This is a genomic window from Anabaena sphaerica FACHB-251 (assembly GCF_014696825.1).
Taxonomy (GTDB): Bacteria; Cyanobacteriota; Cyanobacteriia; order Cyanobacteriales; family Nostocaceae; genus RDYJ01.
Genome location: NZ_JACJQU010000001.1, coordinates 173014 through 230684, shown reverse-complemented (window position 1 = coordinate 230684; position 57671 = coordinate 173014). Strand labels below are relative to the sequence as shown.

Genomic DNA, 57671 nt, shown 5'->3' with positions numbered 1-57671 from the left:
AACCTGATAATATTATCCTCCGCCAAGGAACTCAGGAAGTAGTGCTGATTGATTTTGGCATAGCTAGAGAATTTAACAGCGGTGTTAGACAAACTCACACAGGGTTAGTGAGTGAGGGTTATGCACCTATTGAACAGTATTTAACCCAAGCACCGCGCACCACAGCTACCGATGTTTATGGTTTAGCTGCAACTTTGTATGCACTGTTAACAGGACAAGTTCCCATACCGGCGTTGTTAAGGGATAGAGAACCAATGCCATCTCCCCGTGAACTGCAACCCCATCTCAGTGCAGCTATTAATCAAGCAGTCATGCGTGGTATGGCTGTGGAGTCTCGGTTTCGTCCACCTACAGTAGCAGAATGGCTGCAATTATTACCGGGAAGTGGTTTCGATATGACACCGCAATTACCCACTCAACCAGCACCGACGATAGATTTATCAGTCTTAGAGTCAGAAAATCGGCAAAAACAACCTGTTTCGATTCCTGCTACCATACCATCATCAGTAGGAAAAGTTACAGCACTATCAAAGAAAATCGGCTCATCGAAGGCATTTATTAGCATAGGTGTAGCTTTTGTTGCTGTAACAGCAGGGTTTAGCGTCACGAGAATATTGCCGAAATCTCAGTCACAGTTAGCCCCCAAGCCACTTGTTGAAGAACCTACTACACCACAACCTGTAGTTGAAACTACACCATCACCTCAAAGTCAAGAAAATTCAACCTACTCTTCCCCTAAATCTGCATCATTTTCTACTTCAGAAAGACGTAAGCGCAAACGTCGTTTTTCCCCAGAACCAACTCCTACTAGCGATCGCGTTTCTGAACAAGATTCACCTCCAGATAACTCTTCAGAACTCCCACAACGCAAAAATAAGCGAACCACATCTACGCCTGTGCTTACTCCCACACCATCATTAGTTGAGAAGCTACAGGAAGCTAAATCAACTCCTCAACCTACCCCATCCCCAGAAAATATCTCACCTCCTGTTGTTGAGAAGAACGGCTTACCCCAACCTGAAAAATCAGAAGCACCTGTAGTTATACCAGCAGCACCACCACAACCTAAAAATTCTGTGGTTATACCCGCAACACCACCGAAGCAATCTCAGAGTACAGATTCTTCGGCTGTGGTTGTACCAACACAAGAAACAAAGTCAAATGCACCTGCTGAAAGTCAATCTCAAAAAGAAGAGAAGTCTTTGGAAAAATCAGAAAATGAAAGTAATTAGCTCAATCTGTTTCTTGATTTAAAACAACAATTTCTCCCTTGTTATTAATTGCCAGGTTACTATCAGGAAAATCATGATTATTTAAATAACGCAGTAATCCCACAGTGCGAAAATATTGATCGATTTGTGGGATGCCTTGCCGATTTAAATGCACGGGGATAATTTTACTAGATACTAACTTACCTTCTGAGTTGATTTTGACTTCTAAAATCATTGAGTAAGCTGTTTGGGCATTAGTTGCTAAAGTTCGGTATCCTAAAAAATTACCTAATGAATAAGCAATGATTTTACCTTTGTAAACCTCCATCGCTCTCGGAACATGAGGTCCATGTCCTAAAATCAAATCTGCCCCTGTATCAATCATTATCCGGGCAAATTTTAAGGAGTTACCCCGGTTTTCACCATAGAAATATTCTGTTTTATCTTTGACGTGTAAAGCACTGGTTCCTTCTGCTCCTACTTGCATCGACACGATCACGATTTTGGCGTTGTTTTTAGCTTCTTTTACTAGGGCTTGAGCAGCTTCTAAGTTATGAACAGAATTATATAAGTCATAAGTTGTAAAGCCAATCATAGCAATAGGAATTTGATTAGCTTCTAAATAGAGAATTTGATTTTTATGACCTAATGTTTTAATACCCGCAGCTTCTAAATTTTTGACAGTATCTTTAAATCCAACTATACCAAAATCCATTGTGTGGTTGTTGGCTATGTTCAAGACATCAAAACCTGCTTCGGCAAATAATTGGGCATAAGCTGGAGGAGAACGAAAAGCAAAAGTTTGTCCGCGACTGATATCTTTTGCACTGTAGGGATGGTTAGTTAAGCTACTTTCAAAATTACCAAATAAAATATCTGCTTCTTGTAAGTAAGATCTAACTGACTGGGGTAGTAATTGATTAGGATTCCCTGGCAATCTATGGTCAGGAAAATTAGTACCAGGAATAATATCCCCAACAGCTTTAATAGTGATTGTTTGTTCTTCATCTCCCAAGCTGGGTATAGAATCGGGCGAAAATGGGGGAATCTCTGTCGCAGTTGCATTTGATTCCTGTATTCTGCCAAATCTAATAGTTACTCCTAAACTCATACCCAGACAAAAGCACACACTCAGAAAACTCAATGCAACTATTTCTATTTGGTTGCGATTTGTCATATTTTTATCCTCACACACTGCCATTAGTTTAACTTAAACTACATCAGTAGTGCTGGGTATTTAGTCGGACAACGGAGTATTTTATATTACAGAGAGTTCAAAACTTGGCTGGTTTTGAACTTAAAAATAATTTAAAAAATCTTCTTAATCTCCTAGTAGATAGAGGAGTAAATAAAACATTATGTTCCATTAGTTAGAAGTTAGAAAATTTTCAGTTTTTTATAGTTAAGTTGAATCAGTAACTCAACCTAAACAACGTAAGAATTGGATACTCTAATTATCAAAAAAGTCGGGTATCTATGCTCCTCATAGTTTTATGTTTGCTTATGTTGACTTAACTTAGTAAACGGTTTTTTTGAGATAAATTATCAAGCAATTGCAGCACAAAGACAGGAGAAATAATTATGACAATGACAGGATTAGATACCTTTGATGCTACTGTACAGAAAACAATTCCTTGGATTAATGAGTTAGCAAAAGAATTAGGTTGGGAAAATAAACACCAAGTTTTTCAAGGGTTGCGAGCTACATTACACGCACTGCGCGATAGCTACGCTGACCAAAGGTAACGCTTGACTGTAGAAGAAGCTGCCCAATTAGGGGCGCAATTACCCATTCTTTTAGGTGGATTTTACTACGAAAATTGGCGACCAGGTGCAACACCGACCAAAGATAGAACAAAGGAGGAATTTTTACAGCATATCCGTGATTACTTCCGCAACGTTAATGCTGATATTGATCCTGAAACTTTGGTGCGTTCTGTCTTCAAAATTATGGCTCAACGAGTTTCCCAAGGAGAAATTGAAGACGTTGTTCACATGATGCCACCTGCATTGCGAGAACTTTGGCCGGAAACAGTGCGTACTTAATTCATTAAACGCAGAGGGGAGATTTTAAGCGTTAATTAACCCCTATTGAGTGTTACCAAAACACATTTTGAGTGTGGCGAATAAATAAGCTAAATAGTTTAAGTTTGTACTAACCTCAGATCCCCGACTTCTTAGAGAAGTCGGGGAGCTTGTTATTTAATGATTGAGATTACTATATAATATTTTAGCACCGCCACGATCAACACAGATGAAACAGGAGAAAATATTACTCGAACCAGGAACATTATGGACCAAAGTCAAACAAACGACTGAACACGCTTTAGAATGCGGGGCGCTAAAATCTATCCCGACGGAATTTGAATTTGTCGAACAGGATGGGGTTAAATTCTTGGTGCGGATCTTATCTAACTTAAACCGTAAGAAAGCAGCTAAGGAAAAACAAGAAAAACAAACTGCCGCAACTGGTAAAGAGTTTAATCCTTTTTTGCCTTATGAAGAAGATTTATTTGTTGCCGATATTTCTGATACTCATCTGTGCATTTTAAATAAATTCAATGTTGTAGATTATCATCTACTAATTATTACCCGCGCTTTTGAAGAACAAGAAAGCTTACTTACTTTAGAAGATTTGGCCGCAATGTGGGCAATTTTAGCTGATTTTGATGGTTTAGTATTTTACAATGGCGGTAAACTTGCCGGTGCGAGTCAGCGACATAAACATTTACAAATTGTCCCTCTTTCTGGTCAAGAGATTCCTATTACACCATTAATAAAAGATGTAAATTTTTCAGATGCGATCGCATCTATACCCGAACTTCCTTTTTTACACGCTTTCACAACTCTTCAAATGGAAGAAAGCACCATAGTAACTTTAGAAAAATATCATGCTTTACTGGAGGCAGTTGGTATTGGGGCTGTTGATAATCATAAACAATCTAGGGCTTATAATCTTTTAGCTACGCGAGATTGGATGTTGATTGTACCCCGTTCTCATGAAGAATTTGAGTCAATTTCTATCAATTCTTTGGGGTTTGCTGGTGCTTTGCTGGTGCGGAATACTGAACAATTGCAACTACTTAAAAATATAGGACCCATGAATATTTTAAAGAATGTTACTTTCCCAAATAATATTAAGTTCGGATAATTACACCACGGGAGCAAGTAAATGGAGAACACATCTTCAGCTGAACTCATATAGCTGTAGCCAGGATAATTAGGACATGATTAGTCCTTGAAACCAAAGAATAACAAGGGTTTTACTCTTGCATGAGAGCAAGATTGCCTCTTGCCTTCTGCTATATTTGGGATTAGAAAAAGTAAACGCACCTTGCCCAAACAGCCAAAGTGCGCTCATAAATTAGTCCCACTCAATGAGGACTTTGTTTGTGTAGACGCGATTTATAATCGCTTCGCCAACAAATCTAGTTAAACATCCTGTTCGCTCAATTCACGAGTCATATAATCAAAAGGCTCATCCACAAAAGCAGTATTAGTAATCCCCGCAGCCGCTGCTTGTTCCCTAGCAATATCCTTCATAATCTGGATACCGCGCACAGTAGGGCTAATAGGTACTCCCAAAGAATTGTAAGTTTCCCGTAAGCCTTGCAATACACGCTCATCCAACACATTCATATTGGCTGCAACCAGCGCATAAGTAGCATAGCGTAGATAATAGTCCATATCACGCAAACAAGCTGCATAACGACGAGTTGTATAAGCATTGCCACCAGGACGAATCAATTCTGGTAGTTCTTCAAACAACTTAGAACCAGCTTGCTTAACAATAGCTGCCGCATTAGAATTAATTGCAGCTGCCGCTTGCACTCTTGCCGTACCAGTTTCAAAGTAAGACTTGAGGCTATCAATCGCATTCCGGTCAAAATATTTTCCGGCTACGTCATAATTCTTAATTAAAGTTGTAACTGCATCGCGCATTCCGGTTTCTCCCAATCGTTACTATCTATGATTTGATATTAATTTGGTTGCACTCATGCACCAGTAGAATTTTGTGCCATTCACATAAAATAGATACGGCACAAAACCATCCATACCACTACTTAAGGATTCTATGCCAAAGTTGACCCCGTTAAGATGAAGTTTCTTGTTTTGTGCAGATTAAGAAAGAAAGGTTAATATAACCTGTAATCCAGACGATCTGTAACAAAAACCACAAACTTGCCTCAAGTCAACTATTTACGATATTCCTGGTGGTGTGTCACAACTTGGGTTAGCGCCGCAGAGTGAGGATATTGTGGCAAAGTCTGGTTTTATTTTAGGAAAATGGGTACATAAGGAGTAACAATGACAACCCCAAAAGAAGTCTTGAAAATGATTCAAGACAAAAACATTCAGATGATTGATCTGAAATTCATTGATACACCAGGGACTTGGCAACATTTGACCATGTACCAGGACCAAATCGATGAAAGTTCATTCACTGATGGTGTTCCTTTCGACGGTTCCAGCATTCGGGGTTGGAAAGGCATCGAAGAATCAGACATGACAATGGTGTTAGATCCAAACACAGCTTGGATCGACCCCTTCATGAAAGAGCCAACTCTAAGTATTATTTGTAGCATTAAAGAACCACGCACAGGCGAATGGTATAACCGTTGCCCCCGTGTAATTGCTCAAAAAGCAATAGACTACCTTGCTTCTACAGGACTTGGTGACACAGCTTTCTTTGGTCCAGAAGCTGAATTCTTCATCTTTGATGATGTTCGCTACGACCAAACCGCCAACTCAGGTTACTACTACGTAGATTCTGTAGAAGGTCGTTGGAATACTGGTAGAGAGGAAGGCCCCAACCTGGGCTACAAAACCCGCTTCAAAGAAGGTTACTTCCCAGTTCCACCAACGGATAGCTTTCAAGATATGCGGACAGAAATGCTGCTAACTATGAAAGACTGTGGCGTACCTATTGAAAAGCAACACCACGAAGTTGCTACTGGTGGTCAATGCGAACTCGGTTTCCGCTTTGGTAAACTCATCGAAGCAGCAGACTGGCTAATGACCTACAAATACGTCATCAAAAACGTTGCTAGAAAGTACGGCAAAACCGTTACTTTCATGCCAAAACCAATTTTTGGTGATAACGGTTCCGGTATGCACTGTCACCAATCTATTTGGAAAGGCGGTCAGCCTTTATTTGCTGGTGACAAGTACGCTGGTATGAGTGAAATGGGACTATACTACATTGGTGGTATTCTCAAACACGCTCCAGCATTGTTAGCAATCACCAACCCCACTACAAACTCTTACAAGCGTTTAGTACCTGGTTATGAAGCACCAGTAAACTTGGCTTACTCCCAAGGGAACCGTTCTGCTTCTGTGCGGATTCCTCTGTCTGGTAATAACCCCAAAGCCAAGCGGTTAGAGTTCCGTTGTCCAGATGCGACTTCTAACCCCTACTTAGCGTTTGCTGCTATGCTTTGCGCTGGTATTGATGGTATCAAGAACAAAATCCATCCTGGTGAACCTTTAGATAAGAATATCTATGAACTTTCTCCAGAGGAACTAGCTAAGATTCCTTCTACTCCAGGTTCTTTGGAATTGGCTTTAGAAGCACTGGAAAATGACCATGCTTTCTTAACCGAAACTGGCGTATTCTCAGAAGATTTCATTCAAAACTGGATTGACTACAAACTGGCTAACGAAGTTAAGCAGATGCAGTTGCGTCCCCATCCTTACGAATTTTTCCTCTATTACGATTGCTAATTGCAAGCAGTATAGGGGTTTTCGTCTGGATATCAAACGCAAAAGGAGTACAACCTTGTTGTACCCCTTAATACTTAATATTCCAATTAAGTCAATTTTTAGCCACCCTTTGGGGTGGCTTTTTTTAGTTTTCAATTTGGCTAAAAAATAGAATTAGAACAAGTTGGGATATTTACTATTATTCAGATATTCCTTCAGAATCTATCCATCTGGACTCTTAGCTCATGGAAGCATGACTGCTGCTATAAAGCGTTTGTGTAGTAGGATCTATCTTCCCTTGAATGGGGTTCCAGTAGTGGCATAGTTCTTGGGGAAGACCTAATTCCTGTGTAGCACGCATCAGCATTGATTGTTGACGGTTCTTAACTTGCTGATGTTGACGTACCATTAACGCACGAGATTTTTCTTGAATAGACATACTTACCATCCTCTCTAGTTTTTTAGTAATAGTTGATTAACTTTTTTGCTTCACATATTCATAATAGCCATAATTCTGTATCATACACTACGGAATTACAATTTTGTTACAAAAATTTATAAATGAGCGATCGCCAACCCTGGAAATTGCTACCCAAGCCAGAAGAGACCCCTCCGGCTACAGATGTCAAATCCCTTCTTGCCTGCGCTTCATCTTCCCTTGGGAAATAAGTCCAAAGGAGTAGCTTTTTCAGAAAAACCTTTATTTATGACTTTTAGTTACATAAAATAATTAAAGTCAATAAAACTTCACCTATTATTTATGCTGGATAACTTAACAAAGCTGACTTATCAAACCTTTCAACAGAGCAAAAATTACTTTGGCCTGGCTCACAAAATCCTCAGTTCACAGTTAAGAAACCTAGTCCACCCCACAGTAGTTCAAATGAGCAACGCCTCTCCAGAGGTGATTGTCAAACTACAAAACAGGTTAAATCAGCTGCTAGAGGCAGATTGGCAGGATGCCCAAAAACAAATATATCCCCAAAGTTTATTATTTGATAACTCCTGGGAAGACTTTTTTCGTTACTATCCAATGCTTTGTCTAGATTTACCCCAGATGTGGGAACGAATCACACAAAATAGATATCAAGATTTTTCCCCAGAAACATATCAAGAGGGTTATCCCAACTATTATTTGCAGAACTTCCATCACCAAACTGATGGTTATTTGAGCGACCTGTCAGCAAACTTGTATGACTTACAGGTAGAAATTCTCTTTGGTGGTGCAGCCAATCCTATGAGACGGCGGATTCTGGCTCCCCTTAAACATGGACTGCAAAAATTCCAGGGACTTCCCCCAAGACAACTCCGCATTTTGGATGTAGCTTGTGGCACAGGAGCTACATTGAAGTTGATAAGAGCAGCTATGCCTCAAGCGTCTTTATTTGGTACAGATTTATCGCCAGCTTATTTGCGTAAGGCTAATCAACTATTGTGTCAAAATCCGGGCGAATTGCCGCAGCTTTTGCAAGCTAATGCCGAAGAATTACCTTATCTAGATAATTATTTTCATGCTGTAACTTCTGTTTTTCTTTTTCATGAGTTACCAGCTTCAGTACGTCAGACAGTTATTGAGCAATGCTTCCGAGTCACCAAACCAGGAGGAGTTTTAATTATCTGTGATTCGATTCAAATGAATGATTCACCTGACTTAGCTGATATGATGGATGGCTTCCCCAAGATGTTCCATGAACCATACTACAGACATTACATTGCTGATGACTTGGTAGAGCGATTAGAGAAAGTGGGCTTTCAAGACATAGAGATACAAGTCCACTTTCTGAGCAAATATTTTATTGCTTATAAGAAAGAAGGCTGAAAACCCTTGAGTCTATGAATGTAGAATCCCCGCGTCTTTAGACCGGGGAGTGTCAAAAACCAGCTTAATATAATGCAGAAATCTTATTGCCTTCAGTGGCATAACCGTTAACAGTCCATCAGACCAATTTGGATTTGAGATTGTGGATTAACAGTAGAGGCAGGAACAAACATCGTATCCACTACTTTTAACAGATGCCTGAACCTGCCCCTACACTAATAGGCTGTTCCATGAATCTCAAACAATACTAAATATTCCAACGAGCTTGGTATCACACCAAATTTAACGGTTTCATCACAGAAATAACAGTCCTATTCTGCTATATAAACCCTAGACGAGTCTAGACCTTTACTTCTTACTTCAACGGGAGCATGGGAGCGGTTATCCCTCCATAAGCATATTCGCAAAGCGAACGCTGCGCGAACACGCTTTAGCCAAACGCAAGCAATTAATTGATGGATTTTAATCCATTATGAGCAACAAGAAAAACATTTTGTTGCTAACATGACAAGCTCTATACATAAGGCATACTCGTAGTTTTGTATATGCTTGACCATGATTGGATAAGGTTGTCAATATTTGTGTCAACTCAGGACTACTCACCTGGTTTTTCAGCTTGCCTCTTCAACCTGTAGAAACTCAATGCAATACAAAAGCATTTGAAGAAAGCTAGATTAGTACGTATATGAGTCAATAAGTTACCAATATACGCCAGGTTAACCACAATTACCGGATGTTTTGAGGAAATGCTCAACCGTTGCTGATTTGTGAAGTTGTGTAGTGCTTTAACTGTTTGTGTCTTTGTCAGAGAAGATAAAGTCTGAAACGATGACTGAGTTATGTAGTGGTTTAACTGTTTATATCTCTGTCAAAGAAAATAAAATCTGGAACTGTGGATGAGCGATGTAGTGCTTTAACTGTCTCTGTTCTACAACTTGTGTAAAGGACGATAAACACCCAGTCATTCCATAACTTAATTGCTTTACTGGCAATGAATTCTCCTACAAGCGGTCTGAAGCTACAGTTGTTAAACAAGAGAATGGATATTGCTGAAAAACTCCATTGACTCTTTACGTCCACTACCGCGATGAGGCGCTGGCTGTTCTGGTTGGTTTGGACCGGGTTTGGAATTGTCTGCAAGCAGATCTCCTGAACCAGAATTAGCAATCAGCAACCGGGAAAGGCTAGTGAACTCTGCTTCGTAGTTAAAAGCTAAGGAGCCGAATACCAGACTCGATACTAAAAGTGAAATGGCAGCACGCATAGTAGATGTCTATTTTAGAACTCTCTACTTCACTGATACTTAGCTTTTATCTAATGATCCGGACAATTTATAAAAAAGTATTGTATTTAACTGCAAAAAAATCAATTTTATACTTCGTCGATATGTTCGACAAGTAGCCAGTTACCAGATGAATTTGGACGACCCCAGACAGCGAGCTTTTGTTTTTGGGTCAGGAATTGCAATTGCTCATCAACAGAAGATCCCAAAGTCACAATCTGCCAAGTTAGCGGTGATAATTCAGTTGAGTTTGTGATAGTAAATCTGTAATCTTGTAGGTCTAGGCGATTAAAAATTCCTATGAAACAATCAAGATTAGAGTAATCACACTGATCAATCGATAAACATGGGCAATTTCCACTTGTGGGATAAGTTTCTGGGTTGTTTAAATAACGAATTTGCCAGTTTAACCACTCTGGATGATTGATTGGTAAATTGAACAAGGGAACAATTGCTGTAGGCGATCGCTCATCCGTTAATAAAGCTGTTTGCAGCATCCTCACGGGCAAATCCCTGGGCTGACAATTTAGCTCACAACATAGAGCAGCCGCCATACCTGCGGCTTGACCAATACCCATGACTACTGGTTGCAGTCTGGTAGCCCCATTAGCAATATGGGACACAGAAATATTTTTCTCACACACCAGCAAACCATCTGTAGACTTAGGAATCAGACAACGATAGGGAATGGTAAAGGGTGTTCCAGTCCAACGTCCTCCCCAGCGAATAGATTTGGGTTGCAGTGAGAACTTGACACCAGGATAATGATGGTCATTGGCGTAGTTACCAACTGCGATCGCATCTTCAAACTTAGCTGCAACTCTACCACCTGCTAACGGCAGGATATCCTGCTCACAGACAGTAATGAGTCCCTCTAAGCGGCGACTTTCCCGAAAATAGGGATGAAGTGCAAAAGCTGGAGAGAGACTAGGAAAAACTCCTTGTGCTAAACCGTAGCGTCTACCAAGGTGAGTTTGGATAAAATGGGCAAAGTTTTGACTATGCCAGAAACATTCTTGGGTAAACTCACGTCTTGCTATATTTGACTTTATCAAACGCCCGGCATCTTGGCCGTAGTCATTGCCACAAATAGGCCAGTTGATCATAAACCGATTTGCAGGCAAACGTCCATAGTTTAAAAATTTTTCTGCCCCATAATCATCCCAAGCCCCTGTAAACAAGGATGGATCATAATTGGGAGCAGGTGAAATCTTTGGGGCGACATTTTCCCCAAAGTCTTCCATTACCACTACCCAAGTCGGCGCTTGAACAGGGTATTGTTCGGTAAGCGAGTTAAAACTTGCTGGGGCGCTGGGTTCTCCCCACTCTGATTTTAGTTCCCAACCCCAACGGTAAGGTACTTCCCCTAAAGCTAATAAATCACCTAATTCTGTACCATCAAGAATAATTTTGGCGTTGACTGTGAAATCTGCAAAGTGTACACCTGTAATACAGTCGCCTTGACGCAAGACTTCTAAAGGGATTTTTCCTGATATCCATTGTAAATTAGGTAATTCCTGTACCCAGTCTGCAAAAATTTCTGCACCTATACGCGGATCATAACTAAAAAAGCTCACCCAACTATTATCTAGTCCTCCTGGTTGTCGTTGGCGTAATTCTTGTATAAATGCTCCCCATAAACCTGTTTGAAACGATTGTAATTCATTGCCATCAGGCGCAGCTACGCCAGCGGATGTTAACATTCCACCTAACCAGGAAAATTCGCTTACGAGGATAGTTTTAGCGCCCCTGCGTGCTGCTTGGATAGCGGCCGCAGTTCCACCTGTTCCTCCTCCGACAACTAGGACATCGGTTGTATAGGTTTCATTCATATCAATCAATATTAAGTAAAAGGCAATTTATAATACAACAAAATTGAGAATCTTCTCAAAATTGTAGGTTGGGTTAAGCAACAGCGCAACTCAAAAATCAATAAAAACTTTAGCAATAAATATGAATAACATATTACCCATTGGTGCTATTCTCCGTGATCGTTATCAAATCATAGATATTTTATCTACTAAAACCGGATTTGGTATTACCTATAAAGTTAAAGATCGAAATCATCCCAACCAAAGAATTTTAGTCTTAAAACAACTTAAAAAACCGACACCTGCAAGTTTAAAGATTGAATATTTACCAATAGCAGAACAACAAGAGAAAATCAATCAAGTTTGGGCTAACTATTTACGACTTTTTACCAAAGAAACTCAAGCATTAGCTAAACTAGGAGAAACATATCATCAAATTCCTACCATTCATGAACGGTTTACAGAATTGGGAGAAGAATTTTATGCACAAGAATATATAGAAGGACATTCTTTAACAGCAGAAATTCAACGGGGAAAGAAATTAGCAGAAGATAAAGTTAAATCTTTATTGACTGAAATTTTAGAAGTTGTTGAATATATCCAAAACATTAAAAATAACAAAGGTTATGCAGTCATTCATCGAGATATCAAACCAGAGAACATTATTCGCAAAAATGAAGATGATAAATTAGTCATCATTGATTTTGGTTTAGTTAAAGAAATAACATTTATAGGAAGAAAAATTTGTTCTATTTTGGGAGGAACACCGGGGTATATTGCACCAGAAATTGTATTAGGATTAGTATCTTTTGCGAGTGATATTTATTCAATCGGAATGATTGGAATTTTTGCCATCACAGGAGAAGATCCTTCTTTTACACCCACATTATCTAAAAATTGGCAAACAAAAGCAAATGTCAGTCCTGAATTTGCTGATTTTTTAAATAAAATGATTTGTGAAGATTATACAAAACGTTTTCAAAATGCTCAGGAAGCGTTAACAGCATTAACAGCAAATAAAACACCTCCACCACCAAAAATCAAACTTCCTATTAAATTAATTACGGGATTTGTTTTAGCTGTTGTTGTGGTTATGGGGATAATGTTAATACCTAAAAATACAGACAATCCATTAATAGGAGATGGTCAAGAAAAACAAGGACAATTAACAACAGCAGATCAAAAAGAATTAGCTAGTGATAAAATTTTTGAGGTTTATGAATTTACAAGTCAAAAGAAACAATATTTAACTGTGGAAATAGTTAGTAATGATTTCAATCCTATTTTCACTATTCGTAAATTAGATGATCAGAATTTTATGACCGTGACAGATGTTGCAAACAAAGACAATAATTTCACGGCTACTATTATGGTAGAAAAAGGTGAATATGAGTTGAAAATTAAATCAGAAAATGCAGCTTTAGGAGATTATGTTATTAAAGCTTGGATAACTGATATTAAGTAACCATCTATCGTCTCTCGTTCTCTCGTTCCCAGTCTCCAGACTGGGAATGCTTTGATAGAGTCTCTGACTCTAATACAACAGAAGTCGGAGTCTTCCATTATTCATTCCCATACAGAGTATGGGAACGAGAAAAACGAGAAAAATTACGAACTTTATTATACCTTTACCCTTAAACAAATATTTACACAAAATTTATACCATTACAGGGCATAAGTGATATATATTATACTACATATAATAATTTAATACGCTCACAATTGCGATTATGAAAAGTTATCAGTGGTTGTTATTTATCAGTCTGTTTACTATAAACATCATCTTAACAGGATGTAAAGAACCTGAAGAAGTCGTTTTTTCCTGTGAAACAAACAGTGATGGAGAGTATGTAACCGAAGTTAAACACCAAGATAAAACACGAGATTTAATAGTGTGGAAACGCACGAATTTTGTTAAAGCAGGTTTTCCTCCTCAACGGAGATGTCAAGAAGTAACACCGAAATTACAAACTGCTTATGATAATGGAACTTTGAAAACTTTAACTTGGGGTTATTCTGAAGCAGAAAATAATCCTAATACAAGATTTAAATCTTTATGTACGACAACTGGAAAAGATTGTCATACTTTGATTTTAACATTATTAGATGCAGATGATCCTGATGTGGAATTAAAAGCTTTTACTGCGGTGTTAAATGGTGATGCTTCTAGAGCATATCTAAATGATTCCTGTGGAAAACTAAGACAAACTGGTGCTAATTTAACTTGTACTGTGGATATTTTCAAGGTGTTTAAAGTCAGGGAATAAATTCCCTGTCTCATAGCTAAAGTCGGTTGAAACCGACTGAATGGAAGAATTTTTTAGTCCGTTTTAACGGACTTGGGCTATTAGGCTGGGAATTTATTCCCAAACGGGTTATGAAACAAACCGAAAATTAACCAATTACCAAATTACATATTATCAGGAGTAGCATCTATGAAATTACACAAATTATCCCATATATTATTATTATTCCTTATTCTCCTATTTCCCGCTTCTCCGATTATTATCACAGGTTGCAGTTCTTCCCTATTTGCACGCAAACCAGGAACATTATCAGAATCAGAATTAAAGAATGTCTTAAAAGAAATTACTGTAAAAGTTCTAGTTGATGACAGAGAAACCGCTTCAGGAACTATTATTAAAAAACAAAACGGTTTTTATACTGTTCTCACTAATTATCATGTGATAGAAAATGCTAAATCGGTGAAAGTTGTTACTCCTGATAATCAAGTTCATGAGGTGGAATTTTCTAAATTAGATAGACAAGATAATAAAAAAGATGATTTATATGATTTAGCTAAGTTGACTTTTAGCAGTGAAACCACTTATTTAGTTGCTGGTTTAGGGGAAGAGAATATTAAACCAGAGGAAAAGGTTTTTGCTGGGGGATATGTTAAAGGTAATTTGCAAACTACCAAAGGTACAGCGAAATTATTTTTAAATCAGCCGTTAATTAAAGGACAGCAAATAGCTTATGATAATGATATTCAACAGGGGATGAGTGGGGGAGCAATTATTAATGAAAAAGGTTATTTGGTGGGGATAAATAGTAAACTTGCTCACCCGGTATTACAAACTGATTTTCGCTATTTACAAGGTGAACAACCTGATGAGAAAACTTTAAAGGAATGGGGTAATTATAGTTGGGGTATTGCGATTAATTTAGTTGATGAAGCTGCACCTGATTTAGCTTTGTTTCCTGAGAGGGTAATTAGGAAAATTGGGGGTATTCCGGCTAAGGTTTTAGATATTTCTAAACAGTCTTCGGTGAAAATTGAAGCTAAAAGTGGTATTGGTAGCGGGGTAATTATTGCTAAGGATAATGATATTTATTATGTGTTAACTGCTGCTCATGTGGTGGAAAATAAACAGGAGTATCAAGTTGTTGCACCTGATAAACAAGTATATAAGGTGGATAGTCAGACTATTCGCAAAAGAGATGGACTGGATATGGCTGTTTTACAGTTTCGTAGTTCTCAGGTTTATCAAGTTGCTACTTTGGGGGATTATGAGTTAGAAGGACAATTTGTTTTTCTTTATGGTTGGAAGGGGGAAGAGTTAAATCATCCTTCTTTATTTAGTATAGGAATAGGATTGATGTATACGGGAGCAGTAAGAGAGTCGTTTGCTAAAACTAGAGGATATGAATTAGCATATACTAATACGGGTTATCCGGGAATGAGTGGGGGTGGTATTTGGGATACAGAAGGGCGATTAGTTGGTATTCATAATTATTCAGAAACGAATGTTTTAGGATTTAGCTTGGGTTTGTCTATTGAGAGTTTTTTATTTTATCAAAAAGATGGTTTATGGAAATTACCTCAACCTCAATTAAATGTTGCTAATAATGAACCTAAATCAGCAGATAAAACTTCTGTTATTTTACTATTGGTACAGCCTTATTCTTCCGCACCTGATTCTGTGAATGGTACTGGAAAACAGTGGCTAAATTATGGTATTCAATTATGGCGAATTGGTAATACAGAAAATGCCATTAAAGCGATGGAAAGTGCAGTTAGCAAAGATCCCAACTCTTGGGAAGCCTATTACAATACTGCTTTGATTTGGTTCAGACAAGAAAAATATGATTTAGCTTTAAATACTATAAATACAGCAATTAGAGAACAACCTACTTTTTATCGTTCCTATTTATTAAAGGGTTTGATTTTTCAGCAATTAAAACAATATAAAAATGGAGTAGAAGCACTTAATCAAGCAATTTTAGAAGCAGAAAAAGACAAAGAAAAAGATTTTTTGCTATATGGAGTGCGAGGAGAACTATTTAGTAAATTGAAAAAATATCAAGAAGTGATCGCTGATTATAATCAAGCTATCACTATTAATCCTCAATATGCCATAGCCTACAACAACCGGGGAATTGCTAAATCTGAATCAGGAGATAAAAAAGGTGCGATTGATGATTATACTCAAGCTATCACCATTAATCCTCAATTAGCCGAAGCTTACAACAACCGGGGAAATGCTAAATCTGAATCAGGAGATAAAAAAGGTGCGATTGATGATTATACTCAAGCTATCACCATTAATCCTCAATTAGCCGAAGCCTACACCAGCAGGGGAATTGCTAAATCTGAATTAGGAGATAAAAAAGGTGCGATTGATGATTATACTCAAGCTATTACCATTAATCCTCAATATGTCCAAGCCTACACCAGCAGGGGAATTGCTAAATTTGATTTAGGAGATAAAAAAGGTGCGATTGATGATTATACTCAAGCTATCACCATTAGTCCTCAATTTGCTGAGCCCCACTACAACCGGGGAAATAGTAAATATGAATTAGGAGATAAAAAAGGTGCGATTGATGATTATACTCAAGCTATCACCATTAATCCTCAATTAGCCGAAGCCTACACCAACCGGGGATTTGCTAAATCTGAATTAGGAGATAAAAAAGGTGCGATTAAAGATTTAGAAGCTGCAAAACAACTCTATCAACAACAAGGTAATACACAAAATGCTCAAAAAGCAGAAGAATTATTGAAAAAAATTACAGGATTTATTAAATAAATTATAACTTAATATTCTCATCCCTCAATTTACCTTCTATTCTCTACCCATACATTAACCAACCCTAATCAAAAATAACCAAACTAACACCACAACCACTAGCTGCTGCTAACTGAGAATCAAGAATTGCTAATTTCCCTTACCTGAAACTACAATTAGAGTATAATTAAATAATGCCAATATGCCAGCCAAAGATATCTACCATAACGAAGTCAAAAACGCATTGATAAAAGACCGTTAGACTATCACAGACGACCCTTATATTATCAAATATGAAGATGCTGAACTATACGCAGACCTAGCAGCAGAAAAACCAATTGCCGCAGAACGTCAAGGACAGAAAATAGTTGTGGAAATTAAAAGTTTTGTCAGCAAATCGCTGATGTATGATTTTCATAACGCCTTGGGACAATATATAGTATATCGGAATCTCATTCAACTTACTGAACCAGAATATAAACTCTAAGTAAGTGGGCGTTAAAAAATATAATATAAACCTAACCCCCCATCCCCCTTCCCTACTAGGGAAGGGGGAGTCAAAGCCTCTCCCCTGGTAGGGGAGAGGTTTGGAGAGAGGTTTTATATTTAATTGTGCCAAGTTACTTACTTAGCTATTGATGATGTTGTCTATGAGAAATTTTTTCAACGGAAATCTGTACAAGCTGTAATTCAGGAAAATAACATTTATTGTAGGTTGGGTTGAGGAACGAAACCCAACACCCCTTACTATCCTCCCACTAATGTTGGGTTTCACTTCGTTCAACCCAACCTACAATAATTAAATTAATATTCTTTTCTATAAGGGGAGTGGTAGAACCAATTTTTTCAACGAAAATCTGTACAAGCTGTAATTCAGGAAAATCACCTGCTGTTAATAGTTGTTAATACAGAAAAGGAGGAAATTCAGCAATGGATAAACTAGAACAATACCGGAATATTATCAAAAAAATATTAACTGAATATTACGAAAAATCACACAAATACCTGGTCAATGTGGAGGTCGTCCTTGCATTCGGGGAATGAGAATTAGAGTTAGCGACATTTTAGAAATGTTAGCAGAAAATGTTAGTATAAATGAAATTTTAGAAGACTTTCCTGATTTAGAAATAGAGGACATTCAGGCTTGTTTAATATTTGCAGCAAGACGCACTGATTTTGTTAGATTAACATCATGAAAATTTGGATTGATGCACAATTACCGCCAACATTAGCAGCTGAGTTCGTTATCAGAAATAATAAAAAAACCACCTCCATAACCTAAAGTTCACCACAAAATGTTAAATCTAGTAACGTTGAATTATCAAAAACCAACGTGAAAGCACAAGTATTTAGAGGCGTAAATCAATTATCCTACGAAGAAATCCCAGTTCCTACCCTAGAAGCGGATGAAGTGCTAGTACAGGTGCGGGTTGTGGGTTTGTGTCAGTCAGATATTAAAAAGATTCGCTATCCCCTGTATGAACCACCACGCATATTTGGACACGAAACCGCTGGAACGATCGCATCTGTAGGTGCTAATGTGAAAGGATGGACAGTAGGACAACGGGTAGCGGTGATGCACCATATACCATGTATGCGTTGCGCCTACTGCTTAAATGATAATTTCTCCATGTGCGATGTTTATAAGAATATCTCCACTACCGCAGGTTTTAACGCCAGTGGTGGCGGTTTTGCAGAGTATGTGAAAGTACCAGGTCATATTGTGCAGAATGGAGGCTTAATTCCCATCCCCGATAATATCAGTTTTGAAGAAGCGAGTTTTGTTGAACCGACCAACTGCTGTTTAAAAGCCGTTAAAAAAGCCCAAATTGCACCAGGACAAACAGTATTAGTAACTGGTGCTGGTCCTATTGGGTTAATGTTTATTATGTTGGTGAAGTATTTAGGTGCAAGAGCGATCGCTACAGACCTCTTACCATCTAGAATTGAAAAAGCTTTAAATGTGGGAGCAGAAGCAGCTTTTGATGCTCGTGATCCTAATTTACCCGCAAAAATTCAAGCTTTAACTGGAGGAATGGGTGTTGATGTCACCTTGTTAGCAGTACCCAGTGATAAAGCCTTCTTCCAAGCATTAGACTGTACCCGCAAAGGTGGAAAAATCCTCTTTTTCGCCGAGTTTCCCGATGAATTAGAAATTCCCATCAACCCAAATATTCTTTATCGTCGAGAAATAGACTTAATGGGTAGTTATAGTTCATCTTACCGTCTGCAAAGTCTATCTGCGGATATAGTCTTTAATCGTCGCATTGATGTCAAAGCCTTGATTAGCGATCGCTATCCTTTAGAAAATTTATCACAAGCTGTAAACCAAGCGATCGCACCCACGCCCGAAACGTATAAAATTTTAATTTATCCATAAATGGGTAATAGGTAATAGGGAAAGGATTTTAGGTGAATCCTGTTCATCTTAAAATCCTGGACATCCTGATTCTGACAATTAAATTATGATTATAATCGCTTTCTTAGCCTTCTACGTTGCTTTTAACCTGGGTGCAAATGACGTTGCTAACGCAATGGGAACATCCGTCGGTTCCAAAGCTGTCACCCTCAAACAAGCAATCATTATTGCAGGAATCTTAGAATTTACAGGTGCGGTCTTATTTGGACATGGAGTAACAGAAACACTAGGAACGAAAATTGCCAACCCCGACTTATTCATCGCTACACCCCAAACCCTAGCTTTCGGAATGGTGACGGTACTTATCTCAGCCGGAGTATGGCTACAAATAGCCACATCAATGAGTTTACCAGTCTCATCATCTCATGCAGTAGTCGGTGCGATCGCAGGTTTTACTTGGGTAGCATTAGGAATAAATGCTATAGATTGGTCATCCATTGGATTAATTACCATTGGTTGGATATTAACACCAATTATTAGTGCAACTATCGCTGCTTTTTTTTACAGCCTCATCCAACGTTGGATTTTAAACCAACCTAATCCAGTAATGCAGTTAAAAGAATGGATTCCCTGGTTAAGTACAATTTTACTGAGTATATTTGGTGTAATTGTTTTACCTTCTTTAACTCAACCACTGACAAACTTTCTAACTGAAAAAATTGGTTTAAACATCCCCACTCACGATATCCCCATTTTTACTGGTGCAATAGCCGCAATAGGACTGACAATCTATAGCTGGCGACAATTAGAGAAAACCAAAAAACATAAAGAAGCCATTCTCTCCCCTGCTTCTCTGCTCCCCTGCTCCCCTGCATCTGCTATTGAATACGTATTCGGACGCTTTCAAATTCTCAGTGCTTGCTTTGTTGCCTTTGCACATGGTTCAAATGATGTTGGTAATGCGATCGCACCCCTAGCCGTAATTTCCTACATCAACCAAACACATAGCGTCCCCAACAATGGAATTACCATCCCCCTATGGATTATGATTCTTGGTGGTGCTGGCATTGTTGCAGGTTTAGCAATCTGGGGTAAAAAAGTCATCGCTACCATCGGCGAAAATATCATATCCTTACAACCCAGTAGCGGCTTCTGTGCCGAACTAGCCACCGCTACCACCATCTTACTGGCTTCTCGTTTAGGTTTACCTGTATCCACCTCTCATGCTCTCGTTGGTGGTGTAGTGGGTATTGGACTGGTGCAAAACCTCAAATCAATTAAATTTCAAACACTCCAAGGAATCGCCGCAGCCTGGGTAATTACAGTTCCCATTAGTGCCTTAATCAGCGCACTAATATTCAGTATTATCCGGATCATCTTAAATTTCAACTGAAAGCTATGAAAATTCTTACCTATTGTTTATTATTTGAATGTAATACATTCTAGATTAACAAATTAAGTAAGATTACTGTTTTATAATCAAAGTTTCGGTGCTTTACCCCCACATTGAATGGGAATCCTATGCAATTAAAAACCGCCATCTTCTGCAATTACCCCTAAATAGTATATTTTTGCAGAATTGCTGGCTATTTATTAGAATATTGAGCAGGAGATAAAATTATCTTCTATTTTTCCCAGAACAATATTTTAATTCCCCAAAGCAACGGAAACTGTCACGCAATTTACATTTCGCACAAATTTGGTTTTTAACAACCTACCAATTTGCAAGGCTTTGAAACAGTTATCAGTTATCAGTAAACAGCAAACAGTGAACAGTAAACAGTGAATAGTTATCAGTGAACAGTAAACAGTAAATAGTTATCGGTTTTTAGGCTGATAACTGAAAACTGAAACCTGATAACTGATTTATCTTCAAGGTGTTAGAGGTTAGAAACTAATGGGGCGATTTGAGAAGCGACCAGAGAACCCACGAACCAGAGGCGACCTATCGAGAGCAGCAGAAAATGCTCTCTGGGATATCGTTGAAGATTTAGAAAATCTCCAACAGAATGTTCTTAGGTCTTTACAGGACGATGTAAAGCGGCTGGAGGCTGAGAAAACCCGTTTAGCCAATGACATTCAAAGACTGATAGAGGAAAAAGAAAAATTACAGCAAGCCCGACAAATTACCGAACAGCAAGTTTTAATTCGTCAGCTGGCGGAAGTTTTGGCAAAGCATATATCTTCCCAACTGCAATCTTCACTCAAGAGTTTAGCTACCCAATCAATTGAAGGGGAATCTTCCGACCTTGTGGCGCTCAGGTCTGCTGAAATCAATTCTACAGTAGCTACTGACATCAGTGAAAATGTCGGACAGATGTTGAACAATCTGGATGATACTGTCACAATTGCCTTTAGCTCAATGCAACAAGAGTTAAACAATTATCAAAGTCATCTTTCCCAGCAGTTGTTACGAATGTACGACCAACAGCAGCAAGGGGAAGAGATATTAGCAGAATTTGTGAATCGTTTACGAGGGGAACTGGACAAAACCACAGAAGTCAATCCTCGGAAAATGGTGACTGGAGGTGCGCCAACAGTATTGCAACTAACCGAACCCCACAAAAACGGTTTCTCGGAAAAATCCTCAGAAAGAATCCTCGCTCAACCAATTTCTTTACTTACTCAGGAATTGCCGAAAAGCGACAATTCATCAACGGAAGCTGTGGTTACATTACCACCACCGCAGGAAAATCCACCAGAGTCAATTTCTGTTCTTGTTCCTGAATCCTCACCAACACAGTCAACACCAGAATCACCAACCCAGGAAAATCCACCAGAACCAATTTCTATTCTTGTTCCTGACTCCTCAGCCACACAGTCAACACCAGAATCACCAACTCAGGAACATCGACCAGAACCAATTTCTGTGATTGTTCCTGACTCTTCACCAGCAAAATCAACACCAGAATCACCAACTCAGGAACATCGACCAGAACCAATTTCTGTGATTGTTCCTGACTCTTCACCAGCAAAATCAACACCAGAATCACCAACTCAGGAACATCGACCAGAACCAATTTCTGTGATTGTTCCTGACTCTTCACCAGCAAAATCAACACCAGAATCACCAACTCAGGAACATCCACCAGAACCAATTTCTGTGATTGTTCCTGACTCTTCACCAGCAAAATCAACACCAGAATCACCAACTCAGGAACGTCCACCAGAACCAATTTCTGTTCTTGTTCCTGACTCTTCACCAGCAAAATCAACTGCATACCCACCCTCACTAGCACCAAAGCAGGAACTAACACCCAGACGGCAAAGATCACGCAATTCCCCAAACTGGTCGCCAGTTCAGGTAGGTTTTTTGTTGGTTGTATTGTCAACGGTGATGTCATCCCTTTACAACGTTGTTGTAAAGGCGCTGTTCTATCAAGGTTCTGATCTGCTGGGAGACTTCCAGACACAGCAGTTGATCTCACCAACCTTGGGCAATATTTTCTTAATCTTGATGCTCAGGTTATTGGTTGTTGTGCCTTTGATGTTACTTTTAGCTCCTATTTTGCATCCCCCAGTTTGGCAAGACCTACAAAATCTATTTGATTCAGTAGGCAGAAATGCCGCTGCTAATAAAGCAAACACAAAACAGGTATTACTGCTGTCGGTCGTGAGTGGCGGCTTTTTGTTTTTGTCCCAAGTACTGATTTACATTGCCATTAGTCAAGTTACAACTGGAGTGGCGATCGCGCTGTTTTTTATCTATCCCATGATGACTGGACTCTTGGCTTGGTTCCTCTTTCGTGAGCGTCCTAGCTTATTAAGTGCTGGTGCAATTTCTAGCATTTTTTCTGGTCAATTATTAATCTTGGGTAGTTATTCCGCTGCTACTAGTAATACCTCTTTAGGAATTATTTCTGGAATTATGTCCGGAATAGCTTTTGCTATTTACGTAATTCTTACTAGGTTATGCGCTCCGAAACTGCATCCAGTTTCTTTTGCTTTAATTAACTTCGCCACCATGTTGCTATTAAGCCTTGTTTGCTTATTAGTACCTTTACCAAGTAATTGGAGTTTAGCCATTAGATCATCCAATTTACTGGAAGTGATTCTAAGTGCTTTTATGTTAGGTGTCCTCACTCTTTGCGGCTATTTATTCAACAATTTTGGCATTCGCAAATTAGGGGGACCTCGTTCCGCTATAATTGGTGCTGTTGTCCCAGTCTTAACCGTGATTTTTGCCGGTTTAATGATTCAGGAAAAATTGGATCTTCTCCAAATACTGGGAGTTTTATTAGTAACTGGTGGTGCAGTAACTGTCAGCTTTGAAAAAATGCGAAATCAGGTGAAATCTTCTAGTGCTAAGAATTAAATGATCAAGAACAATGAGAACAATTAGGGCAAGAGAAAAATCTGTATCACTTTGAACTGAATACTACAGATGGAACGTGGGAAACCCAAATGAAATCGGAATTTTTTAATTTTGATTTCTTAATTTTGAATCGGTATTACCCTTGACCTCAAGTAATTGTTCATCTTTCTCAATCTGGATCAATTTAGTGCTAAAGTAAAGGTTGGTTTTATGAATGAACAGCCCTGACAGCAAAGATTTCAGTTGGCAAAATAAAGCAATTTAAATGCGCGACAGCTTACCTATAATTAGCTGCATCTATTATTCTCACGATGTAGCGCAATGTCATAATAGTTGGTAAGCCTTACCTTTGCTGTGAAAAATTAACGATTTGCACCCTGGAGAATTTAGCACCATAGGTTTTTATGGTGAAAGCATAATAAATCTTCCATGTGAATGAAGACAAAAATCGCATTAGGGTGTATAATTGGTAATTTAAATTTGATTACCACTCTTCTCGCAAACGTGCCATTCATCTGTCTGTGAATATGACTAACGACATAGATCTGATCAAACGTCTTGGTCCAAGTGCGATGGATCAGATCATGCTTTATCTTGCTTTTAGCGCCATGCGTACAAGTGGGCATAGGCATGGAGCATTTTTAGATGCTGCCGCAACAGCAGCAAAGTGTGCAATTTACATGACTTATCTAGAGCAGGGACAAAACCTGCGAATGACAGGACATTTGCACCACCTTGAGCCAAAGCGAGTCAAAATTATTGTTGAGGAAGTAAGACAAGCTCTGACTGAAGGTAAATTACTAAAAATGCTGGGTTCCCAAGAACCTCGCTATTTGATTCAATTGCCCTATGTCTGGATGGAAAAATATCCTTGGCAACCAGGAAGATCCCGTGTTCCCGGTACAAATCTAACTAGTGAAGAAAAAAGACAAATTGAGCGCAAGTTACCCAAAAACCTGCCTGATGCTCAGTTAGTAACATCCTTTGAATTTTTAGAGTTAATTGAATTTTTACACAAGCGATCGCAAGAGGAGTTACCATCCCACCACCAAATGCCCCTGAGTGAAGCCTTGGCAGAACATATCAAGCGGCGTTTACTCTACTCAGGTACAGTTACACGCATTGATTCACCTTGGGGAATGCCTTTCTATGCCCTGACTCGTCCTTTTTATGCCCCAGCAGACGACCAAGAACGTACTTACACAATGGTCGAAGATACTGCTCGCTATTTCCGCATGATGAAAGACTGGGCAGAAAGGAAAGCCAATTCTATGCGTGCTGTAGAAGAACTGGATATACCAATAGATCAAATGCAGCAAGCTATGGAAGAATTGGATGAAATTATCCGTGCTTGGGCAGATAAATATCACCAAGACGGAGGTAAACCCATGATTTTACAAATGGTTTTTGGTAATCAAGATGATTAACGCCACAAAAGTTAGAAGTCATCTTCTAATTTTTGCTTGCACAACCTTAACCAAACTATTTGTACTCCAAGAAAAGGGAATTTGATTCGGAACAGTAAAAATATATTTCCTAACCCTTATTCACGCCATAAGTGTGGCTAATATGTGTGGAAAGCAAAGTTCTCACATAGTGGTAGTAGCCCGTAAATTTAAAGGGTTTGAAGGTCTTCCGTGTCTCTTATATTCCCCATGCTTACCTGTACCCGTCATGTTTTATCTGACTAGTAGGGTAGACTCGTTGCCAACCCTACAATCATGTCCATTACAGCTAAATTACAGCGAATTTTAACTACTACCTAACGCTACCGTCGGGAGTAGATGGCATAGGCACAGTCTCAAAACGAGGAATAAATCCTGGTGGTGTTGTAGATCCAGCCCCAATACTAATAGATCGGTAACTGGCATCGATACAAGTATCTAAAGACTGAATTGGGGTTAAATCAATTTCTTTACGCAAACCAACCACACACTCTGCAAACGTCACGGGCAACAAACTGCGTCCACAGTAAGTTAAAGTCGCTTGGTTAATTGCCTGTTGAGTACTCTTACTAATTCCCACTACACAGGTAGCTAAATCCTCTGGACGACGGGCTTGACTACAGGAATAAAGTGCATCAGTTGCTGTAATTTCTGTCTGCTTTTTAATTTTAGCCACACAAGTAGATAACTCTCTTGGTCGCAGGGCGGTGGCACAACCTTGAGATGCTGCTTCTGCTGTAACTCCCGCACTCAATAATTGAGCCGCACAAGCACGGTAGTTATTTCTATAAGAATCTATCACAGCTTGACTCGGTAGGATATTTGTGAATAATCCAGCCATCACAATCATCGGTGCTGTGAAAATTCTCAAGCCATTACTGCTTTTGTGGTTATGAAAACTGCTTATTTCTTTTTTGTGTTTTAACATAGCTATTCTCCAAACACCAAAGTTATGCTAACTTAGAATCTGCTTAAACACCTCTATAATCAGGGAATTTCGTCGCCATCGCCGTAAATATTCCCACAAGCTTCATTAATTTTGTTTCAGGTTAAACTATATTAGATATTCTGTGGCGAAAACGACTCAAATTATAGTCAAAGTTGCATGAGCATTGACTAAACTTAGAAAAGGTCAGTCTTTTGCCAAGAAATACTTTCAACGTACCATGGGACACATGGAAACGCAGGATCAAATCCTGAAAGCTTGGCTGGTGCTACTTTGTGGGTAATGTCCTCTTCAAAGCTAGTACAGTAGAAATGAAGTCTTGAGAGACTATTTTCACTCTCCTTAGTTGCTGCGATCACACGGGAATTGAGGATAGTCTTTCCCAAGACAGATCATTTAACCAAGAATCCTCTAGCTAATTACTGCGAGGAATGTCATAATAGAAAATTTGGGTAAAGTTTAAACAGGATTAAATTAAGGAAACTCATGTCCCGATATAGAGGTCCCCGCCTCAGAATTGTCCGCCGCTTGGGCGAACTACCAGGCCTAACTCGAAAAAGTGCCAGACGTGCCTATGCGCCAGGCCAACATGGTCAAAACCGGAAAAAACGTTCTGAGTATGCTATCCGTCTTGAGGAAAAGCAAAAACTCCGCTTAAACTACGGTTTGACAGAAAAGCAAATGCTGCGCTACGTGCGTAAAGCTAGACGTGTAACTGGTTCTACCGGACAAGTCCTGCTGCAATTGCTAGAAATGCGTTTAGACAATACAGTTTTTCGGATGGGTATGGCTCCTACCATTCCCGCAGCACGTCAACTGGTAAATCATGGCCACGTCACAGTTAACGGTCGTGTAGTCGATATTGCCAGCTATCAGTGCCGTCCTGGTGAAGAAATTGCTGTTAGGGATAGAGAAGCATCCAAGAAATTGGTGGAATCTAACTTGCAATATCCCGGTTTAGCTAACCTTCCCAATCACCTAGAATTTGATAAAAACAAATTGACTGGCAAAGTTAACAGTGTGATTGAAAGAGAATGGGTAGCACTACAAGTTAATGAACTGCTTGTGGTGGAATACTACTCACGTCAAGCGTAATAGTCAGGAGTCAGGAGTCAGGAGTCAGGAGTCAGGAGTCAGGAGTCAGAAGGCAAGAGGCAATGGTTTATAATGTATCTTCCTGTTCCCTGTTCCCTGTTCCCTGTTCCCTGTTCCTAATGACTATCCGCCAATTTGCGACATGGTACGGGTGTAAGAGCCGACAGTACCTGAGTCGCGTTGTTTAAAGTTAATTTCTGATTTAATTGCTAGTAGTTGCTTGACTTGCTCTTGTAATTGAGCAGTGCTAACACCAGCCCGTAAACAAGATTTTAAATCAATTTGACCAGTTTCATTTAATAAGCAGGGACGTAGCCAACCATCAGCACTCAAGCGTACCCGATTACAGCGATCGCAAAAACATTCTGACATCTGGCTGATAAAACCGAGTGTTCCTTTCGCTCCCGGAATTTGAAACACATCCGCAGGTCCATTACCACGAACTTGCGATTCTGTCAATCCCCAACGTTGACGAATGCGATCGCGTAAATCAGCAGAAGAGATCCAACCGCGATCGCCAAATAATTCACCATTACCAATAGGCATAAACTCAATAAACCGAACGTGCCAATTTTTGTCAATGGTTAAAGCGGCTAAGTCTAAAACTTCATGGTCATTAACGCCGGGTATAACCACAACATTTAACTTTAACGGGTCAAAACCCACATTATATGCAGCTTGAATACCTTCCCAAACTTGCTGCCAACGTCCACGCCCATTTTTCCCGATAATTTGCTCAAAAGTATCTGAATCGAGAGAATCTAAACTAATATTAATTCTTCTTAAACCTGCATCATAGAGATTTTTAGCTATAGGTGCTAATAAAAACCCATTAGTAGTCATTGCTAAATCTTGAGTTTGGGGAAGATGAGCAATTTTTTTTACCAACTCCACCACACCAGGACGGAGTAGAGGTTCTCCACCAGTCAAGCGAAAGCGGGTAAAACCAACAGGAATAAATACCTCTTGAATAAGAGTGAGAAGTTCTTGATCAGTTAACAACTGTTGCTTGAGGATATAGTTTAATTCTGCTCCCTCTGGCATACAGTACAGACAACGAAAATTACAGCGATCAATTAAACTAATCCGTAGATAGTCTACCTGGTTCATGGTGATTTTTAGCTAAAAACGTCGGAGACTAACTTCTAGGGTATCTGAAACATTTGGAAACTTCTGGATCATCGCGTAAGTTAGATACAAAGATACAAAGGTAATCTACGGCGAAATCAGTATGAAAAGATATTTGCTATTACTGAGTCTATTTTTGGTTGGACTCTTAACAATCGGTCAAGTATTAGCACAGGATAAATTACAGGTAAAAATTAACCGCTACTTACAAGTTCGCAATCTTGCCGGGACTGTTACCTATCAACATCAACAGAGTTCCCAACCTGCACGCGTAGGTACAAAACTAGAAAATGTAGGAGATAGTATCAGCGTAGGAAAAAATTCTAGTACCATGTTGTCACTAGATACAGGCATAGGATTTGTGCAAGTCGCAGAAAACACAAAACTGCAAATTCAGAAACTGCAAGCCACTGGTAGCGGTGGACGCATCACCCATTTACAGGTGACAGGCGGACAGGTAAAACTGAAATTGCGACCCTTTACACATCAAGATTCTAGATTGCAAATTGAAACACCAGCAGGAATTACAGGAGTGCGGGGTACAGAATTTGGTGTGAGTGTGCAACCGAGTGGGAAAACAGGGGTAGCAACTATCACAGGGAGCGTAGCAACATCGGCTCAAGGGCAAACAGTGTATGTAAATAAAGGCTTTCAGAGCTTAGTCATTCCCGGAGAACCGCCATCACCACCGATGCCCTTAAGAAATGATACCCGTCTGGACGTGAGATATTTAGTAGACCAGGGAAATCAACAGGGGCGAATTGCAGGTAAAATTGATCCAGTCAACTTGGTAATTCTAGAAAATCAACCACTAACTACGGATAAAAATGGCATATTTGACATTTTAGTGCCGCTTCCTGCTAATCGCCGCATTGCAGTCACTGTGACGACACCTTTAGGTAAAAAGCAGGATTATGAACTAGCGATTCCTTAAAGTAGAAGGTGACGCTTATTTTGTATTTTCTTCAATATGTGAGTAAATTTTTTTGGCGATCGCTTCCTGGTTGGATAGCAATGTTAATAGTTACTTTGCTGTTTTTCCTGGGAGTTTTTCAACCACTGGAATGGATCATATACAACAACCTATTTCGGATGCGGGGAACTATCAACTGGGATCAGCGCGTTGTACTCATAACCATAGATGATAAAAGTTTAAATCAGTTTGGGCAGTTTCCCTGGTCACGGCAAAGATACATTGAGTTATTAAATGTCTTAGACCAATCACAGCCCAACGTCGCTGTATTCGATATCATGTTTTCTGAGCCAAGCCCTGATGATGTCATGCTGGTCAAGGCAATGGAGCAACATGGTAGAGTGGTATTGGCTCAAGCCTGGGATAATAAAGGAAAGCCGTGGCAACCCAGACCAGAACTTGAACAAGCAGCCATCACCACCGGGCATATCCTGATGAAATATAAGGATGGGGATGGTATGCTTCGCAGAGTCGAGAGCCAAATCAAGGGTATTCCCTCATTAGGAATAGCTGCGCTGGAAGCTTATAATACCTTTGCTGAAACTCCCCCTCTCAAAAATATAGAGAATTCTTTGTGGATCAATTGGATCAGCAAAGTTGAGGATATGCCTGATCACTATTCCTTTGTGGATGTGGTGCAGCAAAAAATCCCCCGTGAGAAATTCAAAGACAAAATAGTGGTGGTAGGAGTTACTGCTCCTGGTATTGATGTGTTAACCACGCCCTTTGATTATGAGCCACCTACAGGCGGGGTGTGTGTACACGCCACAATTATTAGTAATTTTTTCCAAGATAACTTTCTTGATCTTTTCCCCCCTGGTGGATGGGTAATGTTATTGTTGCTGGGGGGTCCGGGTTTAGGTTGGACTATCACTCACTGGCGAACGAGAGAAAAATTAGGGTTTCTGGGTATTATTTCGATTGCTTGGGTAGTTTTCAGTTTATTGATGCTAAAACTCAATTATTGGCTACCTGTGGCTGCACCAATAGTTCTATTTGCAACGACCACTGGAATTGTAGCCTTGCGCGAACATAGGAAAATCAAGCTAGATAATCAAGCTCTCCAGTATCTTGTTAACTATGATGGACTTACCCAAGTTGCTAATCGTCGCAGGTTTGATGAGTATCTTCAGCAAGAATGGAGACGGATGGAGAGGGAAAAGTCTTATTTGTCCCTGATTTTGTGTGATGTGGATTTTTTCAAGCGATACAATGACACCTATGGACATCAAGCGGGAGACGTTTGTTTAAAAAAAGTTGCTCAAGCGATGACTCAAGGTGTCACAAGACCAACTGATTTAGTAGCTCGATATGGAGGAGAAGAATTTGCTGTGATTTTAGCCGATACTGATGTGGAAGAGGCACAGAAGATAGCAGAAGCAATTCGTTCTCAATTAAAAGCTTTGGCTATTGCTCATGGGTCTTCTGAAGTCAGTCAGCAGGTTACTTTGAGTTTGGGTCTTGCTAGTACCATTCCTAGTGCTGATCTGACACCGGCTCTTTTGCTTAAAGCCGCAGATGAAGCCCTCTATGAAGCTAAAAAAACGGGACGTGATCGGTATTGTGTGTCCATCAAGTTGGATTAAAAATCCCATTCATCTAATTTTAAAATTTTCAACTATAATATTTACCTGCTTATTGTTGCCTATGCTGTGTAAATACGCAGAATCTGCGACAATCAGCTAATCGCATACACCAACCAGCTATCCATCGTGCAAGATACCGACTCTATGAATAACCTTGCTGCTGCACTGCAACAGCCAGTAGACTTAGATTTTGAATTACCAGATCCAGAAGATGAACAAATTGCTGAGTCTGACTTTTTACAGCAGTTAGATGTAGCTTGGCAAGTATGCGATCGCTTTGATTTGCAAACAGAAATTTGGCGAGGACGCATTTTACGCGCTATCCGCGACAGAGAGAAAAAAGGCGGAGATGGTAGAGGTACTGGTTTCCTTAAATGGTTGAAGGAACGGGAAATTAGTAAAACTCAAGCCTACTCCTGGATTCAACTAGCTAACAGTGCTGATACCTTAATTGAAGATGGCAAACTTGACCCCAGTACCGTTAATAACTTTAGTAAACGCGCTTTTGTAGAAACCGCTAAAGCTGCCCCAGAAGTGCAACAAATGGTGAGTGAAGCAGCGCAAAAAGGCGATCGCATCACCCGCAGAGAAGTCCGTCAACTCACCGACGAATGGACAGCGATGTCCTCAGATTTATTACCTGAACCAGTCAAGGAAAAAGCCGCAGATAATAGCCTTCCTGCTCGCTATATAGCCCCTCTGGTCAAGGAAATGGAAAAACTACCCGAAGCACACCAGAAAGTTTTACAGAAGGAAATAGCGGCTAATCCTGATGTAGATACTCTCAAACAGGCCACCACAGAAGCAAGACAACTAGCAAAATATCTCAAATCTGCTGTCCAAGTACAGGCGCTAACAGAGGAAAATGTAGATATTGAAACAGCATTAGAAGAAGCACAAAGAATCGGCTGTTTGAGTATTGCTGCTGATTTGGTAAATCAAGCCTCGCAAATGGAACAAGGTATAGCCAAGTTATACATGACTTGGAAAAAAATCAGTAACTTGGCTGATAGATTGTATGTTGATACTGGTGCAAGTACACCCAATTTGCGATCGCTCCTCAGTTGCATAGAACCACTGGGAGGGGAAGTCATGGAAATTAAACTTAGTGGTGCAACAGAACATCATATTAGATTACAGATTCAGGAAACAAATTAGTCATTAGTCATTAGTCATTAGTCATTAGTCATTAGTCATTAGGAACTAGGAAGCAGAGGATAATCTTTTATTCCTGTTCCCTGTTCCCTGTTCCCTATTTACGAATTATAAATTTCATCCATTTTCTCCGCTAGTTTGACATCTAAATTACTGATAGCGTTACCGATGTCATGGGTAGCAAGATTCACTCTAACAGTGCTGTAAACATTAAACCATTCCGGGTGATGTCCCATTGTTTCGGCGTGAACACCTACTGTCACCATCCAACCCAACGCTGTAGCAAACGAGTTAAATTTGTATTCTTTGTATAATTTGCCTTCTTTAATTTGCCATCCTGGTAAACTATTGAGGGCTTGTTGTAGTTCGGTTTCGCTGAGTTTGTGTGCTGCCATTTTCTTAATTTACACAGAGATTTCTAAATACTTATTCTATCCAATTACAGTCTTTTTCTGTTTTTCCGCTTCCATCTTTTGAACAATATCCGCAAATAACGAAAATTCAAATAACGTCGATATTTTTGCACCACTTCCTTACCTACCAGTAGCGCACCCAACCAAAATAGAACTTCAGCGAAAACCAATAACGCTGGTACTAACAGGGCTTTTTGGGCTACGGAAATTGGCAGAAATGGTAAAATTATGGCGATCGCCAACCAGGGTAAAAATGAGACAATGATTAAAACTAAACCCAGCTTTTGCATAATTCCTGATGGTGACAAAATCTGAGTTTAGTGTTTTTATTTGTATGGTTGGAGTGGTTTACCTTACATTGTGGATTTTTTTTGTTTCACGCAGAGACGCAGAGGCGCAAAGCTTACCGCAGCGATGATGCCTGATGGTGAAATTCATCCTTAAACATTTCTGCGAAAATAGATATTCAAATACTTGTACAAACTTCTCCAAACTTTAGAAAAGTAAGTTTTTTCGGTACTTGGATTTGGCTTTTTGTATCTGTATAATTAAATTAATGCAGAAAACTAAGGTTAAAATACAACAGAAGTTCTGCACTACTTAAAAAGTTTAGTCAAATTTTGTATGGAGGGAATACTATATCTCCTCTAATTCTACCTCTAAGGGATCATCTGTAATTATCCATCCTTCTTTTTCTAATGCGGTTCTAACTGCTTGATGAAATAAATCTCTTGCTGACATAGATATTTTATTGTTTCGTGTATTCTATTTTATTTGTCTGATAGCGTAGCGTGGCGCAAGCCATATCAGGATTTACAGGAGGAAATGAATGTAACGAATATAACTCCTATTCTTCATCATCACCAAAATCAGGTTCAACGCCAAGAGCGCGTAATTGTTCTGCTAATCTTTCTGCACGTCGTCTTTCTCGCTCCCCTTGTTTTCTTTCCCGTTCTTCAGGTGTCAGTACCCAGTTACCCAAAGCGTCATACCAGCGTAACCATTGCCGTTCAATACCTTGATAGACACCTTGCCACAATCCTAAACCTAATTGAATATCATTTAGCCACACACGCAATTGATTTATTTCTAATTCCGAATAACTACTTCCCTGTAACTGAAATGCTCTTAACTGATCAGTGTAGCGGTCAAAAATTATATAATAAGGTACTCTTAAAACTCGTTCGTAGACTTCCCACTTAGTTGGAGGTTGGTTAGCGTCTCGTAAAGTTTTCCCCAAATCTTCTTTTTCTGTTCCCGGTGAAATAAATTCTACCACCACAAAGGGATTAACACCTTCTTGCCAAATCACATAACTTAGACGCAGTTCTTGTTGTTCATACAATCTTGATACACCAACAACAGCAAACCAGTCAGGGCGTTTATACCATAACGGATGATGGACATCATAATAAAGATTTAAGTCTGTAGCGACAAATACCTGATTTTCCGGGAAGTTAGAAGGAAAAAAAGTTTCCCGTAGTAACTGAGGTTGTAAAATATGAAATTCGTCTGGTAAACCGGGTTCCTCTAGGTTTTCACTAGGTAGATCATACATTGTTGGTAGGAATTCCTTGGCAGAACGCGGCGGATCAGTTTGATACATAACTATGGCGCAGGTGACAGGGAATAGGGAATAATTATCAATATTTTATCAAAATAGCCAGCAGCTAATTTTTAATCCCCGTCGCAGCAATACCCCGAATAAACTGCCTTTGACCAATCAGAAATAACACCATCACAGGTACAGTGGCAATTGTCACCGCCGCCATCATCAACGGCCAATTGTTGGTAAATTGTTCTTGAAACTCTGCTAAAGCTAACTGTACAGTTCTTAACTCTGGTCTAGTGGTAAATACTAATGGTTTAAATAAATCATTCCATTCACCGATGAAGGTGAACAAAAACAGCGTTACCAAAGCTGGACGTGCTAAAGGTAACATTACCTGCCACAAAATTTGCAGTCGGTTCGCTCCATCAATAGCTGCGGCTTCTTCCAATTCTACGGGAATTGTCTGGAAATATTGACGTAACAAAAAAATGCCAAAACCGTTGACCGCAGTTGGTAAAATCAGCGCCCAGTAAGTATTTATCAGGTGTCCCCATTTCAACACCAGGAAAATGGGAATCACCAATAATTGAAAGGGAATCACCAAAGTTGCCAATACAACCAGCAGTATTGCTTGTCTACCGCGAAATTTCAGCCTAGCGAGGGCGTAACCAGCCAAAGCAGATGTGATAATCTGAAAAGCCGTAACTGCGATCGCTACCAAGGTAGAATTAGCAAAAGCCAGTAAGAACTTCCCTCTTTCCCAAGCTTCGCGGTAATTAGCTAAAGTCCAGTTATTTTGTCCCATAACTCCTGGTGTTGTACCCGCAGGACTAAAGGATGTGAGAAAGACCACTATCAAAGGCAGTAAAACGATGAATGCTCCTAGCAGTAACAGTACCAGGCTCCATAAATTCGCGTTTTTCCAATTCCAATTTAGTTCGGACATGGGTTATGGCTCCAAAAGCATTGGCTTTTTTTAGTATGACTATGGAAAACAGGGAACAGGAAACGGGGAACATAGAAGGATGTATTTCTATCATTGGTAGCAGGTGGCTTACCTCCAGTTTGTCGCTACCTTGTAAAAACTAATCTAATTACCATAATTTCTTGTTAAGTTAAATTAAACCACAGTGATCATTACCCTAAATTTAGAGGGTAAATTAAATTTCAGTATCAAATAATTCAGGGTTACGGAGTAAACATACCATGCAACAGCTTGTTGAGCAAATTGATTTCCAGAGCGACATATATAAAGACGCTTATAGTCGAATTAATGCAATTGTCATAGAAGGCGAACAAGAAGCCCATGAGAATTACATCACATTGGCTAAAATGCTGCCGGAAAGCACAGATGAACTGATTCGGCTCTCGAAAATGGAAAGCCGCCACAAGAAAGGATTTGAGGCTTGTGGACGCAATTTAAAAGTCACCCCAGATATGCAATTTGCAAAGGAGTTTTTCTCTGGACTGCACCAAAACTTCCAAACCGCAGCCGCAGAAGGGAAAATTGTTACCTGCCTCCTGATTCAAGCTTTAATTATCGAATGTTTTGCGATCGCTGCATATAACATCTACATTCCCGTAGCCGATGAATTTGCTCGTAAAATTACTGAAGGTGTAGTTAAAGAAGAATACAGCCATCTCAATTTTGGTGAAGTTTGGTTGAAAGAAAACTTTACCGAATCTAAAGCCGAACTAGAAGAAGCAAATCGCCACAATCTGCCTATTGTTTGGCAAATGCTCAACCAAGTTGCTGATGATGCCCGCGTCTTGGCAATGGAAAAAGAAGCTTTAGTGGAAGATTTTATGATTCAATATGGTGAAGCCTTAAGTAACATTGGCTTTACCACCCGTGACATCATGCGTCTTTCTGCTTACGGACTGGCAACCGTCTAGGGAGACTGGGGACTGGGGACTGGGGACTGGGGACTGGGGACTGGGAAAACTCCTATACTGACTTCTGCCTCCTACCTCCTGACTCCTGACTCCTTTCAGAAATTACGAATTATTTAGACCCTTTATGTAGTATTTTTAAGAATTAGGTATTAATTCCTGATTATTAATTCCACGCTTTTCATAGCACACGCCTAATATATCACTAATGTTTGGTCTAATTGGACATCTGACTAGTTTAGAACACGCTCAATCCGTAGCTCAAGAATTGGGATACCCAGAATATGCCGACCAAGGGCTAGATTTTTGGTGTAGCGCACCACCGCAAATTGTTGATCACATCACCGTCACCAGCATCACAGGTCAAAAAATTGAAGGCCGGTATGTAGAATCTTGCTTTTTGCCAGAAATGTTGGCAAATCGGCGCATTAAGGCGGCAACACGCAAAATCCTCAACGCTATGGCTCATGCTCAAAAGCATGGCATTGATATTACAGCTTTAGGTGGGTTTTCCTCAATTATTTTTGAGAACTTTAATTTAGAGCAGTTTAGTCAAGTCCGTAACGTCACATTAGATTTTGAACGCTTCACCACAGGTAACACTCATACAGCCTACATTATCTGTCGGCAGGTGGAAGAAGCCTCTAAACAACTAGGAATAGAACTCTCGAAAGCAACTGTGGCGGTGTGTGGTGCTACAGGAGATATTGGCAGTGCAGTTACACGCTGGCTAGATAAAAAAACAGATGTCCAAGAACTACTGCTGATAGCCCGTAACCAAGAACGTCTCCAAGAACTGCAAGCTGAACTGGGACGTGGTAAAATTATGGGCTTGCAGGAAGCACTGCCCCAAGCAGATATTGTAGTTTGGGTTGCCAGTATGCCCAAAGGTGTAGAAATTGATCCCACAGTGCTGAAGCAACCTTGTCTATTGATTGATGGTGGCTATCCTAAGAACTTAGGAACAAAAATTCAGCATCCAGGTGTGTATGTATTAAATGGTGGAATTGTAGAGCATTCTCTGGATATTGACTGGAAAATTATGAAAATTGTCAATATGGATGTTCCAGCACGCCAGTTGTTTGCTTGTTTTGCAGAATCTATGCTGCTGGAATTTGAGAAGTTATACACAAACTTTTCTTGGGGGCGCAATCAGATTACCGTAGACAAAATGGAACGTATTGGTCAAGTATCGATTAAACATGGATTTAGACCATTATTAGTTTAGGAACTGGGGACTGGGGGCTGGAGACTGGGTACTGGGGAAAATTAATCAACTTGTACCTATTCTCTATTCTCTATTCCCTGTCACCTGTCACCTGTCAACTGTCACCTATTCCGTCACTATGGCAACTACTGAACGCAAACCGCTACTGTTGGATTTTGAAAAGCCTTTAGCAGAACTGGCTAAACGGATTGACCAAATTCGCCAACTTGCAGATGAAAATGGTGTAGATGTTTCTGGTCAAATTCGCCAACTGGAAACAAGGGCTATGCAGCTGCGTGAGGAAATTTTCAGCAGTCTAACACCATCTCAGCGACTGCAAGTAGCACGACATCCACGCCGTCCCAGCACCCTAGATTACATCCAGGCGATTAGTGATGAATGGATGGAGTTACATGGCGATCGCTGTGGCGGAGATGATCCAGCTTTGGTTGGTGGTGTCGGTCGTTTGGGTGGGCAACCTGTGGTCATGTTGGGGCATCAAAAAGGCCGGGATACCAAAGATAACGTCGCCCGGAATTTTGGTATGGCTGCACCTGGTGGCTACCGTAAGGCACTACGGTTAATGGAACACGCCAACAAGTTTAGTATGCCGATTATCACGTTTATCGATACTCCCGGTGCTTGGGCAGGAATAGAAGCCGAACATCAAGGACAAGGTGAAGCGATCGCCTACAATTTACGGCAAATGTTCTGCTTTGATGTGCCAATTCTCTGCACCGTTATTGGTGAAGGTGGTTCTGGTGGTGCATTAGGTATTGGAGTAGGCGATCGCCTACTGATGTTTGAACACTCTGTTTACACAGTTGCTACCCCAGAAGCCTGTGCCGCTATCTTGTGGAAAGATGCTGGTAAAGCCCCCCAAGCTGCCGTGGCCTTAAAAATTATTTCCCACGACTTGAAAAACTTGGGCATTATTGACCAAATATTAGCTGAACCCATCGGTGGCGCTCATTCCGACCCCTTGACAGCAGCTACTAATCTTAAACAAGCGTTGTTGAATAACTTAGACGAACTCAACCGCTTAACTCCCACTGAACGCCGTCAACTCCGCTATGAGAAATTCCGCAAAATTGGTGTCTTTACCGAACTTGCTCACTAAAAATAATAGCTATAACTGATTAGCACATCAACAGTGCTATAATTGCCTATGGAAGCTTAAAGATTCTTAACAATCTGAGCAGCTATAGGCATTTGTGTTGTGTGTTCAGCAAACAACCCCAATCTCATGGGCTAGTTTGCATAGTATTCAGTAATCAGCCCTGATTTTAGACCCTGAGAATCCAGGTCGATGTTTTTCTACCTGACTGGTAAGGCTAATGATAGGCAACCTACCCATATTGAAAAGGAATTCTAGCAATATTCAGCAGAAAATCAATTGATTTTTAGAATTATTTACAATTGATTTTGAGAATTATTTAATTTATGGGTGGCTGGTAACCATGCAAATTTTGGATTTTGGATTTTGGATTTTGGATTTGTTTTTCGGTTTCAGCCCTGCCACTTGTAGGCACAACAAATCTAAAATCCCCAATCTGTAACCCAAGATTGGGTGCAGTCAATCTAAAATCGCCAATCTAAAATCCAAAATTGTTTGACTCACAGCACTGCCAAAAAAATTGGAGACACCATGAGTTTTGAGCAGAAACGACGCGCCTTAATTACCGGTGCAAGCAGTGGAATTGGCAAAGCAACGGCTTTAGCCTTTGCAAAGGCGGGGATAGATGTTGCCTTGGTCAGCCGTTCAGAGGATAAGTTGGAGGGGGTAGCAGCAGCAGCAAAAGAAACAGGAGTGGAAGCAAAAGCCTTCACTGTTGATCTAAGTTGTGTTTCCCAAGTACAAGCCAAAATACAGGCTATCGCCCATGAATTTGGCGACATAGACATTCTGGTAAACAATGCTGGTATGGGATACACCGCCAATTTGAGTGAGACTCCCTTAGAAGATTGGCAGCAGGTGATTAATTTAAATCTCACCAGCGTCTTTGTTTGCATGATGGGAATTTTGCCAGTTATGCGGCAAAGAGGCAGTGGCACAATTATCAACGTTGCCTCCATCGCTGCCAAACAAGCCTTTGCCGGTTGGGGAGCCTACTGCGTTAGCAAAGCGGGTTTACTAGCTCTTTCTCAAACCCTGGCTCTTGAGGAACGAAGCCACGGCATTCGTGTAACTGCAATTTGTCCAGGTTCTGTAAATACTGAAATTTGGGACACGGAAACAGTTCATGCTAACTTTGACCGTTCCAAAATGTTAACTCCAGAAATAGTGGCTCAGACAATTCTGCACACTGCTTTGTTACCACAAGAAGCAGTTATTGAAGAATTAACTCTGATGTCTAATGCTGGTGTTCTTTAAATTAGTAATTGAGTCATTTATCTTTTTCCTGACCAATTACAAATTACAAATTACCAATTATCAATTACCAAGACTTATACCATGACTATTGCTAGTTCTAACGGTTCCAATCGCTCACAATCTCCTCTGATTACTGACTTAGCACAAGCCATCAGTACCAGACCTGACCGCAATACTCATGATGGCAAGCAACCCAATTTGCGTCCACCCTCAGAGGAAAATATGGAGCAAATGATGGAAGCTGTGCGGACAATGCTGATCGGTGTTGGGGAAGATCCAGAACGGGAAGGACTACTCAAAACACCCAAGCGCGTAGCTGAGGCTATGATGTTTCTTACAGGTGGCTACAACCAATCTCTAGAAGAACTAGTGAATGGTGCCATTTTTGATGAAGGGCATAATGAGATGGTACTAATTAGAGATATTAATTTCTTTAGTCTGTGCGAACATCATATGCTGCCATTTATGGGTAGAGCGCACGTTGCTTATATCCCTAATCAAAAAGTTGTCGGTTTAAGTAAGCTGGCGCGAATTGTAGAAATGTATTCTCGTCGCTTGCAAGTCCAAGAAAGGTTAACTCGACAAATCGCTGAAGCAGTGCAGACCATTCTCGAACCTCAAGGTGTTGCTGTTGTCATGGAAGCCAGCCATATGTGTATGGTCATGCGCGGTGTACAAAAACCTGGTTCTTGGACAGTTACCAGTTCTATGGTGGGTGTTTTCCAAGATGAGCAAAAAACCCGTGAAGAATTCTTGAATTTGATTCGTCATCAACCAGCATTCTTTTAGGAATTAGGGTTTGCTCTAACTATCGCTCATCCTTAAAATACAGCAGAGGGTGAGCGATTGCGTCTTTTTATTAGGCGATCGCACCGCATTATGAAAACACTATATCATTGCATAAGAGGATGTTTGAAAAGTTTTGAATGTATAAATAAACCCCTCTCCAAACCTCTCCCCGACGCGGGGAGAGGCTTTGAAACCCCCATTCCCTCGTAGGGAAGGGGGGAAGGGGGGTTAGGTTACTGAAGATTATTGGTTTCATCTAATACTTTTCAAACAACCTCTAAGGCAAAAGGCAAGAGTAAAACCCTTGTTATTCTTAAGTTTCCATGACTAATCATGTCCTAATTATTATGGCTACAGCTATAAATAACATCCTGTAAATCCTCAAATCCTGGATATCCTGATATGGCTTACGCCACGCTACGCTATCAGACAAATAAAATTAATCAATTATCCTCACAAACTACAAAACATCATCACTAACAAAAATCCTTTAAATCCTGTAAATCCTCATTCACATCAACACAGAATTTAACCTTGCAAACAACAAAGCTACCTTATCCAAATCTTTATCCCCTGGTGAAAGTTCCACACCACTAGATAAATCAATACCATGAGGATGGAGTTGATTTAGTGCATAAATAATATTATCTGGTGTCAGTCCTCCCGCTAAAAACCAAGGACGACTAGGACTAAATGCTTGTAACATTTGCCAATCTAAAGTTTGACCTGTTCCCCCTAATTGTTGAGGATGATAGGCATCGAGTAAGAAGGTATCTACATAATCAATATAATTAGCTGTTGTTTGTAGATGTTCGAGACTGCGGACTCTCAAAGCTTTAATAATTTCTACATCGGGTAAAGATTGACGCAATTGGTAGCAAAATTCTGGTGATTCATCTCCGTGTAACTGCACACCAGTTAAATTAGATGCAATTACCGTGTCACTGATTTGTGTAGTGCTACTGTTTGCAAAAACGCCTATTGTATCAATATTTTTGGGCAATGGTACTAATGCTGCCTGAATTTGCTCTATAGTAACGTAGCGAGGCGATGTAGGTACGCAAATAAATCCCAGTGCTGTTGCACCAAGAGATGCAATGGCTAGAGACTGCTGTGGTTGAGTGATGCCGCAAATTTTAACCCGCATTTAAGTTTGAGAAATTAAAAATAATCACAAAACTACATTAAGTTAGACTAAAAACTTTTGCTTTTTCCTACGTAATTTTATAATCTTGTAGGTTTAGATTCATTTTTTCATTCTAGGAGAATACATCTTGTTATCATCTATCTTACTAGCAGCCGCTGCAACCGTTCCTGCAACACCTGAGTGGAGTCCTACAGTGGGAATCATCATCAGTGCCAGCTGCTTAGTTGTACTTTTACTCACTTTGGGCAGTAAAGCCCCCAAGGTTGGTCCACAAATGCCTGTGCTTCCCGTCACTGTCCCCGCATTTATCGGTGCAATGGCTTTTGGCCATGTGATTGGTATTGGCATTGTTTTGGGACTGACTAATATTGGTCGTTTATAGAATTTAATACTTTCTTGCCATAGAGAGTAAAAATTCAGCGGTAGGTAAAAATCAAATTACTTACCGCTTTTCTATACTTAGTATTCTAAATTACGAATTACAAATAACGAATTACAATACCCTCCTTTTGAGGGAAGAATTATTTGGTTGAGTAGACAGAAGATAAAGATGAGTGTCTTTAGAGATGGAAATCATCCCCAAAATGGGGATTAATCCGCTGATTCACCCAGAGGAGATAATCATCAATCATGTCATCAATATTATTAGCAGTTCAAGCCACTGTTCCTAACACTGGAACCACATGGAACTGGACAGGAACACCGATTATCATTGGCAGTTGTTTATTAATGCTTGTCCTTGCTGGCTGGTCTATTCGCTATCCTCATGTAGGCCAAAAAATGCCTTTACCTTTCCCTAGATTATTCAATCATCCCAGTGTGGGTACATTCTTAGCAGCGATGAGTTTTGGTCATATTATCGGTGTGGCTGCGGTTTTAGGTTTGACCAATATTGGTGTTTTATAGGGACTGGAGAAAAGCACTTGGTGAATCAAATTTGTCAGGTGCTTTATGAGCAGACAAGAGATGCTTTATTTTTTGTTTACCTAAAATTTAGCTAAATTAACTATGTTATAACGCCTTAACTGGAATTAATTGTCTATTCTAGAAAAGAGAGCATATTGCACCTTTGCTAGTTGTGATTCATAAACTAGTGTTTAAAGATGCGTAGTGTATAAAAACTAGATAAATAAATTGATGTAATGCAAAAAAATTGGCAAATTGGATCTTTATTTGGCATTCCTCTGTTTTTAGACCCGTTATGGTTTGTAATTTTGGCGTTAGCAACCTTGAATTTTGGGGTAGCTTATCAACAATGGGGGAATGTTACAGCTTGGAGTGCTGGACTAGGGATGGCACTGCTGTTGTTTACGTCTGTGCTGCTACATGAGTTGGGACACAGCTTGGTGGCACAGTCTCAAGGAATTAAAGTTAACTCAATCACGCTATTTTTCTTTGGTGGCATTGCAGCGATAGAGGAAGAATCAAAAACTCCAGGTAAAGCTTTTCAAGTAGCGATCGCTGGTCCTGCGGTAAGTATAGTCTTGTTTGTGCTGCTAAGTCTAGGGTATAACGTTATTTCTGATACTACGCTATTGGGTGTAATGGTGAGGGATTTAGCGCGAATTAACTTAGTTGTGGCTTTATTTAACTTGATTCCCGGTTTACCTCTGGACGGGGGACAGGTGTTAAAAGCAGCACTATGGAAACTCACAGGCGATCGCTTTCAAGCGGTACATTGGGCAGCCAGGGCTGGACAGATTTTAGGTTATGCGGCGATCGCTCTGGGATTTGCTATAGATTTCTTTACCAGGGAACTAGTAACAGGTTTGTGGATTGTGTTATTAGGTTGGTTTGCGATTCGCAACGCTAACAGCTACGACAGCGTCACCACATTACAAGAAACCCTACTCAAACTGGTAGCTGCTGATGCTATGACTCGTGATTTTCGGGTAGTTGATGCAAACCAAACATTACGGGAGTTTGCTGACTTATATCTTTTAGAAACATCCTCGCCACAAGTTTATTTTGCCGCTGCTGATGGACGTTACCGGGGTTTAGTAAGAGTTGATGATTTGCGGACAACTCAAAGAAGTGAGTGGGAAACCGAAACTGTACAGAAAATTGTTCACCCTCTAAATACAATACCCACAGTTACCGAATCCACTTCCTTGGTAGAGGTGATTACCAAGCTGGAAAACGAACAACTACCTCAAATCACGGTACTTTCTCCCGCAGGTGCTGTAGCTGGTGTGATTGACAGGGGAGATACTGTCAAGTGTTTAGCACAAAAGTTAAATTTGCGAATCACCGAAGCGGAAATTAAGCGGATTAAACAAGAAGGTAGTTTTCCTCCAGGTTTGCAACTGGGGGTAATAGCGAAGTCAACCGCAAATTAAAGCCACAGGACTTTCGCAATTCCCTACTAAACACTTAAAACTGTTCCCTGTTCCCTGTTCCCTGTTCCCTATCTCCACGACAAGACTTTTTCAGCAAGCCCTAAATAGACCACAAGCAAACCTCTCTCCTGGTAGGAGGGAGGCTTTGATTTCCTGGGGGTTAGGTCTAATAATTGTGGTTCAAATACGTGAAAACTGCTCTAACTCTTAACAAATGTCCATTCCAGTACATTTATGGGAGCTTTGCGAAGAGCTTGAGATAGTTCTTGACTGTGGTCAAACTTGACCTGAGACAAATTGCAGGCTTCGACATTGACTGTAAATTGCTGATCTTCAAAAGGCCAGGGTTGAACAGTGACTAGATGATCGCGACGTTGCATAATATCATAACGCTGTCCATCAGGTCCCGGACTAATTTCTAGCCATCGTTCATCAGCGGGGAGTTCTTGCTGACAGAGAATCAAAGACAAGCGATCACACCATTGCATAAAGGCATAAGCTGCCTCTACCTGATCCGGCGCTATTCCTAATTCTTCCTGCAAATGCTGTTGGTGGTTTAGTTGCTCATCCAGAAATTTATCCAGTTCTACCAGCCGACCACGATTGGGTTCATTTATACGGCTAATGTGCTTAGAAATTAATAAAGCTACCCACCTACCCCGGTAATGAGCATTTTTTGCCAAAGTAGCTATTTTGGCGACATCTATATTTGGGTTAAGCATAAAATCCATTGGCGCACCTGCGGCTGTCAGATTGTCTTCCTCCCACTCTTTTTCTAAATCATCATGATGGGAGATTGCCGCTAAAGTTTCATACAACCTGGCGGGAGCATTTTTGCGTTGCCATTGTCCTGCTAGTTGAGCAGCAAGCAAAGCATGAGCGCGATGATAAATGATTTCCCAACCGTTTTGTGTTGCATTAACAATCATAGTAATTCGTAATTCGTAATTAATAAACTCAGATAGGGGTTAGACATAAGCCCACCCCACTACTAGTCGGTTAAGGGGGAAAGAGGAAGATAAAACCTTTATCCTTTACCCAAACCCCCTGAAAACTTTTATATTCAGGACTTACGCAACTGGCATATTAGTAAGGTGCATCAGACTCAAAAATCTGTTTATTGACAGGATTTATGCAATCTGACGCACCCTACAAGAGATTTTTGATGTGACAGTTGCGTAAGTCCTAATATTGTTAATCGAGCAGTATTGAAGCCCATCCTAACTAATGCAAAATTGCAGCTAAATTACAATCTGCCAATTATTAAGAGCGAGATTCTAAAGGATTGGCGACGTAATTAAATGTTGGTTCAGAGTTCCAAGGACCACGCTGATGCTGATCGGTTCCGTTTGTCGATAAGTTGTAATAAAGAGAGACAGTTTCATCTGGCTGAACATTACCAAAGAAAGGATCAGTCAACTTACCCAAAGAATCCAGAGCTTTCATAAACATTTGGGTATGAGAAATTTCTCGTGTTAACAAATGCACTAAAGTGTTTTTAGTTCCCTGATCTGTGGACAGCTTAATTAACTCTTCATAGGTTTGTCGAGCGCCAGCTTCTGCGGCAATATTCGCCCGTAAATCACGGACTACATCACCACCCTCATTCAAGTAATTTGCACTCCAAGCATTTCCTTGACTATCAAGAAAATGGGGACCAATTCCTCGAATAGCAAAAAGAGTGCTTTTGTAAGCTTCGGTTTGGTCGGAATTTTTTGTATGAGCTTCGATGAGTTTACCAACCATCTCTAAATGACCGAATTCTTCAATAGCAATATCCTGGAGCATATCCCGAATACCAGCATTCTCAACATGAAAAGATTGCACCCAATATTGCAAAGCAGCTGTGAGTTCACCTGTTGCGCCACCAAATTGCTCTAGAAGTAATTGAGCAAAACGAGGGTTGCATTCATCAACTTTTACCGAATGAATCGGTTCTTTTTTGTGAAAAAACATACAAACAATTAATTTCCAATTAAACAGGGTAAAAAGAAGGATATATGGCTACTGCCAAGCGCACAGGATGAATCTTAATAATCTTCCCATCCTGAACCCGACTTAGTTAAAAAGTTAGGCTCGGCTACTTCTTTGGAATAGCGTCCATAAATAAATCGCAATCATTGCACCAATTATCGCCACCAAAATACCAGGAATACTTAAAGTGGTAGCCGTAAGTTGTAGAGTGCCAGTGCGGAGGAGTGTAAACAAAGTACCACCGATAAAAGCACCTACAACACCTAAAATTATTGTTGAGAGAATACCGCCACCTTGACGACCTGGATAAACAGCTTTAGCAAGCGCACCAGCTAATAGTCCTAAAATTACCCAAGCAATAATATTAATCATTGCTGATTACCTCTATAATTTGATCTGTATCAAATTTATCAGCAATTAAAGAATTTTTTTTCTACCATTCGGCATAATTTTATAAATCAAAAGATGGAGATAGTTGATAGATAATTTAAAAAGTTAAAAAGATCAAAATATCCCCAATTTCTTAAAGAAGTCGGGGATTTGAGCCTCAATACTCAAATGGCACGAGAGAATTTTCTTTCTCTAATTCTGCTATGAGTATCGAAGTTCACCGCAATATTTCTTACTAATAATCTACCAGTATCAGTGATTTGGATTTCGTCGGTGAATAAATTCACTAGTCCATCATTTTCTAGAGGTTTTAACTCTTCTAGTTCTTGGGAGAAATAGCCATCAAAATTGATGTGATATTTACGTTCAATGTCTGACTTATGTAGCTGAAAGTGAGACATAATAGACATAATTACATCCCGTCTGATGATGTCATCTTGGGTTAATTGAATGCCTTTACTGGTGGGAATAACACCTGCTGACACAGCTTGATAATAGTCCTTTAAACCTTTATGGTTTTGAGCATAAGCATCTTCTAGCATACTGATAGATGTAGAACCAAAACCAAAAAGTTCTGTTTCTGCGTGGGTGGTGTAACCTTGGAAGTTGCGTTTTAGTGTACCATTACGTTGAGCGATCGCTAATTCATTATTAGTTTTGGCAAAATGATCCATCCCAATAAACAAATACTCGTTATTTGTTAACTCTTCAATGGTCATCTTGAGAATATCTAACTTTTCCTGTGCTGTAGGTAATGAATCTTCAGAAATTCTTTTCTGCACAGGTTTCATCCAGGGAACATAGGCAAAATTAAACACCACAATTCTGTCAGGATCTAAAGCAATTGTCTTTTTGACTGTTTCCTGAAAAGTATGCAGAGTTTGGTAGGGTAAACCATAAATTAAGTCTACATTGACACTAGCAAAATTAGCCTCCTTAATCCAATCCATCGCATCAAATAGCATTTTTTCTGGTTGGATACGGTTAACGGCTTCTTGCACTTGTGGGTTAAAGTCTTGGATACCAAAACTAATGCGATTAAAACCAATATCTCTCAGAAATTGAATGTATTCTCTATTGACATAGCGAGGATTAATTTCAATGGAAACTTCCGCTTGTGAATCAATAGTGAAATAACGGTTAATCTTGTTCCACAAAAATTCAACTTGGTTGAGTTCCAAATAATTAGGTGTACCTCCACCCCAGTGAATCTGAAGCACTTTTCGGCTGGTATCTATCAATGCTGTGGTGTTTTTGATTTCCTGTGCCAAATTTTGTAGATAAGGTTTGGCAATATTCTTGTTATTAGAAATTACCGTATTACAACCACAGAAATAACAAGCCGTCTGACAAAAAGGAATGTGGAAATACAAAGATAGTGGCGTTTGACGTTGATTTGAGGTGATGATGGATCTTTCAAAGTCTTGCGCGGTGAATGTTTCACTTAACTCTGTAGCGGGTGGGTAACTGGTGTATCTGGGTGCGCGGGTGTCATACTTTTTAATCAGATCCAGATCAAATTTTACACCAGGTAATAGAAAGACCATTAAAACCTCCGAGTGACTTTTAGTTTACTGCTAGTGATTGTAGGAATTGTAATTTTTGAATTGGGAATAATTACGCTGATATTTCCCAATTGATTGTTGTAAGATTGGCAATTTCTTATTACTAAGTGCCAATATATTTGTATGTTTCCGCTTCAATTACTGAAACGAACTAGCTAGGACTTACTTCAAGAAACCCGGTGTTGATTAAAAATACTATATCAAACTAGGTCATTATATGTAGCTCGACCTAAAGCTTGAATTAAAATACTTTCTAACTCTTTAATTATCTCCATGTTCAGGTAGAACGCATGGTTAGCTTCTGCTACAATTTTGTCAGCAGTTGTATCATCAACGGGTAAGGTATCTAATGCTTGACGATACCTGTTTTTGAATTCCTGCTTATCAGGAATTTGCTCAAAGTTGTAAAATGAAGTGCCTTCGTATCCAGACAGTTTTAAGGCTGACTGAGCAACTTTTTGTAACATTTGTCCACCAGAAAGATCACCCATATAACGAGTATAGGCATGACCTAATAACAAAGCAGGTTCGTGAGTAGAGATTTCATGAATACGCACAATGTAATTTTGAGTTGCTGTTGATGGTCTGATGAGGTGTGGCCATAGATTCCCATGATAAAATAACATATCTTTTTCTAGGGATACTTGGCGATTTAGTTCAGGAAAATACATTCCACTAATTACAGGATGTTGTTTATTTTTCTCAATTGCTGTTTCTAGTTCACTGTAAACAAAATACAGATTACTCAAAAACTTAATAAAGCATTCTCTATCTACAACACCTTGCACAAAACATTTCATGAAACCGACATTTTCTGCGTCTGTATGAGCTTGTTGAGTACCAGAACGCAGTTTGATGGCTAAATTATTACTCATTGTTGCTTCCTTCATGTTCACGCGCAAATTTGCTCAATAGACATCGACTTGTTTATCAGTTCGCCGTCGATACCACAGCCAGAAAATTGCTATTCTAGGTTTATGGGGTTCTGCACCAATCTATCCAGCAAGCACCACTGCTGATATAGATTCAGGGCTATTTTTATCTCTTACAAAATATTTAACTATTAATCTTCTTATAAATATAAAGATATTCATATTTCTTTAGACTTTAGTGAGTAAATTTGCTCTATTTTATATTGAGAGAAATAAAATTTACTGCTATTTAGAATAATTACTGAATTTTATGTATATAATCATAGTTAAAAGCTAATTATATATGAGTATTATGTTGGACTGGTTAGTTGTTTGGGGAGTAACTCAGGCTGCGGGATTTGTGTTCAAGCCAATTTTAGAAGATTTAGCCCAAGAAGATGTTTGAAAAGTCATGCTGAACGTAGCGCAAAACCCTAGAGTCTTCGTTCCACTTTGTTCCACTCAGAATGACCAATTATACCTTTTCCAACTTTTCAAACACCCTCTAAGCGACAGAGCAGAAAATGACCCAGATGAGCAGGTGAGGGAGTTTGCAAAAAATAAATTAGCAGAATTAAACGGTTAAAATAATAAAAAAAGGATGCCGCTATGAATACATCTGTTAAAACCATCAAAGTCTACGACGAAATTGTAGATTTCATTGCTGCCGGTACTACTCCTCAAAGTGTGATTAACTTCCACATTTCAGAAACAGCACAAAACCGTTTAGAAGATTTAATTGACAAAGCTAAAAATAATGAACTCACCAAAGAAGAAAAACGCGAGTTAGATATTTTTTTGAATCTAGAACACATTATTAGATTAGCAAAAGCTAAAGCTCATAAATATATCAACACGGAGAGTCAATAAAATGTCTCGTACTTACATTAATTTAGAAACAAGGCGTTTAGTTGTGGAACGTGCTGGTAATATTTGTGAATATTGTCTTATTTCAGAAGAAGATACTGCATCATGTCAAGTTGACCATATAATTAGCGTTAAACACGGTGGTGCAAGTACAGACGATAATCTATGTTATGCTTGTGTTTTCTGCAATTTGCAAAAAGGTACAGATTTAGGCTCAATTAATTGGCGAAATGGTGAACTAGTGAGATTTTTTAACCCCCGCAGAGACTTTTGGGGTGATCATTTTCGACTTGATGAGGCTATGATTCAACCACTAACAGATATTGGTGAAGTAACCGCACGTATTCTCGATTTTAACAACGATGAACGGATTATAGAAAGACAGTTATTAATAGAAGTTGGTAAGTATCCATCAACAGCAGCAAAAGGAAGAATTAGCAAGTAGATATATCAAAAATTAAGTGGGTGAAACAGCTAATAAAGAAACGAATAGTAGGTAAATAAAATGACTGCAATTACAACAGGTGAAGATATTGTAACTTTAGATATTCAGAACAGTCATTTTCAGACTTCTGTAATACGTTCGTTAATAATGTTTTTATTGCGCTCAACTAAACTAGCGACTACTGTAGCTAATTCTGCTGGCTCGATGGGTTTAGGCAAATGTAGCTGATAACCTGCCTCTATAGCTCGCATTCGGTCTTCTACCCCTGCATAAGCTGTTAATGCTGCTGCTGGAATATTTCTGCCTTTTTCTGGAGGTAGTAATCGCACTTTGCGAATTAAAGAATAACCATCTTCTTCTGGCATCCCAATATCACTAACTAAAACATCCGGTTTCCACAGAGTAAGCATCTGCAAAGCCTCTGAGGCTGATGCCACTACTTTAACTTCTGCTTGGCATTCTTCCAGTACCGTCCTAATAAATTCACGGCTATCAGCTTCGTCATCTACAACTAACACTCGTACACCTTCGAGTTGAGGTAGATGGGCTGATAGAGCCAGGGTGGCATTAGCCAGAGAATTCAGAGACACAGAGGCAGATTTTTCTTCTCTGTTACAGTTTTGCTCCCCGACATTTGTGCTTTCTTCTAGGAGTGGTAGCTTGACTGTAAATGTTGATCCTTGGTTCTCACCCAAACTTTCTGCATGAACAGTACCACCATGTAATTCTACTAAATGACGCACTAGTGCTAATCCTAGTCCTAGTCCACCATGAGACCTCGTGCTAGAACTATCAGCTTGACGAAAGCGATCAAAGACGTAAGGAAGAAAATCAGAACTAATACCTATTCCATTATCAATTACTTGAATCTGAGCATATTTCCTGAATGGTGGTTGTTGATGCTCAAGGCAAGTGCAGCTACAATCATTTTTTGGTTCTGGGTTGCTGATAGTAATCTTGTCTAGCCTGATTTCTACATTACCGCCTTGGGGTGTGAACTTGATAGCATTGGTTAACAAATTCCAGATGACTTGTTGCAAGCGATCGCAATCACCGGAAACAATCACAGCAGAGGTAAAGGGCAAAACAGCCTTTGTCCCCTCTATTTGTGCCAACGTAGCCGCAGAATATGGGTAAAAGTGCAAATTGATTTCCTTGGCTTGGGCGGCTAGGGAGACAGTTTCAATTGCTGAATTAATAATGAAAACCAAATCGCAAGCACGAGGGTTAAACTTTAACTTGCCTCTAATGATGCGCGAGATATCCAACAAATCATCAATTAGCTGGTTTTGCATCTTTGCGTTGCGTTCAATAGTTTCTAGTCCCTGTGCTACCTGATCTTCGCTGAACTTGCGGGTACGCAACAGATGAGACCAGCCGACTATGGCATTGAGAGGCGATCGCAATTCATGGGATAAAACCCCCAGAAACTCATCCTTCATCCGGTTAGCTTCACGTAACTGCTCAGTTTGTGCCTGTAAGGAAGCGATCAAATTAGCTCGATCCTTGGCGATCGCTATTTGCTCACACACTGCCTGCATGAGTGCTTTTTGATTTTCATTGAAGTCAGAAACCCTACGGCTGGCAAAAGAAAGAGTACCAATCAACCGCCCCTGAGTTATCAACGGATAACTATAATAAGCCTTAATCCCCATAGAGCGAATTAATTCTGTTTTTGGGTCAGTTGATTCCTGCACGTTATTTATAGCAATTGCCCGCCGTTCCTGAGCTACAGTACCGCACACCGCTCGGCCAAACACCAGCATTTCAATTTCTTTGGCCAGTTCCTCAGAAATACCTCTGTAAGAACCTAATCGCATGACTGGAGAGTTTCCTTCAACCACATAGTTAAAGTAAGCATCCAAATCAATCTGCTCTGCCAGTTGGTGGAAAACAGTATCAATGAATGCCACTGGTTGCTGGTTGGATAGGAGACTGTTAGCTGTATTAAAGAGTAGCTGGAGATTTTTGCAGCCCGATGACAGGTCGTTTTGTATTTGTTTGAGTTTACTAATATCTTGGAAAGTTATGATACAGGTGGCTGGATAACCGTGCATGGCTGGCAGAGTATCAGCAAATATGAGGAGAGAAACAATACCTCCAGAGGTCTGCCAGTCTATCTCAACTCCTGCCAAACTTTCCCCCCGCGCCACCCGCACCCCTGGCATTTGTTCATTAGGGATGGTATTACCTACTGCATCCGTACAATGGTAAACAGTGTGATATTCTTCTGCTGCTTTGTTTTTGGGAAATTCACCCCCAGCTAATTTATCAGCTGCTTGATTAGCAAATATAACCCGTGCCGTTCCTGGTTCGATAAATGCGACTGGAATCGGCATCAAATTAAGTACATCTTCTAACCATTTTTGGTGATTTCGCAGCAAGTTTTCTGCGTGCTTACGCTCTGTAATATCCAAAAATGAACCGATACAACCTCTAGTTTTACCGTCTTCGTCAAATAGCGGGGCGACATACTCCAGCAAATTGATGACTGTGCCATCTTCATGGACAACATCAACTTCAACATCCAAAATTTCCACCCCATGAGCCGCAGCATACTGCATGGGTAGTTCTTTTTCGGTCAGTTCTCTACCTTCATGGAAAACTTTAAATGTTGTTGGTCTTTCTTCCAGGGGAGCAGTAAGGGAGGCATTTACGTCCGGTGACATCCTCAGTAACTTGGCAAGAGCCGGATTCATGTTAATAGTTTGGCATTCTGGATCTTCCGCTATGCCAATACCAATAGGAATCATGTCCAACAAAGTTTGTAATTCGGTTACTCGTCGCCGTAATTTTTGGTTGAGTAGGAGGATTTTTTTCTTGGTTTTCTGGAGTTCACCCAGTGCAGCTTCTCGTGCGCTCACATCCAGAATAAAGGCTATTGACTTCTCTCGTTCTTCTCCCAGCAGGACAAAACCAACTAACACGGGAATGCGACTACCATCTTTGCGAATATATTCTTTCTGAAATGGGACACAAGCGCCGTCTATACTGGACTGGGCTTGGGCGATCGCTTGCTCATCTAAATATAAATATTCTGGTGGTGTCAGATTCTGCCAATCTATCCTGCCAGCTAGTAAATCCTCTTGTGTATAACCAATTATTCTCAGAAATTCGTCGTTTCCCCGGTAGATGCCACCATAAACATCGCCAAATAGAATCCCAATAATGTTAGCGTTAACGAAACTTTGCAATTTCTCTTCATTTTCTTTCAATGCTTCTTGGGCGCGATTGCGTTGACGACTGAGGCGATCAATTACCATCGCACTTTGCCAAACTAAAACGCTAAAAATTATAATTAAAACAATAGCAAACAGTGAAATGCCAAAGGCAGGATCATACATCCCCGCCCGTTCACCGTTAACGATTAACCAACCGACGACAAAAGGTACTGTTATTGCTGGCAATAATAAACGACGAGCTATTAGACCACCATAGCTATCATTAGTTACTACCTGCATCAACCCCTGCTTTGAACTTGCCCACAGAATACCGATAGATAGCGCCATGAAAATCAGCGCCGTATGTAATGCCATTGATGTTGTCAGTGCGGCAATACCATAGAGAATTTGCTCTTTGTAGGCATAGCCCATCAGTGACTGTAAGGAAATCAAAGCGGTGATTAGGGCAAAAATCTGGGCATACCAATAGCACCGCTGTTTTTTTGGCTGAATAATTAGATATAGAGCTACACCAATTAGGATAAAACTTAGTGCGGTATTAAAGCCCATGCGTCCGGGGTGGGATGTCGTCACCACTATTGGTGAGTCTCGAAACAAAAGTTCATCAATCCCGAAATTCCAGCCAAACAAATATTGAATCATTGTCAGTGAAGCAATTCCGGCTACTGTTACCGCACAAACTCGAGACAGCCACAAATAAAAAACACGCCGACGAGGAGAATTTATATTATTTACCTCTCCCTCTGTTTCCCTGAAACTTGACCTCTGAACCGCTATGATTTGGGATAGCCAAAGGGATAATCCAGACAACAAAAAGCATAGTGCTGTATTTGCCTTCATTGTGGCAGGACTACCAGGGAAACCATGTTTGAGAATGTCAATGTTAAAATACCAGCCTATTAGTACCAAGCTACCCATCAAAATAGCCACTACACTGGCAACTAGTACCACACCTAAATGTGCAGGTATTTTCAGAAAATCTCTTATCTTTAACTGATTAATACTTAACATTGAGGTTTTTGAACCCCTAAATAGTGAATGCACCAGTTTAATTAAATACAGTTATATTATATCTTTAACGATTGCTAATAGCTGAAAATAGCTTTCAACTGGTGACGTGGAATATGACTTGAAAGTAGGTAATAGGAAGCAGGAAAGAGGAGCGGTCTATGTGTACTTAGTCTTTGGCACAGAGCGCAGAACACTTTCGCCAAAATCAAATAGGATTGCTATCTAGCCTTTTCTATGCTAGTAGGGCAACAAATAACCATACTTAGTTTAGTTAATTTTAAAATCTATCTGAGGGTATATTTTAGATTAGATACCTGGTGCATCAGACCTAAGAGGATGTCTGAGAAGTGTCAAATGTCATGCTGAACGCAGCGCCAGCGCAGTGAAGCATCTCACAAATTAATGGAAAATGGAGATTCTTCGTTCCGCTTCGCTCCACTCAGAATGACAAAATATACCTTTCGCGTACTTTTCAGACATCCTCTAAGAGGATGTTTTAAAAGTCCATAAAAGGTAAAAAATACCGCCATTAATACATCTGTCCCTCAAGAGATATTAGTTATTAGTGAAGTAAGTAAGTCGGCGGGAAAAAACCGAAGTATGTAACAAAAAGTAAATTCACCAAAACCCTCTTCCCCGTTCCCTGTTCCCTGTTCCCTGTTCCCTGTTCCCTTGTCATAACGACAATTTTTAACGCCCACTTACTTAACATCACGTATTCTTGATTTTAATAACGATGAACGGATTATAGACAGACAATTATTCAGAGAACGGGGTAAGTATCTACCAACATCGGCAAAAACAAGAATTAGCAAGTAAGTAGCCATCATGAACTGCGTACACCAGGAGACATGAAAAACTTCTTATTCCCCTCCTCGCTTGCGGGGAGGGGTCTTATTTGCAAGTCAGGTGAACAGAAAAAAACCGTAGACGCGGAGCGGCTTCTCGAAGAGTAATATGTAACAAAAAGTAAAATATCCCAAAACCTCTTCTCTATTCCCGGTTCCCTGTTCCCTGTTCCCTGTTCCCTGTTCCCTGTTCCCTTGTCATAACGACAATTTTTAGCGCCCACTTACTTAGATATATCAAAAATTAAGTGGCATAGTTGTAACACTCCACTAAATTACCTTCAAAAATATGAAGTTTACTAATTTGCAACTCCCCTTTATTTTTATCTTAGCTGGTTGCGTCTTTTCACAAGCTGGTTATACGCAAGATACCAATTCAAACACATCTAAACTGAGTCAAGAAGCTACAAGATTACGTCAACAAGGTGCAACAGGATTACAAACTTTTCTTAAATCCCATATTAACGATTTAACATCACTACCCTCACCACAAATCAAAACAGCTTTAGACGAATTGTGTCAACAACGAGATTGTTATGCTTCTAAGTTGTATTGGTACACGGATTTAGAAAAAGCTAAGGCTGCTGCTAAAGTTAGTGGTAAACCAATCCTTTCTTTGCGGTTGTTAGGTAGATTAGATACAGACCTCAGTTGTGCTAACAGCCGATTTTTTAGAGTCGCATTATATCCAAATTCGGAAATTTCTCAAGAATTGAGAGAAAAGTTTATCTTGCATTGGCAAACAGTACGACCTGTTCCTAAAGTAACCATTGATTTTGGTGACGGACGCAAGTTAGAAAGAACCATCACAGGGAATAGCATTCATTACATTTTAGATAGTTCTGGTCGTCCGATTGATGCCATTCCCGGACTGTATGGACCGAAAGCTTTTCTTAAACAACTCAAGCAAGGGGAAATAATAGCAACAAATTTAAGTAAACGTAGCGGTAGAGAATACGAAAATTTATTACAACAATATCATCTGCGTCGGCTTGATGGAATTCAAAATCAATGGCGTTCAGATTTCTCAAAATTGGGTATTCAGTCTCCACCTCAGTTAGTAGAACGTGCCAATAATTCTACTTTACCTCCTAGCGCGAGAGTTGCTGGTTCTTTAGCAGTTTCTAAATCAGTAGTAGAAAGACCAATTATCAATGCAATTCAACCAGAGACTTTAGATAATCCACCTAATCCCTTAGAAATTCTTGACCAAGCAACTTGGAATAGATTAGCTCAATTGTATCAAGCTGATGCCAAACTTGATGGCAATAGCATAGCTTTAATTCAGGCTAAAAAATTACCAAATACAACAACAGAAAATAATTTATCCAGGGTAATTAGAAATTTTGAAACAGTGATGGCTTTGGATACAGTCAGAAATGAATATCTGTTCCATAGGCAAATTCATCAATGGTTTTTACAAGGAAATGAAACATCTGATGTAAATCAACTGAATGAAAAAGTTTATGCTGAACTGTTTCTAACTCCTAGTTCTGATCCTTGGTTGGGTTTAGCAAATAATGATACTTATAATGCAATTGATAATGGTGGCATTGTTGACAATTCTGCATCAAGCAGCCGCTAAAAATTCAGGTAATTGCTAAAGTATTGCAGATGATTTTGTACAATTTACTTTCAATAATTTAACTGATGACTACTAATAACTATTTATGCTTAGATAATTTTACAAGCATAAAATAGCAAAAGGAGTATCATGGTTAAGTCTTTGGAAACTCCCCCAGTTGAGTTGTTGAAACCAGGTGTCAAAGCACCTGTTCAAGAAACATTATTAACACCCCGGTTTTATACCACAGATTTCGATGCTGTGGCAAAAATGGATATTTCTGCTCATGAAGCGGAAATCAGGGCTGTAGTTGATGAACTTAAGGCTGATTATAACCGCCATCACTTTGTTCGTGATGATGAATTTAAACAGGGTTGGGATCACATTCAGGGTGAGAAACGGCTGGCTTTTATTGACTTTTTAGAACGTTCTTGCACTTCTGAATTTTCGGGGTTTCTGCTGTTTAAAGAGTTGTCCCGTCGTATTAAAGATAGTAACCCCTTGTTGTCTGAAGCGTTTGAATATCTAGCAAGAGATGAAGCGCGTCATGCGGGTTTTTTGAATAAGTCAATGGCAGATTTTAATCTTTCCCTTGACTTAAGTTATCTCACTAAAAATCGTACCTATACTTTCTTTCCTCCAGAGTGGGTTATTTACACAGTTTACCTATCGGAGAAAATTGGCTACTGGCGTTATATTTTAGTATATCGTCACATGGCACAAAATCCAGAATTCCAGTTTTATCCTCTATTTAGGAAGTTTGAAAGCTGGTGTCAGGATGAGAATAGACACGGGGATTTTTTCAAGGCTTTGTTACGTTCTCAACCCCAGTTATGGAATAATTGGAAAGCACGGTTATGGGTGCGTTTCTTCTTATTAACTGTGTTTGTTACCCATACAATGACGGTATTTGAACGGGCGAATTTCTATGAAATTTTAGGAATTCATCCCCGTAAATACAATAATCAGGTAATTACAGAAACCAACAAAACCGCAGCGAGGGCTTTTCCCACTATCTTAAATACAGATCACCCCTACTTTTTCTGGTATTTGGAACAGTGTGCAATCAATAACCAGAAATTAATTGAACTCAAGAACAGCAAAGAATTGGGAATTGTGAAGTTCTTCCAAAAAATACCTTTGATGAAAAACATCGTTTGGTATATGTTGAAACTTTACTTAATTAAACCCATCAATGCTGAAAAGAATCGTCAGACTGTTTGTTAACTAATAACTACAGCTTACAAATCTTTCTGGGGAATCTCTTCGTGAAACTCTATCATCAATTGCATAGTTTCCACAGCTAAATCGCGTAAGTCCTGATTGAGATATACAGCACCTTGAAAACCAAACCAACGGT

Annotated in this window: 49 protein-coding genes and 2 pseudogenes (2 of these 51 only partly in view); 31 read left to right on the top strand and 20 right to left on the bottom strand. The window is 39.7% G+C overall.

Annotated elements, in window-relative coordinates:
- Nucleotides 1-1232, top strand: the 3' portion of a protein-coding gene (locus tag H6G06_RS00895) for a serine/threonine protein kinase (protein ID WP_190556163.1). Its footprint begins 421 nt before the window's first position; the window shows 1232 of its 1653 coding nt (coding positions 422-1653); its start codon lies beyond the left edge, outside the window; its stop codon occupies nucleotides 1230-1232.
- Between the two features lies 1 nt (nucleotide 1233).
- Here H6G06_RS00895 and H6G06_RS00890 read toward each other — a convergent pair whose 3' ends face one another.
- The gene (locus H6G06_RS00890) at nucleotides 1234-2388 is read right to left on the bottom strand and encodes a CapA family protein (protein ID WP_190556161.1); all 1155 of its coding nucleotides are present in this window, start codon (nucleotides 2386-2388) and stop codon (nucleotides 1234-1236) included.
- Nucleotides 2389-2792: 404 nt separating this feature from the next.
- Here H6G06_RS00890 and H6G06_RS27960 point away from each other — a divergent pair.
- Both H6G06_RS27960 and H6G06_RS00880 read left to right on the top strand, forming a co-directional pair.
- A pseudogene (locus H6G06_RS27960) lies at nucleotides 2793-3257 on the top strand (DUF2267 domain-containing protein).
- 208 nt (nucleotides 3258-3465) lie between these two features.
- Nucleotides 3466-4362 (top strand): ATP adenylyltransferase family protein, encoded by an 897-nt coding sequence (locus tag H6G06_RS00880; protein ID WP_190556159.1) that lies wholly within the window; start codon nucleotides 3466-3468, stop codon nucleotides 4360-4362.
- 281 nt (nucleotides 4363-4643) lie between these two features.
- On the opposite strand, the gene apcB is transcribed toward H6G06_RS00880, so the two are convergent.
- Nucleotides 4644-5153 (bottom strand): allophycocyanin subunit beta, encoded by a 510-nt coding sequence (gene apcB / locus H6G06_RS00875; protein WP_190556157.1) that lies wholly within the window; start codon nucleotides 5151-5153, stop codon nucleotides 4644-4646.
- 366 nt (nucleotides 5154-5519) lie between these two features.
- Here apcB and glnA point away from each other — a divergent pair, with 366 nt between their 5' ends.
- Nucleotides 5520-6935 (top strand): type I glutamate--ammonia ligase, encoded by a 1416-nt coding sequence (gene glnA / locus H6G06_RS00870; protein ID WP_190556155.1) that lies wholly within the window; start codon nucleotides 5520-5522, stop codon nucleotides 6933-6935.
- Nucleotides 6936-7152: 217 nt separating this feature from the next.
- On the opposite strand, the gene gifA is transcribed toward glnA, so the two are convergent.
- The gene (gene gifA, locus H6G06_RS00865) at nucleotides 7153-7353 is read right to left on the bottom strand and encodes a glutamine synthetase inactivation factor IF7A (protein WP_190556153.1); all 201 of its coding nucleotides are present in this window, start codon (nucleotides 7351-7353) and stop codon (nucleotides 7153-7155) included.
- Nucleotides 7354-7674: 321 nt separating this feature from the next.
- On the opposite strand from gifA, the gene H6G06_RS00860 reads away from it, so the two are divergent.
- Entirely contained in the window at nucleotides 7675-8733 is a 1059-nt protein-coding gene (locus tag H6G06_RS00860; protein ID WP_190556151.1) for a class I SAM-dependent methyltransferase, read from the top strand.
- A gap of 1027 nt (nucleotides 8734-9760) precedes the next feature.
- On the opposite strand, the gene patX is transcribed toward H6G06_RS00860, so the two are convergent.
- Nucleotides 9761-9997, bottom strand: a complete 237-nt coding sequence (patX, locus tag H6G06_RS00855; protein WP_190556149.1) for a heterocyst-inhibiting protein PatX — start codon at nucleotides 9995-9997, stop codon at nucleotides 9761-9763.
- A 107-nt stretch (nucleotides 9998-10104) separates the two neighbouring features.
- The gene (locus H6G06_RS00850; protein WP_190556147.1) at nucleotides 10105-11847 is read right to left on the bottom strand and encodes an FAD-dependent oxidoreductase; all 1743 of its coding nucleotides are present in this window, start codon (nucleotides 11845-11847) and stop codon (nucleotides 10105-10107) included.
- Nucleotides 11848-11968: 121 nt separating this feature from the next.
- Here H6G06_RS00850 and H6G06_RS00845 point away from each other — a divergent pair, with 121 nt between their 5' ends.
- The 10 genes and pseudogenes from H6G06_RS00845 to hetR all read left to right on the top strand — a co-directional run bounded on the left by H6G06_RS00845 (nucleotide 11969) and on the right by hetR (nucleotide 24939).
- Nucleotides 11969-13291, top strand: coding sequence for a serine/threonine-protein kinase (locus tag H6G06_RS00845; protein WP_190556146.1), 1323 nt, complete (start codon nucleotides 11969-11971; stop codon nucleotides 13289-13291).
- 265 nt (nucleotides 13292-13556) lie between these two features.
- Nucleotides 13557-14093, top strand: coding sequence for a COP23 domain-containing protein (locus H6G06_RS00840; RefSeq protein ID WP_190556144.1), 537 nt, complete (start codon nucleotides 13557-13559; stop codon nucleotides 14091-14093).
- Nucleotides 14094-14261: 168 nt separating this feature from the next.
- Nucleotides 14262-16859 (top strand): serine protease, encoded by a 2598-nt coding sequence (locus H6G06_RS00835; protein ID WP_190556142.1) that lies wholly within the window; start codon nucleotides 14262-14264, stop codon nucleotides 16857-16859.
- A gap of 181 nt (nucleotides 16860-17040) precedes the next feature.
- Nucleotides 17041-17322 (top strand): annotated as a pseudogene (locus tag H6G06_RS00830) (element excision factor XisH family protein); the annotation flags it as partial.
- 126 nt (nucleotides 17323-17448) lie between these two features.
- Nucleotides 17449-17562 carry an element excision factor XisH family protein gene (locus H6G06_RS00825; protein ID WP_242039562.1) on the top strand — a complete coding sequence of 38 codons (114 nt, stop codon included), beginning with the start codon at nucleotides 17449-17451 and terminating at the stop codon, nucleotides 17560-17562.
- Between the two features lie 256 nt (nucleotides 17563-17818).
- Nucleotides 17819-18034: a DUF433 domain-containing protein gene (locus H6G06_RS00820; RefSeq protein ID WP_190557198.1), complete on the top strand. Its 216-nt coding sequence runs from the start codon at nucleotides 17819-17821 to the stop codon at nucleotides 18032-18034.
- A 137-nt stretch (nucleotides 18035-18171) separates the two neighbouring features.
- Entirely contained in the window at nucleotides 18172-19218 is a 1047-nt protein-coding gene (locus H6G06_RS00815; RefSeq protein WP_190556140.1) for an alcohol dehydrogenase catalytic domain-containing protein, read from the top strand.
- 85 nt (nucleotides 19219-19303) lie between these two features.
- The gene (locus tag H6G06_RS00810; RefSeq protein ID WP_190556138.1) at nucleotides 19304-20590 is read left to right on the top strand and encodes an inorganic phosphate transporter; all 1287 of its coding nucleotides are present in this window, start codon (nucleotides 19304-19306) and stop codon (nucleotides 20588-20590) included.
- A gap of 504 nt (nucleotides 20591-21094) precedes the next feature.
- The gene (locus tag H6G06_RS00805) at nucleotides 21095-23512 is read left to right on the top strand and encodes an EamA family transporter (RefSeq protein ID WP_190556136.1); all 2418 of its coding nucleotides are present in this window, start codon (nucleotides 21095-21097) and stop codon (nucleotides 23510-23512) included.
- Nucleotides 23513-24039: 527 nt separating this feature from the next.
- On the top strand, nucleotides 24040-24939 hold the full coding sequence (gene hetR, locus H6G06_RS00800; protein ID WP_190556134.1) for a heterocyst differentiation master regulator HetR: 900 nt from the start codon (nucleotides 24040-24042) through the stop codon (nucleotides 24937-24939).
- A 331-nt stretch (nucleotides 24940-25270) separates the two neighbouring features.
- On the opposite strand, the gene H6G06_RS00795 is transcribed toward hetR, so the two are convergent.
- The gene (locus H6G06_RS00795) at nucleotides 25271-25885 is read right to left on the bottom strand and encodes a hypothetical protein (protein WP_190556132.1); all 615 of its coding nucleotides are present in this window, start codon (nucleotides 25883-25885) and stop codon (nucleotides 25271-25273) included.
- A gap of 504 nt (nucleotides 25886-26389) precedes the next feature.
- Here H6G06_RS00795 and rpsD point away from each other — a divergent pair.
- Nucleotides 26390-26998: a 30S ribosomal protein S4 gene (gene rpsD, locus H6G06_RS00790; protein WP_190556130.1), complete on the top strand. Its 609-nt coding sequence runs from the start codon at nucleotides 26390-26392 to the stop codon at nucleotides 26996-26998.
- Nucleotides 26999-27121: 123 nt separating this feature from the next.
- Here the strand turns inward: rpsD and moaA are convergent, their stop codons facing one another.
- The gene (gene moaA / locus H6G06_RS00785) at nucleotides 27122-28108 is read right to left on the bottom strand and encodes a GTP 3',8-cyclase MoaA (RefSeq protein WP_190556128.1); all 987 of its coding nucleotides are present in this window, start codon (nucleotides 28106-28108) and stop codon (nucleotides 27122-27124) included.
- A gap of 121 nt (nucleotides 28109-28229) precedes the next feature.
- Between moaA and H6G06_RS00780 the strand changes: the two genes are divergently transcribed.
- The 3 genes from H6G06_RS00780 to H6G06_RS00770 all read left to right on the top strand — a co-directional run bounded on the left by H6G06_RS00780 (nucleotide 28230) and on the right by H6G06_RS00770 (nucleotide 31843).
- The gene (locus tag H6G06_RS00780) at nucleotides 28230-29060 is read left to right on the top strand and encodes a FecR family protein (RefSeq protein WP_190556126.1); all 831 of its coding nucleotides are present in this window, start codon (nucleotides 28230-28232) and stop codon (nucleotides 29058-29060) included.
- 38 nt (nucleotides 29061-29098) lie between these two features.
- Complete coding sequence (locus tag H6G06_RS00775) at nucleotides 29099-30685, top strand: diguanylate cyclase domain-containing protein (protein WP_338422897.1); 1587 nt, start codon at nucleotides 29099-29101, stop codon at nucleotides 30683-30685.
- A 144-nt stretch (nucleotides 30686-30829) separates the two neighbouring features.
- The gene (locus H6G06_RS00770) at nucleotides 30830-31843 is read left to right on the top strand and encodes a hypothetical protein (RefSeq protein WP_199306554.1); all 1014 of its coding nucleotides are present in this window, start codon (nucleotides 30830-30832) and stop codon (nucleotides 31841-31843) included.
- 98 nt (nucleotides 31844-31941) lie between these two features.
- Here H6G06_RS00770 and H6G06_RS00765 read toward each other — a convergent pair whose 3' ends face one another.
- The 5 genes from H6G06_RS00765 to H6G06_RS00745 form a co-directional block, all read right to left on the bottom strand.
- A complete protein-coding gene (locus H6G06_RS00765; RefSeq protein ID WP_190556122.1) occupies nucleotides 31942-32235 on the bottom strand; it encodes a 4a-hydroxytetrahydrobiopterin dehydratase in 294 nt (97 codons plus the stop codon).
- 44 nt (nucleotides 32236-32279) lie between these two features.
- Nucleotides 32280-32543, bottom strand: coding sequence for a transporter suffix domain-containing protein (locus tag H6G06_RS00760; protein ID WP_190556121.1), 264 nt, complete (start codon nucleotides 32541-32543; stop codon nucleotides 32280-32282).
- A gap of 346 nt (nucleotides 32544-32889) precedes the next feature.
- On the bottom strand, nucleotides 32890-32994 hold the full coding sequence (locus H6G06_RS00755; RefSeq protein ID WP_190556119.1) for an element excision factor XisH family protein: 105 nt from the start codon (nucleotides 32992-32994) through the stop codon (nucleotides 32890-32892).
- Between the two features lie 106 nt (nucleotides 32995-33100).
- Complete coding sequence (locus H6G06_RS00750; protein WP_190556117.1) at nucleotides 33101-33859, bottom strand: Uma2 family endonuclease; 759 nt, start codon at nucleotides 33857-33859, stop codon at nucleotides 33101-33103.
- Between the two features lie 64 nt (nucleotides 33860-33923).
- On the bottom strand, nucleotides 33924-34751 hold the full coding sequence (locus tag H6G06_RS00745) for a carbohydrate ABC transporter permease (protein ID WP_190556115.1): 828 nt from the start codon (nucleotides 34749-34751) through the stop codon (nucleotides 33924-33926).
- Nucleotides 34752-35011: 260 nt separating this feature from the next.
- On the opposite strand from H6G06_RS00745, the gene H6G06_RS00740 reads away from it, so the two are divergent.
- From H6G06_RS00740 to folE, 5 genes are all read left to right on the top strand, one after another.
- The gene (locus H6G06_RS00740) at nucleotides 35012-35701 is read left to right on the top strand and encodes an aldehyde oxygenase (deformylating) (RefSeq protein ID WP_190556113.1); all 690 of its coding nucleotides are present in this window, start codon (nucleotides 35012-35014) and stop codon (nucleotides 35699-35701) included.
- A 205-nt stretch (nucleotides 35702-35906) separates the two neighbouring features.
- Complete coding sequence (locus tag H6G06_RS00735) at nucleotides 35907-36926, top strand: long-chain acyl-[acyl-carrier-protein] reductase (RefSeq protein ID WP_190556111.1); 1020 nt, start codon at nucleotides 35907-35909, stop codon at nucleotides 36924-36926.
- A gap of 118 nt (nucleotides 36927-37044) precedes the next feature.
- Nucleotides 37045-38025: an acetyl-CoA carboxylase carboxyltransferase subunit alpha gene (locus H6G06_RS00730; protein ID WP_190556109.1), complete on the top strand. Its 981-nt coding sequence runs from the start codon at nucleotides 37045-37047 to the stop codon at nucleotides 38023-38025.
- Nucleotides 38026-38553: 528 nt separating this feature from the next.
- A complete protein-coding gene (locus tag H6G06_RS00725) occupies nucleotides 38554-39279 on the top strand; it encodes an SDR family oxidoreductase (RefSeq protein WP_190557195.1) in 726 nt (241 codons plus the stop codon).
- 81 nt (nucleotides 39280-39360) lie between these two features.
- On the top strand, nucleotides 39361-40068 hold the full coding sequence (gene folE / locus H6G06_RS00720; protein ID WP_190556107.1) for a GTP cyclohydrolase I FolE: 708 nt from the start codon (nucleotides 39361-39363) through the stop codon (nucleotides 40066-40068).
- Between the two features lie 511 nt (nucleotides 40069-40579).
- Here folE and H6G06_RS00715 read toward each other — a convergent pair.
- Entirely contained in the window at nucleotides 40580-41215 is a 636-nt protein-coding gene (locus H6G06_RS00715) for a phosphoribosylanthranilate isomerase (RefSeq protein ID WP_190556105.1), read from the bottom strand.
- Nucleotides 41216-41342: 127 nt separating this feature from the next.
- Between H6G06_RS00715 and psaK (H6G06_RS00710) the strand changes: the two genes are divergently transcribed.
- The 3 genes from psaK (H6G06_RS00710) to H6G06_RS00700 all read left to right on the top strand — a co-directional run bounded on the left by psaK (H6G06_RS00710) (nucleotide 41343) and on the right by H6G06_RS00700 (nucleotide 43554).
- Nucleotides 41343-41597: a photosystem I reaction center subunit PsaK gene (gene psaK, locus H6G06_RS00710; protein ID WP_190556103.1), complete on the top strand. Its 255-nt coding sequence runs from the start codon at nucleotides 41343-41345 to the stop codon at nucleotides 41595-41597.
- 248 nt (nucleotides 41598-41845) lie between these two features.
- Complete coding sequence (gene psaK, locus H6G06_RS00705) at nucleotides 41846-42121, top strand: photosystem I reaction center subunit PsaK (RefSeq protein WP_190556101.1); 276 nt, start codon at nucleotides 41846-41848, stop codon at nucleotides 42119-42121.
- Between the two features lie 236 nt (nucleotides 42122-42357).
- On the top strand, nucleotides 42358-43554 hold the full coding sequence (locus H6G06_RS00700; RefSeq protein ID WP_190556099.1) for a site-2 protease family protein: 1197 nt from the start codon (nucleotides 42358-42360) through the stop codon (nucleotides 43552-43554).
- Nucleotides 43555-43754: 200 nt separating this feature from the next.
- Here H6G06_RS00700 and H6G06_RS00695 read toward each other — a convergent pair whose 3' ends face one another.
- The 5 genes from H6G06_RS00695 to H6G06_RS00675 form a co-directional block, all read right to left on the bottom strand.
- On the bottom strand, nucleotides 43755-44483 hold the full coding sequence (locus H6G06_RS00695; RefSeq protein WP_190556097.1) for a DUF3891 family protein: 729 nt from the start codon (nucleotides 44481-44483) through the stop codon (nucleotides 43755-43757).
- Nucleotides 44484-44817: 334 nt separating this feature from the next.
- Entirely contained in the window at nucleotides 44818-45510 is a 693-nt protein-coding gene (locus H6G06_RS00690) for a manganese catalase family protein (RefSeq protein ID WP_190556095.1), read from the bottom strand.
- Nucleotides 45511-45624: 114 nt separating this feature from the next.
- Nucleotides 45625-45897 carry a GlsB/YeaQ/YmgE family stress response membrane protein gene (locus tag H6G06_RS00685; RefSeq protein WP_190557193.1) on the bottom strand — a complete coding sequence of 91 codons (273 nt, stop codon included), beginning with the start codon at nucleotides 45895-45897 and terminating at the stop codon, nucleotides 45625-45627.
- Between the two features lie 185 nt (nucleotides 45898-46082).
- Nucleotides 46083-47465 carry an oxygen-independent coproporphyrinogen III oxidase gene (gene hemN, locus H6G06_RS00680; protein WP_190556093.1) on the bottom strand — a complete coding sequence of 461 codons (1383 nt, stop codon included), beginning with the start codon at nucleotides 47463-47465 and terminating at the stop codon, nucleotides 46083-46085.
- A gap of 218 nt (nucleotides 47466-47683) precedes the next feature.
- Complete coding sequence (locus H6G06_RS00675; RefSeq protein ID WP_190557191.1) at nucleotides 47684-48358, bottom strand: biliverdin-producing heme oxygenase; 675 nt, start codon at nucleotides 48356-48358, stop codon at nucleotides 47684-47686.
- A gap of 645 nt (nucleotides 48359-49003) precedes the next feature.
- On the opposite strand from H6G06_RS00675, the gene H6G06_RS00670 reads away from it, so the two are divergent.
- Nucleotides 49004-49264, top strand: coding sequence for a hypothetical protein (locus H6G06_RS00670; RefSeq protein WP_190556091.1), 261 nt, complete (start codon nucleotides 49004-49006; stop codon nucleotides 49262-49264).
- A 1-nt stretch (nucleotide 49265) separates the two neighbouring features.
- Nucleotides 49266-49706 (top strand): HNH endonuclease, encoded by a 441-nt coding sequence (locus H6G06_RS00665; protein ID WP_190556089.1) that lies wholly within the window; start codon nucleotides 49266-49268, stop codon nucleotides 49704-49706.
- Nucleotides 49707-49825: 119 nt separating this feature from the next.
- Here H6G06_RS00665 and H6G06_RS00660 read toward each other — a convergent pair whose 3' ends face one another.
- Entirely contained in the window at nucleotides 49826-53899 is a 4074-nt protein-coding gene (locus tag H6G06_RS00660; RefSeq protein ID WP_190556087.1) for a PAS domain-containing hybrid sensor histidine kinase/response regulator, read from the bottom strand.
- Nucleotides 53900-55036: 1137 nt separating this feature from the next.
- Between H6G06_RS00660 and H6G06_RS00655 the strand changes: the two genes are divergently transcribed.
- Nucleotides 55037-56332 (top strand): thioredoxin domain-containing protein, encoded by a 1296-nt coding sequence (locus H6G06_RS00655; RefSeq protein WP_190556085.1) that lies wholly within the window; start codon nucleotides 55037-55039, stop codon nucleotides 56330-56332.
- A gap of 129 nt (nucleotides 56333-56461) precedes the next feature.
- Nucleotides 56462-57538 (top strand): magnesium-protoporphyrin IX monomethyl ester (oxidative) cyclase, encoded by a 1077-nt coding sequence (gene acsF, locus H6G06_RS00650; RefSeq protein ID WP_190556083.1) that lies wholly within the window; start codon nucleotides 56462-56464, stop codon nucleotides 57536-57538.
- Between the two features lie 14 nt (nucleotides 57539-57552).
- Here the strand turns inward: acsF and H6G06_RS00645 are convergent, their stop codons facing one another.
- Nucleotides 57553-57671: the end of an amino acid ABC transporter substrate-binding protein gene (locus tag H6G06_RS00645; RefSeq protein WP_422387040.1), read on the bottom strand. 736 nt of this gene lie beyond the right edge of the window; 119 of the gene's 855 nt are visible here — the last part of the coding sequence; its start codon lies beyond the right edge, outside the window — the gene reads right to left on this strand; its stop codon occupies nucleotides 57553-57555.

Coding starts and splice junctions, on each gene's coding strand:
- acsF (WP_190556083.1), top strand. CDS start 56,462: ATGGTTAAGTCTTTGGAAACTCCCCCAGTTGAGTTGTTGAAACCAGGT.
- H6G06_RS00765 (WP_190556122.1), bottom strand. CDS start 32,235: ATGGCAGCACACAAACTCAGCGAAACCGAACTACAACAAGCCCTCAAT.
- folE (WP_190556107.1), top strand. CDS start 39,361: ATGACTATTGCTAGTTCTAACGGTTCCAATCGCTCACAATCTCCTCTG.
- H6G06_RS00660 (WP_190556087.1), bottom strand. CDS start 53,899: ATGTTAAGTATTAATCAGTTAAAGATAAGAGATTTTCTGAAAATACCT.
- hemN (WP_190556093.1), bottom strand. CDS start 47,465: ATGGTCTTTCTATTACCTGGTGTAAAATTTGATCTGGATCTGATTAAA.
- H6G06_RS00845 (WP_190556146.1), top strand. CDS start 11,969: ATGAATAACATATTACCCATTGGTGCTATTCTCCGTGATCGTTATCAA.
- H6G06_RS00670 (WP_190556091.1), top strand. CDS start 49,004: ATGAATACATCTGTTAAAACCATCAAAGTCTACGACGAAATTGTAGAT.
- H6G06_RS00780 (WP_190556126.1), top strand. CDS start 28,230: ATGAAAAGATATTTGCTATTACTGAGTCTATTTTTGGTTGGACTCTTA.
- H6G06_RS00810 (WP_190556138.1), top strand. CDS start 19,304: ATGATTATAATCGCTTTCTTAGCCTTCTACGTTGCTTTTAACCTGGGT.
- glnA (WP_190556155.1), top strand. CDS start 5,520: ATGACAACCCCAAAAGAAGTCTTGAAAATGATTCAAGACAAAAACATT.
- H6G06_RS00770 (WP_199306554.1), top strand. CDS start 30,830: ATGAATAACCTTGCTGCTGCACTGCAACAGCCAGTAGACTTAGATTTT.
- gifA (WP_190556153.1), bottom strand. CDS start 7,353: ATGTCTATTCAAGAAAAATCTCGTGCGTTAATGGTACGTCAACATCAG.
- H6G06_RS00850 (WP_190556147.1), bottom strand. CDS start 11,847: ATGAATGAAACCTATACAACCGATGTCCTAGTTGTCGGAGGAGGAACA.
- H6G06_RS00700 (WP_190556099.1), top strand. CDS start 42,358: ATGCAAAAAAATTGGCAAATTGGATCTTTATTTGGCATTCCTCTGTTT.
- rpsD (WP_190556130.1), top strand. CDS start 26,390: ATGTCCCGATATAGAGGTCCCCGCCTCAGAATTGTCCGCCGCTTGGGC.
- H6G06_RS00675 (WP_190557191.1), bottom strand. CDS start 48,358: ATGAGTAATAATTTAGCCATCAAACTGCGTTCTGGTACTCAACAAGCT.
- psaK (WP_190556101.1), top strand. CDS start 41,846: ATGTCATCAATATTATTAGCAGTTCAAGCCACTGTTCCTAACACTGGA.
- H6G06_RS00740 (WP_190556113.1), top strand. CDS start 35,012: ATGCAACAGCTTGTTGAGCAAATTGATTTCCAGAGCGACATATATAAA.
- H6G06_RS00760 (WP_190556121.1), bottom strand. CDS start 32,543: ATGCAAAAGCTGGGTTTAGTTTTAATCATTGTCTCATTTTTACCCTGG.
- H6G06_RS00840 (WP_190556144.1), top strand. CDS start 13,557: ATGAAAAGTTATCAGTGGTTGTTATTTATCAGTCTGTTTACTATAAAC.
- H6G06_RS00735 (WP_190556111.1), top strand. CDS start 35,907: ATGTTTGGTCTAATTGGACATCTGACTAGTTTAGAACACGCTCAATCC.
- H6G06_RS00860 (WP_190556151.1), top strand. CDS start 7,675: ATGCTGGATAACTTAACAAAGCTGACTTATCAAACCTTTCAACAGAGC.
- H6G06_RS00755 (WP_190556119.1), bottom strand. CDS start 32,994: ATGTCAGCAAGAGATTTATTTCATCAAGCAGTTAGAACCGCATTAGAA.
- moaA (WP_190556128.1), bottom strand. CDS start 28,108: ATGAACCAGGTAGACTATCTACGGATTAGTTTAATTGATCGCTGTAAT.
- H6G06_RS00655 (WP_190556085.1), top strand. CDS start 55,037: ATGAAGTTTACTAATTTGCAACTCCCCTTTATTTTTATCTTAGCTGGT.
- H6G06_RS00835 (WP_190556142.1), top strand. CDS start 14,262: ATGAAATTACACAAATTATCCCATATATTATTATTATTCCTTATTCTC.
- H6G06_RS00805 (WP_190556136.1), top strand. CDS start 21,095: ATGGGGCGATTTGAGAAGCGACCAGAGAACCCACGAACCAGAGGCGAC.
- H6G06_RS00715 (WP_190556105.1), bottom strand. CDS start 41,215: ATGCGGGTTAAAATTTGCGGCATCACTCAACCACAGCAGTCTCTAGCC.
- H6G06_RS00750 (WP_190556117.1), bottom strand. CDS start 33,859: ATGTATCAAACTGATCCGCCGCGTTCTGCCAAGGAATTCCTACCAACA.
- H6G06_RS00795 (WP_190556132.1), bottom strand. CDS start 25,885: ATGTTAAAACACAAAAAAGAAATAAGCAGTTTTCATAACCACAAAAGC.
- apcB (WP_190556157.1), bottom strand. CDS start 5,153: ATGCGCGATGCAGTTACAACTTTAATTAAGAATTATGACGTAGCCGGA.
- H6G06_RS00665 (WP_190556089.1), top strand. CDS start 49,266: ATGTCTCGTACTTACATTAATTTAGAAACAAGGCGTTTAGTTGTGGAA.
- patX (WP_190556149.1), bottom strand. CDS start 9,997: ATGCGTGCTGCCATTTCACTTTTAGTATCGAGTCTGGTATTCGGCTCC.
- H6G06_RS00695 (WP_190556097.1), bottom strand. CDS start 44,483: ATGATTGTTAATGCAACACAAAACGGTTGGGAAATCATTTATCATCGC.
- H6G06_RS00725 (WP_190557195.1), top strand. CDS start 38,554: ATGAGTTTTGAGCAGAAACGACGCGCCTTAATTACCGGTGCAAGCAGT.
- H6G06_RS00745 (WP_190556115.1), bottom strand. CDS start 34,751: ATGTCCGAACTAAATTGGAATTGGAAAAACGCGAATTTATGGAGCCTG.
- H6G06_RS00730 (WP_190556109.1), top strand. CDS start 37,045: ATGGCAACTACTGAACGCAAACCGCTACTGTTGGATTTTGAAAAGCCT.
- H6G06_RS00890 (WP_190556161.1), bottom strand. CDS start 2,388: ATGACAAATCGCAACCAAATAGAAATAGTTGCATTGAGTTTTCTGAGT.
- hetR (WP_190556134.1), top strand. CDS start 24,040: ATGACTAACGACATAGATCTGATCAAACGTCTTGGTCCAAGTGCGATG.
- H6G06_RS00690 (WP_190556095.1), bottom strand. CDS start 45,510: ATGTTTTTTCACAAAAAAGAACCGATTCATTCGGTAAAAGTTGATGAA.
- H6G06_RS00880 (WP_190556159.1), top strand. CDS start 3,466: ATGAAACAGGAGAAAATATTACTCGAACCAGGAACATTATGGACCAAA.